General features: G+C 40.3%; 47 protein-coding genes, 1 tRNA gene, 2 pseudogenes and 2 riboswitches (2 of these 52 cut by a window edge). Of the genes and pseudogenes, 45 read left to right on the top strand and 5 right to left on the bottom strand.

All coding sequences use genetic code 11. The annotated features are described in order from the left end of the window. The 13 genes from JN080_RS15045 to purD all read left to right on the top strand — a co-directional run. Nucleotides 1-169, top strand: partial view of an NETI motif-containing protein gene (locus tag JN080_RS15045; protein ID WP_256236829.1) — the 3' portion only. Its footprint begins 29 nt before the window's first position; 169 of the gene's 198 nt are visible here — the last part of the coding sequence; its start codon lies off the left edge, out of view; its stop codon occupies nt 167-169. An 85-nt stretch (nt 170-254) separates the two neighbouring features. Continuing rightward, nucleotides 255-356: riboswitch (purine riboswitch) on the top strand. Between the two features lie 175 nt (nt 357-531). Further along, entirely contained in the window at nt 532-996 is a 465-nt protein-coding gene (purE, locus tag JN080_RS15040) for a 5-(carboxyamino)imidazole ribonucleotide mutase (RefSeq protein ID WP_375141663.1), read from the top strand. Beyond that, nucleotides 983-2,116 carry a 5-(carboxyamino)imidazole ribonucleotide synthase gene (purK, locus tag JN080_RS15035; RefSeq protein WP_256236827.1) on the top strand — a complete coding sequence of 378 codons (1,134 nt, stop codon included), beginning with the start codon at nt 983-985 and terminating at the stop codon, nt 2,114-2,116. The genes purE and purK overlap by 14 nt, the downstream gene beginning before the upstream one ends. 32 nt (nt 2,117-2,148) lie before the next feature. Continuing rightward, nucleotides 2,149-3,447 (top strand): adenylosuccinate lyase, encoded by a 1,299-nt coding sequence (purB, locus tag JN080_RS15030; protein WP_256236826.1) that lies wholly within the window; start codon nt 2,149-2,151, stop codon nt 3,445-3,447. Between the two features lie 76 nt (nt 3,448-3,523). Next, complete coding sequence (gene purC, locus JN080_RS15025) at nt 3,524-4,237, top strand: phosphoribosylaminoimidazolesuccinocarboxamide synthase (protein ID WP_256236825.1); 714 nt, start codon at nt 3,524-3,526, stop codon at nt 4,235-4,237. Next, a complete protein-coding gene (gene purS / locus JN080_RS15020) occupies nt 4,230-4,484 on the top strand; it encodes a phosphoribosylformylglycinamidine synthase subunit PurS (RefSeq protein ID WP_256236824.1) in 255 nt (84 codons plus the stop codon). The genes purC and purS overlap by 8 nt, the downstream gene beginning before the upstream one ends. Then, entirely contained in the window at nt 4,481-5,164 is a 684-nt protein-coding gene (gene purQ, locus JN080_RS15015; protein WP_256236823.1) for a phosphoribosylformylglycinamidine synthase subunit PurQ, read from the top strand. The genes purS and purQ overlap by 4 nt, the downstream gene beginning before the upstream one ends. Further along, nucleotides 5,148-7,379 (top strand): phosphoribosylformylglycinamidine synthase subunit PurL, encoded by a 2,232-nt coding sequence (purL, locus tag JN080_RS15010; RefSeq protein ID WP_256236822.1) that lies wholly within the window; start codon nt 5,148-5,150, stop codon nt 7,377-7,379. Before purQ ends, purL begins: the two co-directional genes overlap by 17 nt. Beyond that, nucleotides 7,355-8,767, top strand: a complete 1,413-nt coding sequence (purF, locus tag JN080_RS15005; protein WP_256236821.1) for an amidophosphoribosyltransferase — start codon at nt 7,355-7,357, stop codon at nt 8,765-8,767. The genes purL and purF overlap by 25 nt, the downstream gene beginning before the upstream one ends. Nucleotides 8,768-8,884: 117 nt before the next feature. Then, entirely contained in the window at nt 8,885-9,910 is a 1,026-nt protein-coding gene (gene purM / locus JN080_RS15000; protein WP_256236820.1) for a phosphoribosylformylglycinamidine cyclo-ligase, read from the top strand. An 18-nt stretch (nt 9,911-9,928) separates the two neighbouring features. Further along, on the top strand, nt 9,929-10,531 hold the full coding sequence (gene purN / locus JN080_RS14995) for a phosphoribosylglycinamide formyltransferase (RefSeq protein ID WP_256236819.1): 603 nt from the start codon (nt 9,929-9,931) through the stop codon (nt 10,529-10,531). Further along, nucleotides 10,506-12,047, top strand: coding sequence for a bifunctional phosphoribosylaminoimidazolecarboxamide formyltransferase/IMP cyclohydrolase (gene purH / locus JN080_RS14990; protein ID WP_256236818.1), 1,542 nt, complete (start codon nt 10,506-10,508; stop codon nt 12,045-12,047). The genes purN and purH overlap by 26 nt, the downstream gene beginning before the upstream one ends. Before the next feature lie 16 nt (nt 12,048-12,063). Beyond that, entirely contained in the window at nt 12,064-13,335 is a 1,272-nt protein-coding gene (gene purD / locus JN080_RS14985; RefSeq protein WP_256236817.1) for a phosphoribosylamine--glycine ligase, read from the top strand. Here purD and JN080_RS29860 read toward each other — a convergent pair. Together JN080_RS29860 and JN080_RS14980 are read right to left on the bottom strand one after the other, a co-directional pair. After that, the gene (locus JN080_RS29860; protein ID WP_375141662.1) at nt 13,313-13,495 is read right to left on the bottom strand and encodes an EYxxD motif small membrane protein; all 183 of its coding nucleotides are present in this window, start codon (nt 13,493-13,495) and stop codon (nt 13,313-13,315) included. The two genes, purD and JN080_RS29860, sit on opposite strands and share 23 nt — an antisense overlap. A 94-nt stretch (nt 13,496-13,589) precedes the next feature. Beyond that, a complete protein-coding gene (locus JN080_RS14980; protein WP_256236816.1) occupies nt 13,590-13,886 on the bottom strand; it encodes a YgaP family membrane protein in 297 nt (98 codons plus the stop codon). Between the two features lie 253 nt (nt 13,887-14,139). On the opposite strand from JN080_RS14980, the gene JN080_RS14975 reads away from it, so the two are divergent. The 17 genes from JN080_RS14975 to JN080_RS14895 all read left to right on the top strand — a co-directional run bounded on the left by JN080_RS14975 (nt 14,140) and on the right by JN080_RS14895 (nt 34,868). Continuing rightward, on the top strand, nt 14,140-15,882 hold the full coding sequence (locus JN080_RS14975) for an adenine deaminase C-terminal domain-containing protein (protein WP_256236815.1): 1,743 nt from the start codon (nt 14,140-14,142) through the stop codon (nt 15,880-15,882). 74 nt (nt 15,883-15,956) lie between these two features. Further along, the gene (locus JN080_RS14970) at nt 15,957-17,006 is read left to right on the top strand and encodes a DUF3048 domain-containing protein (protein WP_256236814.1); all 1,050 of its coding nucleotides are present in this window, start codon (nt 15,957-15,959) and stop codon (nt 17,004-17,006) included. A 19-nt stretch (nt 17,007-17,025) separates the two neighbouring features. Then, the gene (locus tag JN080_RS14965) at nt 17,026-17,343 is read left to right on the top strand and encodes a YerC/YecD family TrpR-related protein (protein WP_256236813.1); all 318 of its coding nucleotides are present in this window, start codon (nt 17,026-17,028) and stop codon (nt 17,341-17,343) included. Nucleotides 17,344-17,601: 258 nt separating this feature from the next. Then, nucleotides 17,602-18,297: a heptaprenylglyceryl phosphate synthase gene (pcrB, locus tag JN080_RS14960; RefSeq protein WP_256236812.1), complete on the top strand. Its 696-nt coding sequence runs from the start codon at nt 17,602-17,604 to the stop codon at nt 18,295-18,297. A 71-nt stretch (nt 18,298-18,368) separates the two neighbouring features. Next, nucleotides 18,369-20,612 carry a DNA helicase PcrA gene (pcrA, locus tag JN080_RS14955; RefSeq protein ID WP_256236811.1) on the top strand — a complete coding sequence of 748 codons (2,244 nt, stop codon included), beginning with the start codon at nt 18,369-18,371 and terminating at the stop codon, nt 20,610-20,612. 157 nt (nt 20,613-20,769) lie between these two features. Then, the gene (gene ligA, locus JN080_RS14950; protein ID WP_256236810.1) at nt 20,770-22,776 is read left to right on the top strand and encodes an NAD-dependent DNA ligase LigA; all 2,007 of its coding nucleotides are present in this window, start codon (nt 20,770-20,772) and stop codon (nt 22,774-22,776) included. Between the two features lie 12 nt (nt 22,777-22,788). Continuing rightward, nucleotides 22,789-23,940, top strand: a complete 1,152-nt coding sequence (locus tag JN080_RS14945) for a CamS family sex pheromone protein (protein WP_256236809.1) — start codon at nt 22,789-22,791, stop codon at nt 23,938-23,940. Nucleotides 23,941-24,176: 236 nt separating this feature from the next. Further along, nucleotides 24,177-25,640, top strand: coding sequence for a uroporphyrinogen-III C-methyltransferase (gene cobA, locus JN080_RS14940; RefSeq protein WP_256236808.1), 1,464 nt, complete (start codon nt 24,177-24,179; stop codon nt 25,638-25,640). A 4-nt stretch (nt 25,641-25,644) separates the two neighbouring features. Next, nucleotides 25,645-26,268 carry a precorrin-2 dehydrogenase/sirohydrochlorin ferrochelatase family protein gene (locus tag JN080_RS14935; protein WP_256236807.1) on the top strand — a complete coding sequence of 208 codons (624 nt, stop codon included), beginning with the start codon at nt 25,645-25,647 and terminating at the stop codon, nt 26,266-26,268. Between the two features lie 371 nt (nt 26,269-26,639). Beyond that, complete coding sequence (aceA, locus tag JN080_RS14930; RefSeq protein ID WP_256236806.1) at nt 26,640-27,920, top strand: isocitrate lyase; 1,281 nt, start codon at nt 26,640-26,642, stop codon at nt 27,918-27,920. 390 nt (nt 27,921-28,310) lie between these two features. Then, nucleotides 28,311-28,466, top strand: coding sequence for a hypothetical protein (locus JN080_RS14925; protein ID WP_256236805.1), 156 nt, complete (start codon nt 28,311-28,313; stop codon nt 28,464-28,466). Nucleotides 28,467-29,581: 1,115 nt separating this feature from the next. Beyond that, the gene (locus tag JN080_RS14920; protein ID WP_309144682.1) at nt 29,582-30,028 is read left to right on the top strand and encodes a YueI family protein; all 447 of its coding nucleotides are present in this window, start codon (nt 29,582-29,584) and stop codon (nt 30,026-30,028) included. Nucleotides 30,029-30,189: 161 nt separating this feature from the next. Then, nucleotides 30,190-30,299, top strand: a riboswitch (TPP riboswitch). Nucleotides 30,300-30,384: 85 nt separating this feature from the next. Continuing rightward, a complete protein-coding gene (gene thiW, locus JN080_RS14915; protein WP_256236803.1) occupies nt 30,385-30,903 on the top strand; it encodes an energy coupling factor transporter S component ThiW in 519 nt (172 codons plus the stop codon). 302 nt (nt 30,904-31,205) lie between these two features. After that, nucleotides 31,206-31,499: an Asp-tRNA(Asn)/Glu-tRNA(Gln) amidotransferase subunit GatC gene (gene gatC / locus JN080_RS14910; protein WP_256236802.1), complete on the top strand. Its 294-nt coding sequence runs from the start codon at nt 31,206-31,208 to the stop codon at nt 31,497-31,499. 13 nt (nt 31,500-31,512) lie between these two features. Then, complete coding sequence (gatA, locus tag JN080_RS14905; protein ID WP_256236801.1) at nt 31,513-32,970, top strand: Asp-tRNA(Asn)/Glu-tRNA(Gln) amidotransferase subunit GatA; 1,458 nt, start codon at nt 31,513-31,515, stop codon at nt 32,968-32,970. Nucleotides 32,971-32,982: 12 nt separating this feature from the next. Next, nucleotides 32,983-34,410, top strand: coding sequence for an Asp-tRNA(Asn)/Glu-tRNA(Gln) amidotransferase subunit GatB (gene gatB / locus JN080_RS14900; RefSeq protein ID WP_256236800.1), 1,428 nt, complete (start codon nt 32,983-32,985; stop codon nt 34,408-34,410). A gap of 384 nt (nt 34,411-34,794) precedes the next feature. Continuing rightward, nucleotides 34,795-34,868 (top strand) — tRNA-Pro (locus JN080_RS14895). A 37-nt stretch (nt 34,869-34,905) separates the two neighbouring features. Here JN080_RS14895 and putP read toward each other — a convergent pair. After that, nucleotides 34,906-36,384 carry a sodium/proline symporter PutP gene (putP, locus tag JN080_RS14890; protein WP_256236799.1) on the bottom strand — a complete coding sequence of 493 codons (1,479 nt, stop codon included), beginning with the start codon at nt 36,382-36,384 and terminating at the stop codon, nt 34,906-34,908. A 534-nt stretch (nt 36,385-36,918) separates the two neighbouring features. On the opposite strand from putP, the gene JN080_RS14885 reads away from it, so the two are divergent. The 3 genes and pseudogenes from JN080_RS14885 to JN080_RS14875 all read left to right on the top strand — a co-directional run bounded on the left by JN080_RS14885 (nt 36,919) and on the right by JN080_RS14875 (nt 39,781). Beyond that, nucleotides 36,919-37,863 (top strand): diacylglycerol kinase, encoded by a 945-nt coding sequence (locus JN080_RS14885; protein ID WP_256236798.1) that lies wholly within the window; start codon nt 36,919-36,921, stop codon nt 37,861-37,863. Nucleotides 37,864-38,139: 276 nt separating this feature from the next. Beyond that, a pseudogene (locus tag JN080_RS14880) lies at nt 38,140-38,241 on the top strand (cysteine hydrolase family protein); the annotation flags it as partial. 73 nt (nt 38,242-38,314) lie between these two features. Continuing rightward, nucleotides 38,315-39,781 (top strand): nicotinate phosphoribosyltransferase, encoded by a 1,467-nt coding sequence (locus JN080_RS14875; protein ID WP_256236797.1) that lies wholly within the window; start codon nt 38,315-38,317, stop codon nt 39,779-39,781. 66 nt (nt 39,782-39,847) lie between these two features. On the opposite strand, the gene JN080_RS14870 is transcribed toward JN080_RS14875, so the two are convergent. Next, on the bottom strand, nt 39,848-40,627 hold the full coding sequence (locus tag JN080_RS14870; protein WP_256236796.1) for an IclR family transcriptional regulator: 780 nt from the start codon (nt 40,625-40,627) through the stop codon (nt 39,848-39,850). 270 nt (nt 40,628-40,897) lie between these two features. Between JN080_RS14870 and JN080_RS14865 the strand changes: the two genes are divergently transcribed. From JN080_RS14865 to JN080_RS14825, 9 genes and pseudogenes are all read left to right on the top strand, one after another. Further along, complete coding sequence (locus JN080_RS14865; RefSeq protein ID WP_256236795.1) at nt 40,898-41,152, top strand: YciI family protein; 255 nt, start codon at nt 40,898-40,900, stop codon at nt 41,150-41,152. A gap of 26 nt (nt 41,153-41,178) precedes the next feature. Next, nucleotides 41,179-42,129: a fumarylacetoacetate hydrolase family protein gene (locus tag JN080_RS14860; RefSeq protein ID WP_256236794.1), complete on the top strand. Its 951-nt coding sequence runs from the start codon at nt 41,179-41,181 to the stop codon at nt 42,127-42,129. Further along, nucleotides 42,129-42,617, top strand: a complete 489-nt coding sequence (locus JN080_RS14855) for a DinB family protein (protein WP_256236793.1) — start codon at nt 42,129-42,131, stop codon at nt 42,615-42,617. Before JN080_RS14860 ends, JN080_RS14855 begins: the two co-directional genes overlap by 1 nt. A gap of 18 nt (nt 42,618-42,635) precedes the next feature. After that, nucleotides 42,636-43,750 (top strand): annotated as a pseudogene (locus JN080_RS14850) (cupin domain-containing protein). 29 nt (nt 43,751-43,779) lie between these two features. Further along, nucleotides 43,780-44,973, top strand: a complete 1,194-nt coding sequence (locus JN080_RS14845; protein ID WP_256236792.1) for an FAD-dependent monooxygenase — start codon at nt 43,780-43,782, stop codon at nt 44,971-44,973. Nucleotides 44,974-45,060: 87 nt separating this feature from the next. After that, complete coding sequence (gene ystJ / locus JN080_RS14840) at nt 45,061-46,260, top strand: NADP-dependent malic enzyme (RefSeq protein WP_256236791.1); 1,200 nt, start codon at nt 45,061-45,063, stop codon at nt 46,258-46,260. A gap of 43 nt (nt 46,261-46,303) precedes the next feature. Next, nucleotides 46,304-46,552, top strand: a complete 249-nt coding sequence (locus JN080_RS14835; RefSeq protein WP_256236790.1) for a DUF2798 domain-containing protein — start codon at nt 46,304-46,306, stop codon at nt 46,550-46,552. A gap of 534 nt (nt 46,553-47,086) precedes the next feature. Beyond that, nucleotides 47,087-47,713, top strand: coding sequence for a 5-bromo-4-chloroindolyl phosphate hydrolysis family protein (locus JN080_RS14830; protein ID WP_256236789.1), 627 nt, complete (start codon nt 47,087-47,089; stop codon nt 47,711-47,713). Nucleotides 47,714-47,739: 26 nt separating this feature from the next. Continuing rightward, entirely contained in the window at nt 47,740-48,906 is a 1,167-nt protein-coding gene (locus tag JN080_RS14825; protein ID WP_256236788.1) for a toxic anion resistance protein, read from the top strand. A 626-nt stretch (nt 48,907-49,532) separates the two neighbouring features. On the opposite strand, the gene JN080_RS14820 is transcribed toward JN080_RS14825, so the two are convergent. Then, on the bottom strand, nt 49,533-50,441 hold the full coding sequence (locus JN080_RS14820) for a nuclease-related domain-containing protein (RefSeq protein ID WP_256236787.1): 909 nt from the start codon (nt 50,439-50,441) through the stop codon (nt 49,533-49,535). A gap of 401 nt (nt 50,442-50,842) precedes the next feature. Between JN080_RS14820 and JN080_RS14815 the strand changes: the two genes are divergently transcribed. The 3 genes from JN080_RS14815 to JN080_RS14805 all read left to right on the top strand — a co-directional run. Further along, the gene (locus tag JN080_RS14815) at nt 50,843-54,154 is read left to right on the top strand and encodes an SNF2 helicase associated domain-containing protein (RefSeq protein WP_256236786.1); all 3,312 of its coding nucleotides are present in this window, start codon (nt 50,843-50,845) and stop codon (nt 54,152-54,154) included. A gap of 259 nt (nt 54,155-54,413) precedes the next feature. Beyond that, entirely contained in the window at nt 54,414-55,787 is a 1,374-nt protein-coding gene (gene rlmD / locus JN080_RS14810) for a 23S rRNA (uracil(1939)-C(5))-methyltransferase RlmD (protein ID WP_256236785.1), read from the top strand. 390 nt (nt 55,788-56,177) lie between these two features. Further along, a protein-coding gene (locus tag JN080_RS14805) for an EAL domain-containing protein (RefSeq protein ID WP_256236784.1) crosses the window boundary here: on the top strand, nt 56,178-57,671 show its 5' portion. The gene runs 609 nt beyond the window's last position; 1,494 of the gene's 2,103 nt are visible here — the first part of the coding sequence; its start codon is at nt 56,178-56,180; the stop codon falls past the right edge of the window.

Here is a 57,671-nt window from a genome sequence, read left to right as displayed (position 1 = left end):
TCAGGAAAATGAATCGATTGGTGATTGCATGGATCGAATGAAGAAGCTGGGGTTTTCACCAATACGCCGGATTGAGAAGCCGATTTTTCAAGAAGTAATAAACGGAAGTCAAACGACCTATGAGCCGGTAGGCAGAAAAATTATTTTTGAAGCAAAGGAAATCGATTAAATACGAACGTTAAATATTAACAGAAAAATATTGTTCGTTTTTGTTGACCATTCGTAATGTAAATTGTTAAAATGAATTTGCGATAATTTAATAAATAATTAACCCTCGTATAATAATGGGAATATGGCCCGTAAGTTTCTACCCAATCACCGTAAATAGTTGGACTATGAGGGGAAGTGGATAATGTCAGAAATGGTAGGCATTTACATCTATCATTTCATGGTACTTTGCTGTGCCATTTTTTAAGCCCGGACAGACTGCTTTCTCTCACCAAAAAAAATGGAGAAGTAACTGTATTAGGGCTTTTTATTTTGAAAAAATTTCGGGGGGATAGATGCGTGGAAATAAAAGTTGCAGTCATTATGGGCAGTAAATCAGACTGGGAAACGATGAAGCATGCCTGTGAAGTCCTAGAGGAGTTAGAGATTCCATATGAAAAAAAGGTAGTCTCAGCTCATCGAACACCGGACCTAATGTTTGAATATGCCGAAGCAGCAAGACAAAGAGGAATCAAAGTCATCATTGCTGGGGCCGGCGGGGCAGCACATCTACCGGGTATGGTAGCGGCGAAAACAACATTGCCTGTTATCGGTGTTCCAGTTCAATCGAAGGCCTTAAATGGTCTTGACTCCCTTTTATCAATTGTCCAAATGCCAGGCGGAGTTCCGGTAGCCACTGTTGCGATCGGAAAGTCAGGAGCAACCAATGCTGGATTACTTGCAGCCCAGATTTTGTCGATTAATGACGCAGAACTTGCGAAAAAGATTGAAATACGACGAGAGACAGCGAAAAATGCCGCGATAGAAAGCAGTGATGAACTTGTCTAAACAAATTATTCTACCAGGGCAAACAATTGGAATTATCGGCGGAGGACAATTAGGAAGAATGATGGCAATTGCTGCGAAAGCAATGGGATATAGAATAGCTGTTCTTGATCCAGAGCCAGATTCTCCATGCGGCCAAGTCTCCGATAAAAAGATTGTTGGCGCCTATGACGATCTAGAAGCCATTAAGAAATTAGCAGAAGTAAGTGACGTCATAACGTATGAATTTGAAAACATTGATTCAGCTGCACTTGAGTGGCTTTGTGAAAATACCTACGTACCACAGGGAACGGAATTGCTTGAAATATCCCAAGATCGAATTAAGGAAAAAAATGCAATCCAAAACGCTGGAGTGGAAGTTGCCCCGTTTGCAGTCATTAACTCGTTAAAGGATATTTATGACAATGTGGAAAAGCTTGGATACCCAACTGTATTAAAGACTTCACGAGGCGGCTATGATGGAAAAGGCCAGCTAGTCATAAAAGAAAAACAAGATATTGAAAACGCGTCAGATCTCATTAATTTTGGTCAATGTGTCCTTGAAAAGTGGGTTCCCTTTAAGAAAGAAATATCAGTTATCCTAACTGGAAACGTAAACGGTGAAATAGCTGTATTTCCAGTTGCTGAAAATATCCATATTAACAACATTTTGCATCAGACCATTGTACCGGCAAGAATCAGTGAAAATGCATATGATAAAGCTATTCGCTATGCCAAAAAGCTTGCTCAAGAATTTCAACTTGTCGGGACACTTGCAGTGGAGATGTTTCTGACCGATAACGATGAAATTTACATAAATGAGCTTGCGCCAAGGCCGCATAATTCGGGCCATTATACGATTGAGGCCTGTGAAACCTCGCAATTTGAACAGCATGTCAGAGCCGTTTGTAACTTGCCGCTTGCACGTACTGATCTAGTAAAGCCAGCGGTAATGGTTAATATATTAGGAGAACACCAAGCTAAAGTATTGGAAAAAATGCCTGAGATCAAGGACTGGAAAATTCATTTTTACGGAAAAAGAGATCCGAAGCCAAAAAGAAAGATGGGGCACGTTACCATTCTTAGAGAGTCTGTTGAAACTGCCATTGAAGAAGCAAAAAACAGCAGTATTTGGGAAAGCTAATTTAAAGAAGAAAAAAGTTTGGAGGCAAAATTATGATCGATCGTTATACCCGCCCGGAGATGGGTGCCATTTGGACGGAAGAAAACCGCTTTAAGGCTTGGCTGGAGGTAGAAATTCTGGCTGACGAGGCTTGGTCTGTACTGGGAGTAATTCCAAAGGAAGACGTAGAGAAAATTCGTGAAAAAGCAACCTTCAATGTTGATCGCATTAAAGAAATTGAATTGGAAACAAGACATGATGTTGTAGCATTTACAAGAGCCGTTTCGGAATCACTTGGTGAAGAACGCAAATGGGTTCATTACGGATTAACTTCAACAGATGTTGTAGACACTGCTCTTTCTTATCTTTTAAAGCAAGCGAATCAAATTCTTTTAAAAGACATCGAAAATTTCATTGAAATTTTGAAGAACAAAGCAAAGGAACATAAATATACGGTTATGATGGGCCGGACACACGGCGTTCATGCTGAGCCTACTACCTTTGGACTAAAGCTTGCTCTGTGGTATGAAGAAATGAAACGGAACCTTGAGCGCTTCAAGCAAGCAGCAAAGGGAATCGAGTTTGGAAAGATTTCCGGAGCAGTTGGCACATATGCGAATATCGATCCATTTGTTGAAAAGTATGTTTGTGAAAAGCTTGGGATTCAACCTGCACCAATTTCAACTCAAACTTTACAACGTGACCGCCATGCACATTACATGGCAACATTAGCACTTATCGCTACATCGATCGAGAAATTTGCTACTGAGGTTCGTGGTTTGCAAAAAAGTGAAACTCGGGAAGTTGAAGAATTTTTTGCAAAAGGACAAAAGGGTTCATCAGCAATGCCACATAAACGAAATCCAATCGGATCAGAAAACATGACGGGAATGGCAAGGGTGATCCGCGGCTACATGCTGACTTCTTATGAAAATGTGTCATTGTGGCATGAACGCGATATTTCCCATTCATCTGCTGAACGGATTATCTTACCAGATGCCACGATCGGCTTGAATTATATGCTTAACCGTTTTGGAAATATTATTAAGAACTTAACGGTTTATCCAGAAAATATGAAACGTAACATGGACCGTACGCTTGGTTTGATTTATTCACAGCGCGTTTTACTTGCTCTTATTAATAAAGGTCTCTCTCGTGAAGAGTCTTATGATACTGTACAGCCAAAAGCAATGGAGGCATGGGAAAAGCAGGTTCCATTCCGCAGTTTAATCGAAGCGGAAGCTAAAATCACATCCTTGCTTTCTCCTGAAGAAATTGCCGACTGCTTTGACTACCACTATCATTTGAAAAATGTTGATACCATTTTTGATCGCGTAGGTTTAGGAGAATAAAAGGGGGGGGAGTCACTCCCCCTTACTCGATATAATATCAAGATTCCCAATTTTGAAAAACTAGGAGGCATTTCCCATGAAAGAACTTTTATATGAAGGAAAGGCAAAAAAAATCTATAGCACGGACGATGAAAATGTAGTATTGGTTGAGTACAAGAATTCTGCTACTGCTTTTAATGGAGTAAAAAAGGCTGAGATTGAAGGCAAAGGCCGTTTAAATAATCAAATTACAAGCTTGATATTTGTGAAGCTGAAGGAGCAGGGAATTGATTCTCACTTTATCGAGCAGATCTCTGAAACAGAACAGCTTGTTAAAAAAGTAAATATTATTCCTCTTGAAACAGTCGTTCGTAATGTTGCAGCCGGTAGTTTTTCAAAAAGGTTGGGAATCGAAGAAGGAAGACCATTAACGAAACCGATCGTAGAGTTTTATTATAAAGATGATGAACTGGGAGACCCTATTGTAACAACTGACCATATTCTCGAACTAGGCCTTGCGTCACTTGAAGAAATTGCTGTTCTCCAAGAAAAAGCTCTACAAGTAGATGCCGTTTTATCGAGCTTTTTTGATGAACTTGGCATTCGCTTGATTGATTTTAAATTAGAGTTTGGTAAAGACCAAGCAGGAACGATCTTACTCGCAGATGAAATATCTCCTGATACTTGCAGACTCTGGGATAAAGAGACAAATGAAAAGCTTGATAAGGATGTATTCCGCCGTGATTTAGGCAGCCTGACAGATGCCTATGAAAAAATTCTCGCAAGATTAGGAGGAACACAGAATGTTTAAAGTGAAGGTGTATGTCACGTTAAAGGAAAGTGTGCTAGACCCACAAGGAACAGCTGTAAAACATTCATTAAACTCTCTAAATTACAAAGAAATCGCTGATGTTAGAATCGGTAAATATATGGAGCTCACTGTTGAAAAGTCCGACCGTGACCTTGATGAAGTCATAAATGATGTTTGCAGCAAGCTCTTAGCAAACCCAGTCATTGAAGACTATCGGTATGAAGTAGAGGAGGTAGTTACCCAGTGAAGTTTGCGGTAATCGTCTTTCCAGGCTCCAACTGCGACATTGATATGTATCACGCAATTAAGGATGAACTTGGTGAACAAGTCGAATATGTATGGCATGACTCAGAAACTCTGGCAGAATTTGATGGGATCTTGCTGCCAGGCGGATTTTCATACGGCGATTACTTGCGTACAGGTGCGATTGCACGCTTTAGCAATGTAATGACAGAAGTGGTTAAAGCTGCTGAAGCCGGTAAACCAATTCTAGGTGTATGCAATGGATTTCAAATCCTCCTTGAAGCTGGACTACTGCCAGGAGCGATGAAACGGAATGAAAGTCTTTCATTTATTTGTAGGCCAGTTGAATTAAAGGTCGAAAATAGCCAAACAATGTTTACAGGTGAATATAATGAAGGCGAAGTCATCACCATTCCGATTGCCCACGGCGAAGGAAATTACTATTGTGATGAGAAAACATTGGAACAATTAAAAGCAAATAAACAAATTGTGTTTACTTATGAAAATAATCCGAACGGAAGTCTGGCGAACATTGCTGGTATTGTCAATGAAAAAGGGAACGTCCTCGGGATGATGCCACATCCTGAAAGAGCGGTTGATGACCTTTTAGGCGGATCGGATGGATTGAAAATGTTTCAATCGATTGTAAAGCATTGGAGGGAATCAAATGTTATCAAAGCTTGAACCTAGTCCACAACAGATAAAAGCAGAAAAAGTATACAAGCAAATGGGTTTATCCAATGACGAGTTTGCAAGAATTGAAGGCATTTTAGGACGTACACCAAATTATACAGAAACAGGTCTTTTCGCTGTAATGTGGTCTGAACACTGCTGCTACAAAACGTCAAAGCCAGTCCTTAAAAGATTCCCGACAACGGGTGAACGGGTTCTCCAAGGCCCTGGAGAAGGAGCTGGGATTGTTGATATTGGCGATGAACAAGCTGTTGTTTTTAAAATTGAAAGCCATAATCACCCTTCTGCGATTGAACCGTATCAAGGAGCAGCAACTGGTGTAGGCGGAATTATCCGTGATGTTTTTTCAATGGGTGCAAGACCGATTGCGATGCTGGATTCGCTTCGTTTTGGTGAATTGGATTCCGCAAGAGTTCAATTTTTATTTAAAGAGATCGTTGCTGGAATTGCAGGTTATGGAAACTGCATCGGCATTCCAACAGTTGGCGGCGAAATCCAATTCGACCCATCTTATGAAGGAAACCCGTTAGTCAACGCCATGTGTGTAGGACTAATTAATCATAAAGATATTCAAAAAGGGCAGGCTCATGGAGCAGGCAATACGGTTATGTATGTTGGGGCGAAAACCGGTCGTGATGGAATCCATGGTGCGACTTTTGCTTCTGAAGAATTATCAGAGCAATCTGATGAAAAACGTTCTGCTGTTCAAGTGGGCGACCCGTTCATGGAAAAGCTGCTGCTTGAAGCATGCTTAGAACTTGTCCATTATGACTCTCTTGTTGGTATTCAAGATATGGGTGCAGCTGGTTTAATCAGCTCATCATCAGAAATGGCCAGCAAGGCGGGCATGGGACTTGAAATGAACCTTGACCTTGTTCCACAGCGGGAAACTGAAATGACTCCTTATGAAATGATGCTGTCTGAATCCCAAGAACGTATGTTGATCGTTGTGAAAAAAGGACGCGAGCAGGAAATTGTCGATCTGTTTGCTAAGTATGGCTTAGAAGCTGTCTCGATCGGAACGGTTACAGACGATAAAATGCTGCGTTTATATCATAAAGGGGAATTGGTTACAGATGTGCCGGTTGATGCATTAGTAGCAGATGCACCTGTTTATCAAATGCCATCAACAGAACCAGCTTATTATCAAGAATTCCAAGCAATGGAAAATAATATTCCACAAGTGGATGATAATAAAGAAACGCTTATTAAATTATTAAGTCAGCCTACGATTGCCAGCAAAGAATGGGTGTATGATCAATATGATTATATGGTACGTACCAACACAGTCGTATCTCCAGGGTCTGATGCAGCCGTTCTTAGAATTCGCGGTACTCGTAAAGCATTAGCGATGACAACAGATTGTAATTCCCGCTACGCCTACTTGGATCCTGAAGTCGGCGGAAAAATTGCCGTTGCTGAAGCAGCGCGCAATATCGTTTGTTCTGGTGCAGAGCCATTAGCGATTACGGATAACCTCAACTTTGGAAACCCGGAAAAGCCTGAAGTGTTCTGGCAAATTGAAAAGGCGGCTGATGGTATGAGTGAAGCCTGCCGGGTATTAAATACACCGGTTATTGGCGGCAACGTATCCCTATATAATGAAACTAGCGGTACAGCAATCTATCCGACCCCAGTTGTGGGTATGGTTGGTTTGATAAAAGATATTGATGATATTACGACTCAGTCGTTTAAAAATGCCAGAGATTTAATTTATCTTATTGGTGATACAAAGGACGAGTTTGGCGGCAGTGAATTGCAAAAGATCGTAAATGGCAAGATTTTCGGTAAAGCACCTGAATTAAAGATTGAGGTTGAGAAGGAAAGACAGGATCAAGTTCTAAAGGCCATTCGTGCCAATCTTGTTGAATCCGCACATGATCTCTCTGAGGGAGGTCTGGCTGTTGCTCTGTCAGAGTGTCTTTTTAGTTCGGAAAATGAAAATCTAGGTGCAATTGTAACTATTTCCGGAAATCCGGTATCAGCTTTATTTAGTGAAACGCAATCCCGCTTCATCCTTACAGTAAAAAAAGAAAACCAAAGTGAATTTGAAAAGCTTGTAGACGCCACCCTTATTGGTGAAGTTACACTTTCGAAATCATTGCAAATTTTATCCGCAGATGCAACGATTTTAGAAGCATCCGTTGCTGAATTAAAAGATGCCTGGAAAGGGGCGATTCCATGCCTGCTGAAATCAAAGGATTAAATGAAGAATGTGGTGTTTTTGGGGTTTGGGGTCATGAAGATGCAGCGAGGATTACCTATTATGCGCTGCATAGTCTTCAGCACCGTGGACAGGAAGGTACAGGCATTGTTGTCTCAGATGGCAAAAAGCTAAAAGGGGCAAAAGGCGAAGGACTTGTTACCGAAGTATTTTCTCAGGATGTAATTAAAGGATTAACAGGAAATGCTGCGATTGGTCATGTTCGGTATGCAACAGCTGGCGGAGGCGGTTATGAAAATGTTCAGCCATTGCTGTTTCACTCCCAAAATGGGAGCCTGGCTCTTGCTCATAATGGTAATCTTGTAAATGTTAATTCACTCAAGCATCAGCTTGAAGCACAAGGAAGTATTTTTCAAACCAGCTCAGATACAGAGGTTTTAGCCCATCTAATGAAACGGAGCGGCTATCAAGCAGTAAAAGATCAAGCAAAAAATGCTCTGACCATGTTAAAAGGAGCATATGCTTATCTGATCATGACGGAAACAGAAATGATGGTTGCACTTGATCCGCAGGGGCTAAGACCACTATCATTAGGATGTCTTGGTGATGCCTTTGTCGTCGCATCGGAAACATGTGCACTTGATGTAGTCGGTGCGGAGTTTATTCGTGACGTTATGCCGGGTGAGTTATTAATCATAAATGATGAAGGAATGACATCAGAACGATTTGCTGTAAATACGAAGAGATCTATGTGTGCAATGGAATATATTTATTTTTCAAGACCGGATAGTAATATCCTAGGAATCAATGTCCATTCGGCCAGAAAAAGACTAGGGAAGCGTTTGGCAGCGGAAGCACCAATTGAAGCTGATGTGGTTACAGGTGTTCCAGATTCAAGTATTTCAGCTGCCATTGGCTATGCAGAGGCAGCAGGTATTCCTTATGAAATGGGTTTAATCAAAAACCGCTATGTTGGTAGAACGTTTATTCAGCCATCACAGTCATTAAGGGAGCAGGGCGTAAAAATGAAACTATCGCCTGTTCGTGGTGTCGTGGAAGGAAAACGGGTTATCATGGTTGATGATTCGATTGTTCGCGGAACAACCAGCAGACGGATTGTTAGAATGCTTAAGGATGCAGGCGCCCTAGAGGTTCATGTAGTGATTAGCTCTCCTCCAATTAAAAATCCATGCTTCTATGGCATTGATACATCATCGAAGGAAGAATTAATTGCCTCTGATAAGTCTATTGAAAAAATCAGAGAAATCATTGAAGCTGATTCACTAACCTTCATTTCCTTAGAAGGCTTGACGGAATCAATTGGAAAACTTGATGATGGTGAAACATCAGGCTTTTGCCTTGGATGCTTTACTGGAAAATATCCGACAGAAATTTATCCTGATACATTACAATATTATTACCAAAAATAAACCTAAAAGCTGAATCGCCCTTTATCGACGTACACTAGTCGATGGGCGTTGCAGCTGGATCGTTATAAAAATTCAAAGATTAAAAATCTGAAATTATACTAAGGAGGTGTCATGCCAATGTCAAATGCGTATCGAGAAGCCGGTGTAAATATTGAGGCTGGATATGAAGCTGTAACAAGGATGAAAAAGCATGTTCAAAAAACGGTAAGAGCAGGTGTGTTAGGCGGGTTAGGCGGATTTGGAGGCATGTTCGATCTTTCCGTTTTAAATTTAAAGGAACCGGTTTTGGTATCTGGAACGGATGGTGTAGGCACTAAACTGATGATCGCTTTTATGATGGATCGTCATGATACGATTGGGATCGATGCTGTTGCAATGTGTGTTAACGACATCGTCGTCCAAGGGGCCGAGCCGCTTTATTTTCTTGATTATATTGCTTGCGGTGCAGCGGATCCAGAAAAAATCGAAGCAATCGTTAAGGGAGTGGCAACCGGCTGTGAACAAGCAGGTTGTGCATTAATCGGCGGTGAAACAGCTGAGATGCCCGGTTTGTATGATCAAAATGAATATGATCTTGCCGGATTTTCGGTTGGAGCAGCAGAAAAATCAAAGCTGATTACGGGAGAAACGATTCAGTCTGGAGATGTACTGATTGGACTTGCTTCAAGTGGCATTCACAGCAATGGCTATTCCCTTGTCAGAAAAGTATTTTTAACTGATGCGAAATGGTCGTTAACGAAACATGTAGACGAACTTGGCTGTACGCTGGGAGAGGAATTGCTGCGCCCAACGAAAATATATGTAAAGCCTATTTTATCAGCACTTGAAAAGTTTACTCTTAAGGGACTTGCCCACATTACCGGCGGTGGATTTATTGAAAACATTCCACGGATGTTACCAGAAGGAGTAGGGGTAAAAGTAAATGAAAACAGCTGGCCAGTTCCTCCAGTATTTAAACTGATTTCTACGCTTGGAAAGATAGAAACCAAAGAAATGTATAATGTTTTTAATATGGGGATCGGTATGGTCATCGCAGTGAGTAAGGAAGAAGCTCCGGGACTGCTTGAACATTTTAAACAATTAGGTGAGCCAGCCTATGAAATCGGAGCAGTTACAGATACACAAGGAATTGAAATCAATTAACGGTTACGGGGTGTAAAAATGAAAAATATCGCCGTTTTTGCCTCTGGAAGTGGAAGCAATTTTCAAGCGATTATCGATGCCATTCAAGCGGGGAAGCTTGATGCACATGTGACTTTGCTTGTTTGCGATCACCAAGATGCCTTTGTGGTCGAGCGGGCAAAAAAACTCGGCATTCCAAGCTTTGTTTTTCAAGCTAAACAATACAGCAGCAAGGAAGCATATGAAAAGGAAATAATCTTGGAATTAACAAACCGGGACGTTGATTTTGTGGTGTTAGCTGGTTATATGCGCATACTTGGTCCAACATTGCTGAGTGGATATGAGGGTCGAATTGTAAATATTCATCCATCCCTGCTTCCCGCTTTTCCTGGAAAGGATGCCATCGGTCAAGCGCTTCGCGCCGGTGTAAAGGAAAGCGGTGTAACGGTACATTATGTGGACGAAGGAATGGACACAGGGCCGATTATTGCTCAGAAATCTGTTTCAATTGATGCAAATGATACACTTGAAAGCCTGCAAACAAAGATCCATGCAATTGAACACATGCTTTATCCAGCTGTGCTGCAAACGTTAATGACTCAAGGAGGAACAGAAAATGATCAAAAAGCGCGCACTTATTAGTGTTTCAGATAAAACAGGTATTGTTGATTTTGCAAAGGAATTAGTTGGACTTGGCTTTGAAATTGTTTCTACTGGGGGAACAAGCAAAGCCCTTCAAGAAAATGGTGTACCCGTGATCGGGATAAGTGAAGTTACAGGATTTCCAGAAATTTTGGAAGGCCGTGTGAAAACTCTACATCCAATGGTTCATGGAGGCTTGCTGGGAAAACAGGATGATGAAGAGCATCTTAAACAAATGAACGAACATAAAATCCAGCCAATCCATCTTGTATGTGTAAACCTTTATCCATTTCAGCAAACGATTGAAAAGCCAGATGTAACAGTTGCTGATGCAATCGAAAACATTGATATTGGCGGGCCATCAATGCTTCGCTCCTCTGCGAAAAACCATCAATATGTTACGGTTGTTGTTGACCCAGTTGATTATGAAACAGTCATTGCTGAATTTAAAGCCAAAGGTGAAACAACTCTTGAAACAAGAAGGAAGCTTGCTGCAAAAGTCTTTCGTCATACAGCAGCATATGACGCGATCATTGCAGATTATATGACTAATTTAGCTCAAGAGGAAACACCTGAGAAATTGACGGTTACATATGAGTTAAAACAAACTCTTCGTTATGGTGAAAACCCACATCAAAAAGCAGCATTTTATCGAAAGCCACTAGGCTCGAAATTCTCAATTGCAAGTGCGGAACAGCTCCATGGCAAAGAACTGTCATTTAATAATATTAAAGATGCAGATGCTGCATTGGAAATTGTCAGGGATTTCAAAGAGCCAGCGGCAGTTGCAGTAAAACATATGAATCCATGTGGAGTCGGAATCGGAAGTACAGTGTTTGATGCGTTTACAAAAGCATTCGCTGCAGACCCTGTTTCAATTTTTGGTGGGATTGTTGCGTTTAATCGTGAGGTCGACGAAGAAACAGCAATGAAACTTCACGAAATCTTCTTGGAGATTGTCATTGCTCCTTCGTTCTCACCTAAAGCACTAGAAGTTCTGACTAATAAGAAAAAGAATCTTCGGTTATTGACCGTCCCATTTGATCAGCAGGACAAACCAGAGATGAAAATGGTGACAGTAGAAGGCGGAATATTAGTACAGGATCAAGACCGCTACACATTAGATGATGCGACAATCACGTATCCAACAAAGCGCCGTCCTACAGAAGAAGAATGGGAATCATTAAAACTTGGCTGGGCTGTTGTGAAAAACGTTAAATCAAATGCGATTGTCGTTGCTGGCAAAGATATGACTCTTGGTATCGGTGCCGGACAAATGAACCGGGTAGGATCAGCCGAAATCGCCCTTAAACAAGCTGGCGAAAAAGCGAAGGGTGCAGGCTTGGCTTCAGATGCTTTCTTCCCAATGGACGATACTGTTGAAGTAGCTGCTAAAGCAGGAATCACAGCGATTATTCAACCAGGCGGATCCATCAAAGATGAGGATTCAATCAAAAAATGTGATGAATACGGAATTGCAATGGTATTTACTGGAGTAAGACATTTTAAACATTAAGGATGGAGTGGTGTAGGTGAACGTATTAGTTATTGGACACGGCGGAAGAGAACATGCCATTTGCAGAAAGGTTAGCGAAAGTACGGTCGTTGAAAAAGTATTTGTTGCACCTGGTAATGACGGGATGACAGATGTCGCCCAGCTAGTTCCGATTGCGGAAAATTGCCCAGACCAGCTTATCCAATTTGCAAAGGAACAGCAAATTGGTTTGACAATTATCGGACCGGAAATTCCCCTGTTAGCAGGTCTTGCTGATCAATTCAACGAAGCGGGCTTGAAGGTATTTGGCCCAAGCCAAGCTGCGGCTGAAATAGAAGGAAGTAAATCTTTTGCCAAAGAACTAATGAAAAAATACGCGATTCCAACCGCTGAATACTCCGTCTTTACTTCATTTGAAGAAGCAAGTAAATACGTTGAAGAAAAAGGCGCACCGATTGTCATTAAGGCAGATGGTCTAGCTGCTGGAAAAGGCGTCACCGTTGCAATGACGAAAGAAGAAGCGTTAAAAAGCCTTGAAGAAATGCTTCTTGGCAAAAAATTCGGAGATGCATCAAGCCAGGTAGTAATCGAGGAATTTTTAAGTGGTGAGGAATTTTCGTTAATGGCGTTTGTTAACGGTGAAATCGTCATTCCGCTTGAAATTGCTCAGGACCATAAACGTGCCTTTGATGGAGACCAAGGGCCAAATACCGGGGGCATGGGAGCTTATTCACCTGTCCCTCATATTGGTGATGATACGGTTCAAATTGCAGTGGAAACTGTGTTAAAGCCTGCTGCAAGTGCCATGGTTCAAGAAGGAAGAAGCTTCTGCGGGATTTTGTATGCAGGACTCATTAAAACTACTGACGGACCAAAGGTAATTGAATTTAATGCCCGCCTTGGGGACCCGGAAACACAGGTCATTTTACCAAGATTGGCTTCAGATCTAGTACAAACTATCTTAGCGATCCTTGAAGGTGGTTCACCTGAGCTTAGTTGGGATAAGCAAGCCATGATCGGTGTAGTTGTGGCTTCAAAGGGCTATCCAGAAGACTACGAAAAAGGTGCTGTACTTAGAGGATTAGATGACTTTTCTGAGGATATATTTACCTTTCATGCTGGAACTGTTAAAAATGAACAAGGAGAATATGTCACGGCTGGAGGCCGGGTTCTCCTTGTTGGTACGAAAGCAGACAGTTTAGGGGATGCGAGTAAAAAGGTTTACAGGGAACTGGAAAAGTTAAAATGCGAGGGCGTTTTCTACCGAAAAGATATTGGATATAAAGCTATCGGGCCCGTCTCTTATTAGATTTCCTCATATAAACGAGAAGTAATGCAATAATACTTCCAATTAGCAGGATTAGCACAAATGACAGATGCGAAGCATATTGATAGAACACAGTAAACGAACTCCTTTCTATTAAAGGGTCTGACCTCTCGTACTTACTCAATATATAGCGAAAGACCATGCGATCTGTTGCTATATATGTGATCGAGGGGTCTGACCCTTGCTTTATTCATGTTTATATTTAAACATGGCAATTTTTTTTGACGATTTTTTATTTATTGTCTAATCATTTGGTCTTCATTTAATCCTTCCATGGAATCCCTTGAAGTAACAGTAGCACTAGAATCAATTGGATTTTGTTCATTTTGCATATATCTCTCATAAAGGAGAGTTAACGGACAGAAACGGACAATTCCTTCTGCAACTTTCATCGCTCCAAGCATCGTCATGATTAAATACGAATCTCGCCAAGGACGCTTTACCAGCTTTGCGGTACTCCATGAAACAATCGTTAAACCCACCGTAATCCGAATTAAGGCATTCACAATATCAATGTTTGGTTTTATTTTCAAACTTGTTCACTCCTTCACAAAGTTTCGAAATTTGTTCAAACTTCTTTAATGCGCTAAAAACATAATTGTGATAGTATTAACATAATGAGTTTTTGAAAGGGCTTTCTTTTGAGTGAGAAATAACACTGCAGTAATAATTGAATGTAACGCAAATGTTATAAACAACAAATTGTTACTTTAATAAAATAAAACCATTTCCTTAACTAAAATAGAAAAGAAAATAGATGAATGATCCTAAATGGAGGGGATGTACATGCTCGAGCAGCGCTATCGTTGGAAAAACAGACAAATACGGGAACATATATCGGTACTGGAAGGCAAAGCTTCTCCCACCATTTTATTGAAAAATGGATTATATTTAAACCAAGCTTTACGCCAATGGATGCGGGGAAATATTTGGATATACCAAGACCGCATTGTCTATGTGGGGAATCAATTACCTGAACATGTTGAGAACTGCGAAGTTATTGATTGTACAAATGAGATTATTGTTCCAGGGTATATTGAACCACACAGTCATCCATTTCAATTATATAATCCCCATTCCATTGCCGAATATGCATCAAAAACGGGGACAACTACACTCATTAATGACAACATGGCGATTATTTTACACTTGAACAAAAAGGAAGCGTTTTCATTATTGCGGGACCTCCGGTTGATTCCTGCTGCCATGTTTTGGTGGTGCCGTTTTGATGCACAATCAGAAATACTCAATGAGGAAGAGATTTTTTCACATAGTAATGTTAAATCATGGTTGGAGCATGATGCTGTATTACAAGGTGGAGAGCTTTCCGGCTGGCCAAAATTATTGGATGGCGATGATATGATGCTCCATTGGATTCAAGAAGCAAAGCGGATGCGTAAAAAGATTGAAGGCCATTTCCCAGGTGCATCTGAAAAAACTCTAGCCAAAATGATGCTGTTTGGTGCGGATTGTGACCATGAATCGACGACAGGAGAAGAAGTATATGACCGGTTAATGCAGGGATACATGGTTACGTTACGCCATTCTTCAATTCGGCCCGACCTGCCTAAACTGTTAGATGATTTTAAGCGGTTAGAAATAAACTCTTACGATAAACTAATGTTCACAATGGATGGATCAACACCGAGCTTTTATGAGCAAGGAATCATTAATCGGATGATTGAGATAGCGATTGAAAAAGATATCCCGCCAATTGATGCATATAATATGGGAACGATTAATGTAGCCCGCTATTATCACATCGAACATTTGCATGGGAGTATTGCAACAGGGAGAGTTGCGAATCTAAACTTTCTGTCGGATATTAACAATCCAACACCTGTTTCTGTCCTTGCAAAAGGAAAATGGATAAAACGTGATGGGCAAGAGTTTAAAGCCTTTACTCCATTGAATTGGGAGGATTACAACTTAAAGCCAATGCAGCTTGATTGGGATTTTACCTATAATGATTTACAGTTTTCAATGCCATTTGGTATCAAAATGGAGAGTTCCGTCATAACCAAACCATATTCAATTGCGATTGATGCATCAGTAGATGAACTTTCCTATGACCATGATGAATCCTTCTTCGTCCTAATTGATAGAAATGGACAATGGCGCATCAATACACTTTTAAAGGGATTTGCAAATAAGCTTTCGGCGTTGGCCAGCTCCTTTTCAAGTACAGGAGATATAATATTAATCGGAAAAAATAAAAATGATATCATTTGTGCATTTAATCGAATGAAAGAACTTGGCGGTGGAATTGTCTTGGCTGAAAATGGTCAAATCGTATCGGAACTGCCGCTTCCTTTAAGTGGAATAATGTCAGATCTGCCTGTAGAAGAATTAATGATTCAAGAGAACATTTTACATGAGGAATTAAAAAAACGCGGTTATTCATTTCTAGATCCCATTCACAGCTTGCAGTCCTTTTCTGCTACACATTTGCCGTATATTCGGATTACTCCTCAGGGAATGTATGATGTCATGAACAAAACAGTACTCTTTCCGTCGATAATGCGTTAAAATGTAAAAGTATAAATAAATACTTTTTAACATGTAGACCTTGGTTCGGAGGAAGATAGGGATGTGCTAAGGATATGAAAAAGTGGGCAATTGTAACGGTAGCCGTCTTGTTAATTCTTACAGGCTGCAGCCAAAAACAAGCAGGTAAAGAGCAAGTAAAACAAGAAAAAAAGGTCAGTCATGTGGAAAAGAAGGTAGAATCGAAGGATACACTTCCGTATACTTTTCCACTAACCGGGAAAGGCTCTAACACAAACACAGATGGCAGGGCTGTTGCTGTCATGGTTAATAATCACCCGGAGGCACGGCCACAATCAGGTTTGAACAAAGCTGATCTTGTTTATGAGTTGTTAGCTGAAGGGGATATAACCCGTTTTCTTGCTGTTTTTCAAAGTGAAAGGCCGGAAAATATTGGACCTGTCCGCAGTGCAAGAGGTTATTATCTTGAATTGGCAAAAGGGCTAAATGCTTTATACATTGCACATGGATATAGTCCTGAAGCGAAGCAAATGATAGATGATGGCTACATCGATAATTTAAATGGAATGGTTTATGATGGAACTCTTTTTAAAAGGGCGAGCTTCCGTAAGGCTCCTCACAATTCGTATATTACGTTCGAAAATGTGTTAAAGGGAGCGAAACTAAAAAATTATTCGATGGATCAATCGCCGCCAGCTTTTTCATTTCTAACCGATGAAGAAAGTAAAAGTTTAACTGGTGAAGCAGCTACATCCGCACTAGTCTCCTATTCCTCTTACAACATGTTTGATTGTAGGTATCAATATGATTCCGAACTTGGTCGATATAAGCGGTTTTCGGGTGGGGAACAAACAGTTGATTTAGAGACTAAGGAACCTATTCTTTTGGATAATATTTTCATCGTTGAGGCGGTCCACAAGGTCGTTGATTCAGCAGGTCACCGCAATATCAACTTAAAATCAGGTGGAAAAGGCTATTTACTTCAAAAGGGGATAGTCAACCAAATCGAATGGAAAAATGTAAACAATCGAATTGTTCCGTTTAAAAATGGTAAGGAAGTCCCTTTTGTTCAGGGGAAGACATGGGTTAATATACTCCCATCCACCCCCGGCCTGCTAAAGAGCGTTTCATTTAATGTAAAATAAACATAAAGGGGCATTATGGATGCAAATTGAAAAGTTAAGAGGAAAAGAGCTGGATCAACTTTTTAAATCAGTTCTTTCGCTAAAGGATTTAGAAGAATGTTATCGTTTCTTCGATGACTTATGTACAATTAATGAGATACAATCATTGGCACAACGCCTTGAGGTGGCAAGAATGCTGCGTGAAGGAAACACATATCATAAAATAGAAACAGAGACGGGCGCAAGTACAGCGACCATTTCACGTGTGAAGCGTTGTTTGAATTATGGAAATGATGCTTATGAATTAGCTCTTGAACGAATTAAGGAAAACAAAGAGACACCAATAGAGGAATCCTAAAAAAGCCGAAGTGAACACCATCTTCGGTTTTTCTTTTTGCTGAAATTCTGTTAAGCCTAATTGAGGATTGGAAATTGTTCATAAGAACGTCTGGCTCCAGCGCCCAGCGACTAGTGTGCTTCAGTCCATATGTCGCTAAACGGGCGCTTCCGCTTTTGAATGGATATCTTTTCTTGAATTACTACCTTTGTTTTCTTTTTGAAAGAATCAGCAAATGCTATAATGTTGTAATGGAATAGTGAATGGAGGATTTAAAGGATGTACAATTTTCGAGATTGGCGCCACGTGTTTAAGCTTGACCCAAATAAAGAACTATCAGACCAGGATCTGGAAAAAATTTGCGAATCAGGCACTGATGCAGTTATTGTTGGCGGTACTGATGGAGTGACGCTCGAAAATGTCCTGGATATAATGGCAAGAATCCGGCGCTATACCGTTCCATGTGTGCTTGAAGTTTCAAGTTTGGAGACCGTGACACCAGGTTTTGACTTATACTTTATACCAACGATCCTAAATAGCTCTGATCCTAAATGGATCACTGGCCTTCACCATCAGGCAGTTAAGGATTTTGGCGGAATTATGAATTGGGAAGAGATCGTGATGGAAGGCTATTGTATTTTAAATGGTGATTGTAAAGCGGCCAAGCTGACAAATGCAAACGCCAATTTAGATGGGGAAGACGTCAAGGCGTACGCCATGATGGCTGAAAAAATGTTTCGATTGCCCATTTTTTATCTAGAATACAGTGGTATATTTGGTGACGTAGGTTTAGTTTCTGAAGTGAAAAAGACTCTTAGAAATACTATTTTGTTTTATGGCGGCGGGATTGCGAATTTTCAGCAAGCACGGGAAATGGCTAAGGCCGCGGACGTTATTGTGGTCGGCAATGCCGTTTATGAAAATCTTAACGAAGCATTGCAAACAGTCGAAGCAGTCAAGTCTGCCCATCGTTAATCATTGTTCAAATCGTGTAAGTAAGTTATGATAAATGTAAGAACAAATGTTTGTATAGTAGGTGAAAATAGATGCAATATTTAACGGACAGGCTTTTAAATGGCTTGAATCCTGAACAGCAAACTGCAGTAAAAGCCACCGACGGACCTTTATTGATTATGGCAGGTGCCGGAAGTGGAAAAACAAGAGTTTTAACCCATCGAATTGGTTATTTGATAGTTGAAAAACAGGTTAATCCTTATAACATCTTAGCAATTACGTTTACGAACAAGGCAGCACGGGAAATGCGTGAGCGGATTTCGAGGATGATGGGCGGCGTGGCGGATCAAATATGGATCTCGACCTTTCACTCAATGTGCGTCCGAATTTTACGCCGGGATATTGACCGGATTGGCTTTAACCGCAATTTTACCATCCTTGATACAACCGACCAGCAATCAGTTATTAAAGGAATCCTAAAGGATAAAAATATTGACCCGAAAAAGTTTGACCCGCGTGCTATTTTAGGGTCGATCAGCTCTGCGAAAAATGAACTGATGGATCCAGAAGAATACGCAAAACAAGCAGGCGGTTATTTTGACCAGGTTGTAAGTGATGTATACACTGAATTCCAAAAGCGTCTTCGAAAAAACCAGGCACTGGACTTTGATGACTTGATCATGATGACCATTCAATTATTCAGACGTGTTCCTGAGGTTCTTGAATATTATCAACGTAAATTTCAATACATTCATGTGGATGAGTATCAGGACACCAACAGGGCGCAATATTTGCTTGTAAAGCTTCTAGCGAGCCGTTTTAAAAACCTTTGTGTGGTTGGAGACTCTGACCAATCCATTTATAGATGGCGTGGAGCAGACATCGCCAATATCCTTTCGTTTGAAAAGGATTATCCAAATGCAACGGTTATCTTTTTGGAACAAAACTACCGATCAACAAAGCGAATTCTTTTAGCGGCAAATAAGGTTATTGAAAATAATTCAAATCGAAAACCGAAAAATCTTTGGACAGAAAACCCGGAGGGCAACAAAATTGTTTATTACCGGGCTGATAGCGAACAAGGTGAAGCCCAATTCGTTGCCGGAAAAATAAAAGAACTAACAAGAGATGGAAAGTACAAGCTTGCTGATATGGCTATTCTTTATCGGACAAATGCCCAATCCCGGGTGATGGAGGAAGTGCTCCTAAAATCAACGATTGATTACACCATCGTGGGCGGAACAAAGTTCTATGACAGAAAAGAAATCAAAGATATGCTTGCCTACTTACGATTAATCTCCAATCCGGATGATGATATCAGTCTACGGCGGGTTATTAATGTACCGAAGCGGGGAATTGGTTCAACCTCACTTGATAAAATTGCTAATTTTGCAGCCTTACATGACCTTTCCTTATATCAAGCACTTGAATCGGTCGAACTTACTGGCATAAGCCCAAAAACAACAAAAGCAGCGGCAGAATTTCGTGATTTAATTAGCAACTATACACGAATGCAGGAATTCCTTTCGGTAACGGAACTTGTTGAAGACATACTAGATAAATCAGGTTATCGCGAAATGCTTAAGGCAGAAAAATCACTTGAAGCACAAAGCCGCCTTGAAAACCTTGATGAATTATTATCTGTCACAAAAAACTTTGAGGAATCAAGTGAAGATAAGAGTTTAGTTGCTTTTTTAACGGATTTGGCACTTGTTGCTGATATTGATTCAATGGATGACGATGAAGAAAAAAGCGATGCTGTTGTTCTAATGACCTTGCACTCTGCTAAAGGGTTAGAATTCCCTGTTGTCTTCCTAGTTGGAATGGAGGAGGGAGTTTTCCCGCATAGCCGTTCCTTAATGGAAGAAGAGGAAATGGAAGAAGAACGCCGCCTTGCCTATGTTGGGATTACCAGGGCAGAGCAGAGTCTCTTCTTGACCAATGCGCAAATGCGGACGTTGTTCGGCAGGACCAACATGAACCCCGCTTCCCGATTTATTAATGAAATTCCTGTTGACCTTTTAGAAGGAGTTGAACCTGTCAAAAAAGCAGGATCTCCGTTTGGTACAAAGGGTAAATCATTCGGGACTTCAGGGGGGTCGGTTGGAACACCTGCAGCAAGAAAGGTTGTTATGCGCCCAGTTGCAGCGAAAACAACAGGCGGCGATGAAATTGGCTGGAAGGTTGGCGATAAAGCTGAACACGGAAAATGGGGAATTGGTACTGTCGTCAGTGTTAAAGGTGACGGTGAATCAACCGAACTTGACATCGCCTTCCCAAGTCCAACAGGTATTAAACGTCTTCTTGCCAAATTTGCGCCAATAAAAAAAGTATAAAAATATTTAGCATTTTATAATTGTCTAGCTATAACGCACAGGACGTGCTAGTGCTGACTTTGCCGCCAGGACGGCGGCGCATTTAGTCAGCCAGCGCCAAATGACTATTGTACTTCGCTAGACAGACTTACACTTTTCGAATGGAAGGGTTGGATATATGGACCTTCAGACTGCTCGACAACAAGTTACCGAGCTGCGGGGCTTGTTAAATCAATATGGTTATGAATATTATGTGTTAGATCAACCCTCTGTTCCTGATTCAGAATACGACCGGTTGATGAGGGAATTGCTTGAGTTGGAAGAAAAGTTTCCTGAGTTAAAGTCAGCAGACTCGCCAACAGAACGGGTTGGCGGTTTTGTTTTGGACAAGTTTGAAAAAGTAGTTCATGAAATTCCCTTGCTTAGTCTGGGAAATGCCTTCAATGAGCAGGATTTGCGGGATTTTGACCGTCGCGTGGGTCAAGTGGTTGGTGAGAATTATTCCTATGTCTGCGAATTGAAGATTGATGGACTGGCAGTATCATTGCGTTATGTCGATGGACTATTTGTCCAAGGGTCTACCCGCGGTGATGGAACGATTGGGGAAGATATTACCTTTAACTTAAAAACAATCAAATCACTTCCCCTCCGCCTTCGTGAAAATGTTTCGATTGAGGTGCGGGGCGAGGCCTTTATGCCAAAACGTTCCTTTGAAGCTTTGAATAAAACAAAAGAGGAACGGGGAGAAGAGCCATTTGCCAATCCACGAAATGCAGCGGCAGGCTCCCTTCGTCAGCTTGATCCAAAGATTGCGGCTTCACGAAACCTAGATGTCTTTTTGTATGGGATTGGGGATATAGGTGAAAGCGGTGTGGTTTCCCATAGTGAAGGGCTCGATTATCTTGACCGGCTGGGTTTTAAGACAAATAATGAACGGAGAAAGTGCAGCACGATAGATGATGTTATTGAGTTCGTAAACAGTTGGGTTGAAAGGCGCCCGCATCTGCCATACGAAATTGATGGGATTGTCATTAAGGTAGATTCACTAGCTCAGCAGGGTGAATTAGGTACAACGGCAAAAAGTCCACGCTGGGCGATTGCCTATAAATTCCCGGCTGAAGAAGTGGTCACCACGCTTTTAGATATTGAATTGAACGTTGGAAGAACAGGTGTAGTAACACCAACAGCTGTTTTGGAGCCCGTAAAGGTTGCTGGAACAACAGTAGGGCGTGCCTCCCTGCATAATGAGGATTTAATTCGCGAAAAGGATATCAGAATTGGCGATAAGGTAGTTATCAAAAAAGCGGGGGATATCATCCCTGAGGTCGTAAACGTGATCGCCGATCAGCGAACAGGCAAGGAAATGGAGTTCCATATGCCAACCCATTGTCCTGAGTGTGAAAGTGAGTTAGTCCGCCTTGAGGAAGAAGTTGCCTTAAGATGTATTAACCCTAAATGCCCGGCTCAAATTCGTGAAGGACTGATCCATTTTGTTTCCCGTGATGCGATGAATATTGACGGCTTGGGTGAAAAGGTAATAAGTCAGCTATTTTCCGAAAAACTCATCGTAGATGTTGCTGATCTATACAAACTGACAACTGAACAACTGCTTGGCCTTGAAAGGATGGGAGAGAAATCTGTCTCTAATTTGATCAATGCAATTGAGGCCTCTAAGGCCAATTCGCTTGAAAAATTGTTATTTGGACTCGGAATTCGCCATGTTGGAGCCAAGGCGGCGAAGACGCTTGCTCAAGCCTATGGAACGATGGATAAACTGGCAGCCGCAACAGAAGATGAGCTGAAAATGATAAATGAGATTGGCGAAAAAATGGCTGATTCGATTGCTGCATTTTTTAAGAATGAAGAAGCACAAGAGCTGATTAAGGAATTAAAGTCAGCTGGAGTGAACATGGAATATAACGGTCCTATGCCGGTTTCTATTGAAGATAGTGACTCTATTTTTGCCGGGAAAACGGTTGTGTTAACAGGTAAACTTGAGCGTCTCAACCGGAATGAGGCTAAAGAAAGAATTGAAGCATTAGGCGGCAATGTCGCAGGGAGTGTCAGCAAGAAAACAGATTTAGTCATTGCCGGAGAAGAGGCTGGTTCCAAACTAACCAAGGCAGGGCAGCTTGGCATCGAGGTATGGGATGAGGAGAAGCTTCTGGAAGAACTTAATAAATAGAGGTGTTACGACGTGAGAAAACTCTCATTGCTCGCTCTTTCTCTTGTTTTTTTGCTTAGTGCGTGTGGGGCACCGAACTTCCAAAAGCAAGATGAAGTTGTTCAAACAAACAAAAAGGCGAAAGAGAAAGCAATTATTCCAAAGTACCAAATTTCAGATAACTATTATCGGACCATTTTGCCGTTTGAGCCAGGAGAATCACGGGGAATGGTAGTAAGTAATCTTAACACTCGATACGACATTGATGAATTTGAAACAGGATTAATGCGGGTGGCTCAAAAGCAATTTGATCCAAGCAAATATTTATTTCGTGAAGGCCAGGAAATTAAACGGAACACTGTTAAACTATGGCTAAGCCGAAAATATAACAAAGACCAGCAAACACAGAGGGGGATTTCAGATGCAGATAATATTGGCCTCAATCCCGAGGATACTGCAGGCGACAATTCAACCCCTATGTACCTGTCGCATATTTTGGAACACGACTATCTGATCAAAGGGGATAATAACACAGTTAAGCTTGGCGGGGTTGTTATTGGACTTGCATTAAACTCGACCTATTATTATCAAACTGTCCAATATGGTCCAACCTACGAGAAAAAGATCCCGGATGACGAGGTCAATGCCCAGGGTAAGAAACTGGCCGATGAAGTCCTAAACCGAATGAGAAGTATGAAGGATTTAAAAGATGTACCTATTACAATTGCGCTATTTAAAACGCAAAGCAAAGCATCTGTTGTTCCTGGAGACTTCTTTGCTTATACAAATATTGATAGCGGCAGTTCTACTATTGGAAGTTGGCAAAAGGTGAATGAAAAATATCTTTTATTTCCTTCAACAGAAGCCCAAGAATCCCATCGTGATGATCTAACAGCGTTCTTAAACTTCAAGCAGGATGTGGAACAATATTTCCCTAATTTTAACGGGGTTATTGGGAAGGCGTTTTATGTGGATGACCAGCTTCAGAATCTGGAAATCAATATTCCAATCCAATTTTACGGGAAAACAGAAGCAATTGGTTTTACCCAATATGTAACCGGATTGGTAATGGAACATTTTCCAAAATATATTGCAGTTACCGTCAATGTATCCTCTGTTGATGGTCCAGAGGCCTTAATTGATCGGAAGGCTAATCAAAGTGAACCGTATGTGCATATTTACTAGTTTTTACTAGTGACCCAGCAGAGATTCCTGCTGGTTTTTTTGTCCGATAAAAAGCTTTAACTTAAACAATTATCTAGCATCAGCAATCAGAATGGGTCAAACTGAAGTTGAGGACGGAATCGTTTATATAGTAATATAAGTATTAAAAACAATGGATGTAGTTAATTGTTTAGCGTAAGCACTTAAGGGCGCCTGCGCTTCTCTATAGCTTCAAAGAGGAAGGGAAGGCTCTAAATATGACCAAGGGGAAAGTTTTTTTAGTAGGTGCAGGACCTGGGGATGTAGGCCTGATTACGGTAAAAGGTATCGAGGCAATTAAGCAAGCCGAAGTGATTTTATATGACCGTTTGGCGAATCCAAAATTATTGGAGGCGGCATCGGCCAATTGTGAGCTGATTTACTGCGGTAAGCTGCCTGATCGTCATTTTCTCCGTCAGGAAAATATTAATGAATTTTTAGTGGAAAAGGCTCTCGAAGGCAAACAGGTTGTTCGACTTAAAGGCGGGGATCCTGGCGTTTTTGGCAGAGTGGGAGAAGAGGCCGAAGCTCTTGCCGAAGCTCAGATACCATTTGAAATTGTTCCCGGTATTTCCTCTGGTATTGCAGCCCCTCTTTATGCGGGAATTCCGGTTACCCATCGGAAGTATGCTGAATCATTTGCCGTTGTTACTGCCCATGACAAATCACAGGATGGCAAGCCGCTGCTTCATTGGGAAGGGCTCGCCCGCGGTATCGATACAATTGCTTTTTACATGGGTGTAGGGAATTTGCCGTTTATTTGTGAAAACCTTTTGAAGCACGGGAAGCCAGCAGAAACACCAGTGATATTAATCCAATGGGGCACTTTCGGCCGGCAGAAAGTGTTGGAAGGGACGCTTTCCGACATTGCGATGAAGGTTCAGGAAGCTAGATTCAGCAATCCCTCGATTATTCTAGTCGGGAAGGTTATTTCCTTACGCGAAAAAATAAGCTGGTTTGAGAAAAAGCCTCTTTACGGGCGGCAAATTTTACTCGCCCGAACGGGTGAAAGCAAAAGTGAGCTGGCAGCAGTATTAATGGATCTTGGTGCCGATGTGATTGAATTTCCTAAATGGAAAAAGACATTCCTTCCCATTGACCAAGCACTAGTATCGAAAATACCAGACTATGAAATGATTCTTTTTACCTCCCCTGAAAATGTCGGCGAATTTTTTGCTGCTATCATTGATAATGGGATCGACATTCGGAAAGTAAAAGCTGATTTGTATGGGGGCTCTGTCAAAACGATAAAGGCCTTAAATGACCGCGGGCTAACAGCACATCTTGCCGCACAAATGCCGGAAACAGGGAGCCTGTTGCTTGTTGGTGAGAATCATCTTTTCAAAACTACGTTTCCTTATGATTCGTTTGACATGATGATAACGAGCAAAAAAGAGCTGGACCCGCAATTCTTTCCGATCTTTAAAAGGATGCTTGAAGAGGCAGACGTTAATACAATGATTTTTCCATGCAAAGCAGCAGTTGCACCGTTTGTGGCGGGATTAACGGAATGCAGTATCGATGCTGAGGTACTTTTAAAAGATGTGCCAATTATTTGTATGGGGCAGCAAACATGGACCGAAGTGGAGAGGGCCGGCTTTACACCTGGAGGAATGCCAGCTAAAGCGACAAGGGCAGCATTGATCGAGTATTTAACCATAAATGAGCCAGGTCTGAGGTGATACCATGGATCCATATTATCCCATAACACTTAGGCTTGCCGGAAAAAAAATTATCGTGGTCGGCGGTGGAAAAGTAGCGGAAAGAAAAATCAAGGGTTTAATTGGAACAAAAGCTGATATTACCGTCGTTTCCCCAGAGGTAAGCACAAAAATCAACAAGTTGGCAGCAGCGGGAGAAGTTAATTGGTTAGCAAAGACATTTGCGATTGAAGACATTAAAGGAGCCTTTATGATTTTTGCCGCAACGAATGACCGTGACCTAAATCAAGCCATTAAAATCGCAGCGGAAGCCCACCAGCTTGTTACGATTGCAGACGATCCTGAAGGGTCCAATTTTCAGGTTCCCGCTAAGGTTCAGCGTGGCAGGCTGACAATCGCAGTGTCGACCGGCGGGGCGAGCCCAACCTTAGCGCGGAACATAAAAGCTCAGCTTGAACAGGAATTCGATGACCGATACGATGACTATCTTGAATTCCTTTTTCAGGCACGGCAGCAAATCGTACAGGAAGTAGCTGATCCTTCTTTAAAAAGAAAGCTGCTAAAGGCAATAGCGAGCCCGGCATTCTTTACTAGTAAAAGCAGACAAACTGACTTACTCGCCTTATATAAAAACTTGACCCAAAATTGAATCAATACTTTTCAAGCAGGTACCTTCGAGTGAAGGCCTGCTTTTTTTATTTAGAAAAAATAGTTATTTTTTCCTAAAAGTGAAATTTTTATTAAAAAATTCAGAAAAGTAGTTCCATTTTCAAAAATAGTGTTATATAATACGAAACATAGAACAATACCTGTATTATAACAAAGGGGTGGTCGAATTCAATTGATGCGAAACTTTAAAGGTTCTACGCCAATTATATTTAAAACAACTAGTATGCATTCTCCCGAAAGGTTTGGGGTAGGCAGCCACTTTATTTTTTTATTAGGTTTTTCTTTTTGCTAAGGTTTAGATGAGCTAGAAAGCAATAATAATAGACTTTTATTTTGAAGGAGGAATTAATAATGTCAGATCAAAGGGCAAAAAAATTGCAAGAATCGTGGGAATTAGACCGGCGTTGGAAAGGGATCGCAAGACCATATACAGCAGATGATGTTATCAAACTGCGTGGTTCGATTGATATTGAATACACGCTCGCACGTAGGGGTTCTGAAAAGCTTTGGAAACAATTAAACGAGGAAGACTATATTAGTGCCCTAGGTGCTTTAACCGGGAACCAAGCCGTACAACAAGTAAAGGCCGGACTTAAAGCCATCTATTTAAGTGGTTGGCAGGTTGCAGCGGATGCAAACCTTGCCGGACAAATGTATCCTGATCAAAGCTTGTATCCAGCAAACAGCGTACCAAGTGTTGTGCAAAGAATTAACCAAGCATTACAACGTGCCGACCAAATCACTCATGGTGAGGGAGATCACTCCATCGATTGGTTTGCTCCAATTGTAGCCGATGCCGAAGCAGGTTTCGGGGGACAGCTTAACTGCTTTGAATTAATGAAAAGCATGATTGAAGCAGGTGCCTCAGGTGTTCACTTTGAAGACCAGCTATCATCAGAAAAAAAATGTGGCCATTTAGGTGGGAAAGTTCTGCTTCCTACGCAAACTGCTACTCGGAATTTAATTGCAGCTCGCCTTGCTGCAGACGTAATGGGGGTTCCGACTGTACTAGTTGCCAGAACGGATGCGAATGCAGCCGATTTAATTACAAGCGATGTTGATCCATACGATGCCGCATTCATTACTGGTGAACGTACACCAGAAGGATTCTTCAGAACAAAGGCTGGTATTGATCAAGCCATCAATCGCGGCCTGGCCTATGCACCATATGCAGACCTAATCTGGTGTGAAACTTCCGAGCCGAACATTGAAGAAGCCAGACAGTTTGCTGAAGCGATTCATGAAAAATTCCCTGGAAAACTATTAGCGTACAACTGCTCGCCATCATTCAACTGGGAAGCGAAGCTGGATAAAGAAACGATTGCTAACTTCCAAGAGGAGCTTGGAAAGATGGGGTACAAATTCCAATTTGTAACGCTCGCTGGTTTCCATGCCCTAAACCATAGTATGTTTGAGCTTGCCCGCGGCTACAAAGAGCGGGGCATGGCAGCATACTCCGAATTGCAGCAGGCTGAGTTTGCCAGCGAAAAATATGGATATACGGCAACAAGACACCAACGCGAAGTTGGCACAGGCTACTTCGACCAAGTTTCAATGGTGATCACGGGAGGGAATTCTTCTACAACAGCATTAAAAGGATCAACAGAGGAAGCTCAGTTCACCTCAAAGTAAATAGAAATTCGGTCCTTCTCTCTAATTGGGGGAAGGATTTTTTGATGGTTTACCGCCCGCACTCCCGTGACATCAGTCGTGGGAGGTTCAAGTTTAGGAATCTCAACGAAGACAGACTGTGGTGCTAGTGCCCTAGTGTTTTTGGTATCAAAAACTCTTTTAATATTTGTGTAACATAATTGAATTATTTTGATAACAAAACACTGGTAATCTAAAGATAGGTTACGAGCAAGTTTGGCTGGGCTGTATGTTGGCGAAGGCAGGCAAGCAATATTTTTTCAAAATACTAAGCTTTTCCCAAAAAAAGTATTATTCTAATTTGTAGGTATAAAAGATTGATAATTTGGAAAGAAAGTAGATAACGAGGTTTACGTAAAGGAGGTAGCAATTATGAGGTTAGAAATGTCCGGATTTATTCAAAAGGATCGTTTTGATTTAAATTCCTATCTTACTTATTTATTTACCAAATTGAATGATCATCCGAGTCAAGCCAATAGTAAGAAACGGTATAAATTAGTTCATAAATGGGGGAACAGTGTAAAGTGAATTTAAATGAAAAGGGATAAGCGGCTTTATTCATTCACGAATAAAAAGCCGCTTATTTTATTTTTGGGTTGTGTTAAACAACGATGTTGATTTTGATTCAATAATAGTTCAATCCTATTAAAGGGATAAAGTGAGTTTACTTTTCAGTTGAAAATTTTCATTCAAGTGGATCAAGAGAAATGGTTTACTGTAATTGTCTTAATCTTGTATCTTGTGTCATCAATTAAGGCGCCCGATAGGTGACCGTGAACGCAAGAAATTCGGGCACAAGGTAACGTAAAGAGCCTATAGGTGACTGAGAACGCAAGAAATTCGGGCACAAGGTAACGTAAAGAGCCTATAGGTGACCGAGAACGCAAGAAACTTGGGCACAAGGTAACGTAAAGGGCCGATAGGTGACCGTGAACACTAGAAATTCGGGCACAAGGTAACGTAAAGAGCTAATAGGTGACCGTGAACGCAAGAAATTCGGGCACAAGGTAACGTAAAGAGCTAATAGATGACCGAGAACGCAAGAAACTTGGGCACAAGGTAACGTAAAGGGCCTATAGATGACCGAGAACACAAAAAAACCCTTCACAAGGTAACGTAAAGAGCCTATAGGTGACCGAGACGCAAGAAATTCGGGCACAAGGTAGCGTAAAGGGCCGATAGGTGACCGTGAACGCAAGAAATTCGGGCACAAGGTAACGTAAAGAGCCTATAGGTGACCGTGAACGCTAGAAATTCGGGCACAAGGTAACGTAAAGAGCCTATAGGTGACCGAGAACGCAAGAAATTCGGGCACAAGGTAACGTAAAGGGCCGATAGGTGACCGAGACGCAAGAAATTCGGGCACAAGGTAGCGTAAAGAATGGGTACAATTGGTTACCGTAATAAGGTTGCATATTTTTGGCTGCCAACTGAACTGGAATATGTTGCAGTGATCAAAAATATTAATTAAAATCACTTTATTTTTAAAAAGGTTTGTGCTTTTACGAAAATAAATTACAGTAAAAATAACATGCTGGCACTATTGGTTTCTTTTAAGGAACATTTCATATTCAGGAATCATACCTTTAAAGGAATAACTGAATCAGAACAAAGTTGCATTGGCATTTTTTATGAGATTGGAGATGATTGGTTTGAATAAACCATCTGTTGATGATGCCCTAAAAGAGGGGATGTATGGTCCAAAGGAAATCAAACCCGAGGAAAGGCGTCAATTTTTAGGCACCTTAAGAGAAAGAATCGTCGTTGTCTTAAAGAATGGCCAAGTAACAGAACAAAAGGTTTACCCCCAGATTGAGCAAAACATAAAGGAGCATCCAACAGCCCATCTGTTTTTAAACGGGAATATTGATTATGAGCAGCTTTCGAAATATGTAAAGCTTGCAAACAAATACCATATTGAACATACGATTGTAACCAATAAAGAGCATAATACGGAAATTGGTCTCGTATTGGCAATGGACCATGCCATAGACAAAGAAGAAATCTATGTTGAGAAAATTGATGCAATGTCAACCCAAAACGAAGCTGTAAAAAAGAAGTCTTTTTTCTCAAAGTTATTTAAATGGTAATTAGAAATGCGGCCAATTAGAGAAGGACACTTGTCGCTAAGAGATGTGCTAGCTAAACAATAATCAAAGTCTTATCCTACGGTGAAGATCTTCTCGCTCCTTTGTTTTGAAATTAATTCTCACATAATTGCTTCAAGATGATATATAATTAAGAAAAATCATGATAGCACTAGGGGAGCCGTAAAAATGAAGGCTGAGAAAAAGACCCATGTCTTTGACCCTTTTACCTGATCTGGATCATGCCAGCGGAGGGAAGTGTATGCACATTTTACGTACATGCGGATTCCTATTACCGGGAATCCTTTTCTTATTTTTCTGTTCCCCAAGTGCTTTCAAAAATTAAAGGGGAATTTCTGATGAAAAAAACACAAAAACTTACATTAACAGCCATGTTGATTGCGATTGGTACCTTGACAAGCAATCTCTTATTTATTCCACTCGGGATTACGAAACTGTTTCCCATGCAAAGCTTTATTAACGTTTTGACCGCAGTTATGCTTGGACCATATTATGCTGTAGCAGAAGCATTTTGCATCTCGGTTTTAAGAAATATGCTTGGGACCGGGTCAATCTTTGCTTTTCCTGGCAGTATCATTGGGGCCCTATTAGCAGCATTATTATACAAAAAGACAAACAAACTTTTTATGGCCTTCTTTGGAGAAGTAGTTGGGACGGGAATAATTGGAGCAATCGCCTGCTTTCCCATTTCCACGCTATTACTTGGAAAAGAAGCAACTTTATTTGGTTTCATCCCAGCGTTTATTTTTAGTGCCTTTGGTGGTGCTCTCATTGGACTTATCGTTTTAGTGATTTTCATGAAAAATAAAGCTGTTGCTCAAATGTTAAAACAACCAGGCAGTGTGGAAAAGCATTAACGAGAAGTATTCGATTTGGGGATTTACTGGAACTTTGTTAAAAAACACTTGGCTAATCGTCCAAGTGTTTTTTTCGCTTACTGTTGGTAATGATAGGATCTCGGTGCCTATAAGTTATTCATGGATCACTGATTATTGCCCATTTTCGGGTAAAAGGATATCACCTGATTTGAATTTTATAGAAAAAAACGGATTGTAAACGCTTTCTAATAGCTATTGTTCACTATCGATCGTTGCGGTAGCCCTAAACTATTTGGTATGATCAAATAATGAGGATCGAATCGATTGGAGGTAAAAGAAAAATGTCGCGGATCTCGATAGACCAAGTTAAACATGTCGCTAATTTAGCACGATTAGCCATAACTGAAGAAGAGGCAGAAAAGTTTACGAAACAGCTAGATGCTATCATTGGTTTTGCAGAGCAGCTTAATGAATTGGATACTGAAAATGTAGAACCAACCTCACATGTATTGGACATAAAGAATGTCTTGCGTGAAGACGTGCCGCAAAAAGGCTTACCGCGAGAAGAGGTACTGAAAAATGCTCCTGAAGAGCAGGATGGCCAATTTAAAGTACCATCTATTTTGGGGGATTAAGGAGGAAAAACAGGTGAGTTTATTTGATCATAAAGTTGCTGAGCTTCATCAACTTTTACATAAAAAGGAACTTAGTGTAGCTGACCTTGTAGCTGAGTCTTATAAGCGAATTGGCCAAGTAGACGATAAAGTTCAAGCTTTTTTAACATTAGATGAAGAGCAGGCAAAAGTAACTGCGAAGAAGTTTGATGAAAGACTATCAACAGATGAAACTAAGGGCTTGTTGTTTGGAATGCCGATTGGCGTAAAGGATAACATCGTTACTAAGGGCTTGCGGACAACCTGCGCAAGCAAAATACTGGAAAACTTTGACCCGATTTACGATGCAACGGTTGTTCAGAAGTTACAAAAAGCTGAGACAATCACAATTGGAAAGTTAAATATGGACGAGTTTGCAATGGGCTCCTCCAATGAAAACTCGGCATTCCAGAAAACGAAAAATCCATGGAATCTCGAAACGGTACCAGGTGGTTCATCAGGCGGCTCCGCAGCAGCGGTTGCAGCTGGTGAAGTGTTATTTGCGCTCGGTTCCGATACAGGCGGTTCGATTCGCCAACCGGCAGCCTTTTGTGGAGTTGTTGGCATGAAACCAACCTACGGCCGAGTTTCTCGCTACGGACTTGTAGCGTTTGCTTCGTCGCTTGATCAAATTGGACCAGTTACCAGAACAGTTGAGGACAATGCCTATCTTTTACAAGCCATTTCTGGTCTAGATCCAATGGATTCCACGTCCGCGAATGTTGATGTCCCTAATTTTGTAGAATCTCTGACAGGCGATATAAAAGGGCTGAAAATTGCTGTACCGAAGGAATACCTTGGTGAAGGTGTCAGTGAATCGGTACGCCAATCAGTGTTGGAAGCTTTAAAGGTACTTGAGAAGCAAGGGGCTGTATGGGAGGAAGTATCACTACCGCATTCTAAGTATGCCCTTGCAACCTATTATCTGCTTTCTTCTTCGGAAGCTTCAGCGAACCTTTCCCGCTTTGACGGAGTTCGCTATGGTTACAGAACACCAAATGCCGAAAGCTTACTTGATTTATATAAACAAACTAGGGCAGAAGGCTTTGGTGATGAAGTAAAGCGGCGGATTATGCTGGGAACGTTTGCGCTTAGTTCAGGCTATTATGATGCTTATTATAAAAAAGCACAAAAGGCGCGTACCCTGATTAAAAAAGACTTTGAAGATGTTTTCGAAAAGTATGATGTGATTGTTGGGCCGACAACACCAACCCCTGCTTTTAAAATCGGGGAAAATATTGACGACCCGTTAACGATGTATATAAATGATATCCTAACCATTCCGGTTAATCTTGCTGGTGTCCCTGGTATCTCCGTTCCGTGTGGATTCGAAGCTGGTCTTCCATTAGGCTTACAAATTATCGGCAAGCACTTTGACGAAGCAACAGTCTATCGGACAGCACATGCATTTGAACAGGCAACTGATTATCATAAGCAAAAGCCAGAACTGTAGGGGGTGAAAGAAATGGAATTTGAAACAGTTATCGGACTTGAGGTCCATGTAGAATTAAAGACAGAATCAAAAATATTTTCGTCCAGTCCAAACCACTTTGGAGCTGAGCCGAATACGAATACACATGTCGTGGATTTAGGCTATCCGGGCGTACTGCCGGTATTAAATAAAAAGGTAGTTGACTATGGAATGAAGGCTGCAATGGCTTTGAATTGTGAAATAGCAACCCATACAAAATTTGACCGAAAAAACTACTTTTATCCGGATAATCCAAAGGCCTATCAAATTTCCCAGTTTGATAAGCCGATTGGCGAACATGGCTGGATTGATATTGAAGTAAACGGCTATAAGAAAAGGATTGGCATTACAAGAATTCATCTTGAAGAGGATGCTGGCAAGCTGAACCATGGCCGAGGTTACTCGCTAGTTGATTTAAACCGTCAAGGAACACCACTGATCGAGATTGTATCTGAACCTGATATCCGCACACCAGATGAAGCATACGCTTATCTTGAAAAATTAAAATCAATTGTCCAGTATACTGGCGTTTCCGATTGCAAAATGGAGGAAGGCTCACTTCGCTGTGATGCTAACATTTCGATCCGCCCTGTTGGACAAGAGGAATTTGGAACGAAAACAGAGTTAAAGAACTTGAACTCCTTTAATTTTGTCCGAAAGGGATTGGAATATGAAGAGTGGCGGCAAAGAGAGGTTGTCAACGCAGGCGGAACGATCGATCAGGAAACACGCCGCTTTGACGAATCGTCAAATACAACGATCCTTATGCGTGTAAAAGAAGGCTCAGATGATTATCGCTACTTCCCAGAACCAGACCTTCCTGATTTATACATTGATGAGGAATGGAAAGCCCGGATTCGTTCAGAAATTCCTGAGCTTCCAGATGCTCGTCAGAAACGTTATGTAGCAGAACTTGGTCTTCCTGTTTATGATGCTGAGGTTTTGACAGTTACTAAGGAAATGGCCGATTTCTTTGAAACAACAATTAAAGCAGGCGCAGATCCAAAATTGGCATCAAACTGGTTAATGGGAGATGTATCAGCTTACTTAAACGCTGAACAAAAAGAATTGGCTGATGTTCCGTTAACGCCTGTTGGACTTGCTGGAATGATTAAGCTGATCGAAAACGGGACAATCTCCTCGAAGATTGCGAAAACCGTCTTTAAAGAGCTGATTGAAAATGGCGGAGACGCGGAGCAAATCGTGAAAGAAAAAGGACTTGTGCAAATCTCCGATGAGGGTGCATTGTTAAAAATTGTTACTGAGGTTCTTGATGCCAACCCGCAAATCATTGAAGATTACAAAAATGGGAAAAAGAAAGCTGCCGGTTTCTTTGTCGGGCAAATCATGAAGGCGACAAAAGGACAAGCCAACCCGCAAGTCGTTAATAAATTATTACAAGAAGAAATAGATAAGAGATAAAAATAAGGCTGACAGAGGAAGCTCTGTCAGCCTTATTTTTTTGAAAGTCGAAACATGTTTCGACTTTCTTTTTTTATTTCCTGGGGAACTTTCTTTCGTTGCTAATGATTTTGAATCCTTTAATCAAACGTTTGATTAAGAGGAGAAAAAGCGAACTGTGTAGAGGAATGTCAGTATTTCGATATATATCCTACTTTCCGATGGTACGTGAATGAATTTGGTGACATTGTTTTTATTTCTTTTTATAAAAAGTGCCATCATTTCCTATGATATTCGTCTTTTTAATCAAACGTTTGATCAAGAAGAATTATGTCAAATGGAGAGAAAAAGTAAAAGGCATGGAGGAATGAATAGTTGAAAAGAAGAATATAGATTTTAGAAAAGCGGGATGTAGCTCAGCTTGGTAGAGCACTAGCATGGGGTGCTAGTGGTCGCAGGTTCAATTCCTGTCATCCCGATAAAAAAAGGTCCCTTCACTTTGAAGAGACCTTCCGTTCAACCTTTTTTTACTAACCTGACACTCTCCTGAAAATCCTCTTCAATTGCTTGGTTTTTCCGATAGGTCATGAAGCTGACAACAACGGAAACTACTAGGTTGAAAACGAAGCCAGGGACAATTTCATAGAGGGTATCGCCAAGTCCAAGATTTTTCCAGATGATGACGGTAACAGCACCGACAATCATACCAAACAGGGCCCCCCAATTGGTCATCTTCTTCCAAAATAAGCTTAAGAGAATAATCGGTCCGAAGGAGGCTCCGAAACCAGCCCATGCATAGGCAACAAGGTTTAAAATTGTGTTGTTTTGTCTGAAAGCAAGAATTGCTGCAGCCACCGAAACGATTAAAACAGCCATTCTTCCTAGAAATACCAGTTCTTTGTCTTTTGCATCTTTCCGTACAACAATTTTGTACAAGTCTTCGACCAAAGCACTGGATGTAACAATTAACTGAGAAGAAATTGTGCTCATAATTGCTGCAAGAATTGCCGCAAGTACAAATCCGGCAAATAACGGGTGGAATAAAATTTGCCCAAGTTCAATAAAAACAGCTTCAGGATTTTTCAGTGAGTAATGTGAATGTTGATGGAAAAAAGCCAAACCAATCAATGCAGTAAGAATTGTTCCAATTAACGAAAAAATCATCCAGAACATGCCGATTCTGCGGGCACTTTTTATTTCTTTTATTGTCGTAATGGCCATAAACCTGACAATTATATGTGGCTGGCCAAAATAGCCAAGACCCCAGGCCATTGCAGAGACAATTCCTAAAAAAGAAGTGCCTTTAAATAAGTTTAGTAACGTAGGGTCAATTGCTCGGATCGTTTCAACCGTTTGTGCCGGTCCGCCGGTATGGAAAATTCCAATAGCTGGGACGAGCAAGAGTGCGATCAGCATCATCAGACCTTGAATAAAATCTGTGTAGCTTACAGCAAGAAAGCCGCCAAATAATGTGTAGGCAATGCAAACACCGCCGACAATATAAAGACCTGTGTGGTAGCTCGTATCGAAAGAGTTTTGAAAGAATACAGCGCCTGAAACCATTCCGGACGAAACATAGAAGGTAAAGAACACCAGAATGACAATACCGGAAACTATCCGGAGCATTTTTGTATGATCCTTAAAACGGTTTTCTAAGTAGCTTGGAATCGTAATGGAGTTGTTGGCTACCTGTGTGTAAGAGCGTAAACGGGGGGCTACCAATAACCAATTAAGATACGCTCCAATTGTTAAGCCGATGGCAATCCATGCATCTGCCAATCCGGTGACATAGACTCCCCCTGGTAATCCCATTAACAGCCAGCCGCTCATATCAGCTGCTCCTGCACTTAATGCGGTTACAGCTGGTCCCAACGATCGCCCTCCTAGCATGTAATCGGTAAGGTTGCTTGTCCTTCGATAGGAATACCAACCGATTAACAGCATTCCGGCTAGATAAATCCCAATGGAAACAAGCTGTAGATTTTCCTTTGACATTCATTTCCCTCCTATAAATAATGAAATAAGCTTTTATTAGTGCATAAACAATCGTGACTGGGCCTGTATTTCCTTCAGGGCTTAGTCAGTTAAATTTTTATTATACAATACTATTTGCAATAATATTGTATATTTATAAAAAATTCTATCAGCTTTATTTATAATATAATTTTTAACCTTTAGTCAATATGATTACTTTTATAATATAGAAAAATAATTTACCAATATTATATTTGCGCGGTAACGAAAGGGAGGTAATCGTCCCCGTGGACGTGGAAAAAGGGGCGTGCCGGAACCGCCATATATACTACTTTAACCGTCAGCCCAATTACCACTCAGCCTCAGATTTTTAAAAAAATCCACCTTTGTTTTTTTTGCAAAAAAAGAAAAATGAGTTATGATAGTAGTCGGATGTCTCCTAGGAAGAGTTTTGTCCATCTTTAAAGGATTTTAAGAATAAATATTTGGTGGAATATAGAAATGATTGGTGACTCCATATGCTAAATGAGTGAATTCAGTAATAGGATGATGAAAATGAAAAGAGCCAGACTTATATATAATCCTACATCAGGACGGGAAATTCTTAAGCGTAATCTTCCGGATATTCTTCAAAAATTGGAAGTTGCCGGCTACGAGGCTTCCTGTCATGCAACTACAGGTTTGGGCGATGCTACAACTGCTGCTCGGATTGCTGTTGAGCGTGAGTATGATGTTGTGATTGCTGCTGGTGGAGACGGAACAATCCATGAGGTGGTCAACGGTCTAGCAGAACAGAAATACCGGCCAAAGTTGGGAATTATACCTGGTGGAACAACAAATGACTTTGCCCGTGCCTTGCAGATTCCGCGTGATGTCGGTGCGGCAGTCGATATTATTACAAAAGGGGATACGATTCCTGTTGATATTGGCCGATTTAATGAAAAGTATTTTATCAACATTGCGGGCGGGGGCAGGATCACTGAGCTTACATATGAGGTGCCGAGCAAATTAAAGACCATGCTTGGCCAGCTAGCCTATTATTTAAAAGGAATGGAAATGCTGCCTTCCATCAAAGCCACTGATTTAAGGATTGAGTATGATGGAAAGCTTTTTGAAGGAGAGGTTATGCTTTTCCTTGTTGGGTTGACCAATTCAATAGGTGGATTTGAAAAATTGGCACCCGACTCGTCGATTAATGATGGTTTGTTTTCATTGTTGATTTTGAAAAAAACAAATCTTGCTGATTTAATTCGCATTGCAACGTTAGCCTTACGCGGTGAACATGTAAATGATGCAAATGTAATTTATACTCAGGCAAATCATATCAAAGTGGATTCAAATGAAGAAAAGGTTCAATTGAATTTGGATGGTGAACTAGGTGGATTGTTACCTGCAGTGTTTGAAAACCTCTATCGCCATTTAGAGGTGTTTGTTCCGATTGATGATATTCGACCACTGGATAAACCAACCGATTGGGAGTCTGGAATGAGATATAGCTAAAACAAAGTTCGTTCTAACAGGGACGAACTTTTTCTTCGTCTACGCGGCACAGTCGCCGAACGGGCACTTCCGCTTTTAATTGTATTTCTGCAATTTTGCAAATAGTGCTATAATGACAGAAGACATGGATTTCTGATACAAATCGAAAGGGGTGAAGGGGGAATAACGGGTAACCGTTAATCACTATTGATGATACATATGATTTTGTCGCGGTTGAAGGGGTGCTGACCCGTGGAGAAACTGGAGGGGCGATCGAAACGAAAATCGTTGAGTAAACATAAAGGATTTAAAATTGTTGTTTATAAAGATGCGGTTGCTTCCTTTAACCAAAAAGGCCATGAATGGGTGCTTGAACACTTTCACAGCCATTGGATATAATGGTTAATTAAACTTAAAATTGTTGTGTTGTTTATAGTAGTGGAAAATTACTCAACGGATGTCGGAGGTTATTATGAAACACATTTATCGAGATGATAGTTTAGCTCTTCATACAGATCTCTATCAAATTAATATGGCAGAAACGTATTGGAGAGATGGAATACATAATAAACGTGCGGTCTTTGAATTGTTTTTCCGAAAGCTCCCGTTTGGAAACGGTTACGCTGTGTTCGCAGGTTTGGAGAAAGTGATTCAATTTATTCAAGGTTTTCGTTTCTCTGAGGATGACCTCGAGTATTTAAAAAATGAAGTAGGCTATAAAGATGATTTTTTAGCTTTTCTCAAAGATATGCGCTTTACTGGAACGATTCGTTCAATGAAAGAAGGAGAATTGGTTTTTAACAATGAGCCGCTGTTAAGAATTGATGCTCCGCTTGCTGAAGCACAATTGATTGAAACAGCCTTGCTAAACATCGTTAATTACCAAACCTTAATTGCCACCAAAGCATCACGGATCAAGCAGGTAGTAGGCAATGAAGTAGCAATGGAATTTGGGACAAGACGTGCCCAGGAATTGGATGCTGCTATCTGGGGAACAAGAGCAACCTATCTAGCCGGTTTTGAAGCAACAAGCAATGTTCGGGCAGGAAAACTATTTGGAATCCCTGTTTCCGGGACCCATGCACACTCGATGGTACAAGCTTATAAAGATGAATACACCGCCTTCCATAAATATGCTGCGACGCATAAGGACTGCGTGTTTTTAGTGGATACATACGATACGCTCCGCCTTGGTGTACCCAATGCCATCAAAGTAGCAAAAGAGCTTGGCGACAAGATTAATTTTATTGGGATCCGCATCGATAGCGGTGACCTAGCTTATTTAACAAAAGAAGCCCGTAAAATGCTTGATGAAGCGGGATTTAAGGGTGCAAAAATTACTGCATCAAGCGATCTAGATGAGTATACGATTATTAACTTGAAGGCCCAAGGAGCGCAGATTGATAGCTGGGGAATTGGTACAAAGCTGATTACAGCATTCGATCAGCCTGCATTAGGTGCTGTTTATAAAATTGTGGCGATCGAAGATGAAAATGGCAATATGGTGGATACGATTAAAATATCTTCCAATCCGGAGAAGGTAACAACACCAGGACTTAAAAAGGTATATCGGATTATTAATAACACAAATCACCATGCTGAAGGGGATTATATTGCGATGGAGGGGGAGGAACTGCCTGAAAAAGAGATCAGAATGTTCCATCCAACGCATACCTATATTAATAAAGTAATCACAAATTTTACGGCTCGTGAACTTCAAAAAGATATTTTTGTGAATGGTGAGCTGGTTTATGAAGTACCTTGCATTGCAGAATCCCGAGAGTACTTGAAGCAGAATCTTGCCTTCCTTTGGGATGAGTACAAGCGGATCATGAATCCTGCGGAATACCCAGTTGATCTTAGCAAAACTTGCTGGGATAACAAGTTGAGAAATATCGAAGAGGTCAAAGATAAAGTGAAAGCAATGCAACAAAGCTAAGGATGGACGCCCAATTTTGGGCGTCTTTTCATATAAAAAAGACAGAGGCGTTACCGCCAATGTCTTTTATGCTTCATTCAATTGGGATGGGTCGTAGCCAAAGCTTTTAGAAATTACCTTACTTATTTCAATGATTGACTTACTAAGCTCTCCATCTTCATTTGTCGGTATTTGATTCAAAAAACCGACAACTGTTACAGCACCCAATAGTTCTTTTTTGTAATTTAAAACTGGAAAAGAGATAGATGAAGCAGATGGAACAAGCGTTTCAAGTCCAAACGATATTTCTTTTTCTTTAATCATACTTACTTCAGCTTCCAGCTCCTGTAACTGATCAGGGAGTATCCTATTCCTTTCTACCTCCTTCCAATCCCTTACGATTGTTTCGTCCATAAAGGCCATAAAAATTTTCCCCGTTGCCGAGTTAGGTGGAAGAACCGTTCCAATTTGTGCACCAATATTAAAACCTTGGCTAACGTTTAACATCTTAATAACCATCGGGCCGCTATGGGTCCAGATGGAGAACAACACCGTGCTTTGTGTTTTACTATTCAATTCTTCTAAATAAGGTGTAATTCGATCAAGGACATTTTCTTGGTCCACCGCGGCCATTCCATACTCAATTAATTTGCTTCCAAGTACATAGGAACCTGACTCCCTATCACGGTAGAGAATCCCTAAATGCGTAAAAGTATTAAGATATTTATATAAATTACTTTTTGTAATTTGAGTGTATTCTTGAATTTCAGTAAACTTGCAAGGCTTTGCTTGGTGAGCAATAAAATCCAAAATCCCCATCCCTATTTCTAAGGATTGAATAGTTGTCCCTTTTTTAAGCTTCTCCATTAATAATCCTCCTTGTCACTAAAGTATGAATCATGAATCTTTAGTGGCTTCAAACGCCTTTAAAATCTAGAATAACATATTCATCTCTTTTTTGAACCTTTCATACTAGAAGTATACACTAATCGGAAAACATTATATGTTTAAATTTTTTATTTAAATTCTGAAAATTAAGTTATTGACAATTGTGTGAACAATTGATTATCATAATAGAGAACAAGGGAACCTAATTATAGAATTATACAATTAAACAAAAAAAGGAGGAATTCATTCTTGAAACAATTTCTCGTTTTTATTGAGAGAAAGCCTTCATTTACCGGGAGTACAATTCAAGGACATCGGGAGTTTTTACAAAAACTAAAAAATGATAACGTTTTAAAAGTGGCAGGAGGCTTTCAAGATCAAACTGGCGGGGCCTATGTCATTCAAGTGGATTCTTTTGATGAGGCAGCAAATATCGTAAATCAGGATCCAATGAAAGTTGAAAATGATGCAATTTATACAATTAAGGAATGGAATGCACAATAAATTTTAATAGATAAGGAGTTTTTAATATGAAATTAATAACGTTTGCAAGAGAAGGAGTTTCACGTGTTGGAGCGATAGTAGATAACGAGGTTGTTGATTTAAACCTTGCCTATCAGGTATTGGTAGAATCAGAAGGTAAATTACGTGCTGCACAAATTGCTGAAGCATTTGTTCCGGCAGATATGAATGGTTTCTTGCAGGGGGGGAAGGAAAGCCTTGAACTTGCGAAAAATGCAATTAAATTTGCACTGGAAACGAGAGAAGACAAAGGCCGTAAGCTTGTATTTGCACTAAGTGATGTGAAAGTAGAAGCTCCAGTACCACAGCCTGGAAAAATGATTTGCGTGGGACATAACTATCGGGAACATATTATGGAAATGAAACGAGAAATTCCGCCATTTCCTGTTGTTTTTGCTAAGTTTGCGAATACAGTTGTCGGACCACAGGACGATATTCCGTTCTACCCAGTTTCTGAACAGCTAGACTATGAAGCAGAATTTGCTTTTGTTATCGGAAAAAGAGCAAGAAATGTATCTCAGGAAGAGGCATTGGATTATGTTGCAGGATACACCATCGTTAATGATGTAACATACCGTGACATTCAACGCCGGACAATTCAATGGTTACAAGGTAAGACGGTAGAGGGCAGTGCCCCGATGGGTCCTTGGCTTGTAACTTCTGATGAGCTGACAGATCCTTCCGGTTTAGAAGTTGTATTAGCGGTGAATGGGGAAGAAAGACAGCATACGAATACTGCTAATCTTGTTTTCTCTGTTCAATATTTAGTAGAGTTTTTATCCAACTTAATGACACTTGAACCAGGTGATGTTATCTTAACCGGAACACCAGGCGGGGTAGGCACTGCAATGAATCCGCCAACGTACTTAAAAGACGGTGACGTTGTGAAAATTGCCATTGATAAAATCGGGACATTAGAAAATAAAGTAAAAAGAGTGGCTGTAGGGGTGACCTTGTAATGGAAACAAAAACAATCCAGCAAGCAATTGAATCCATTCACCAGTCAATTAATAAAATGATTGGCACAGTTGCAGGGCTTTCAGAGGATACGATCCGCTGGAAGCCAAGTGAAGAGGAATGGTCCATTATGCAAATTTTATGTCACGTAGTGGAGGCAGTCCCTTACTGGTTGGGTGAGATAGCCGAAATAAAGGCACAGTCTGAGAAATTATGGGGAAGAAACCACCTTCAAGAGGCACGCCTTGCCGCTGTAACCGATACAGACAGATGGACGATTGATGATGTATTGAAAGAACTTGATGCTTTACAGTCTCAAGTGGAAAAGGAACTAGGCGCTTTAGACAAAGATACACTAGCCATTACTGCAACAAGCCGCAACCCAAACTTCGGCACAAAACCGATTTCGCTTATTGTAGATCATCTTATTGTCGAACATGTAAGCAAGCACTACGGACAGATTGAAAGAAATCAATCAAAATTAAGCTAATAAGAGGGGGATATGAATATGGCTGAGAAAACAGAGTTTATGAGCAGTCAGCTTGTTCAAGATTTTAATCGGGATCTTGAAGAATATCATCTTGGCCCGTTATGGGAAGCAATCCCGGCATTGATGCATAAACAGCCTGAGCCGCAGGCACAGGCCTATCTTTGGAAATGGGATGTTATTTATAAAAAAATTAATGGAAGCGTCAACAATCTTTACTCCTGAACGCGGCGGGGAAAGAAGAGCGATTTATTTCCAGAATCCAGGGCTAACCTATCGCCAGCCATGGGGATGGGCATCAACAACACAAACTCTTTATGCTGCTGCTCAGCTAATCCTGCCTGGTGAAACAGCTCCATCCCATCGCCATTCTCAGAATGCGCTTCGTTTTATTACCCATGGAGAAGGGGCTTACACCATCGTTCAGGGTGAAAGGATTTTTATGGAAGAGGGCGACTTCCTCATAACACCCAAAAATCTGTGGCACGGTCACGCCCATCTTGGTTGATAAACCAATGATCTGGATGGACGCTCTGGATATTCCGGCAGTTTATTCTATGGGTGGAACGTTCTTTGAACCATATCCGGAGGCTATTGAAGAACCAAAGGTGCCTGATAATTTCTCTTCACACCGTTATGAAGGTGGAATGGTACGTCCAATCGGCGATCGCTATCCAATGTCCGCTCCACGTGGTGCCTATAAATGGAATAAAACCGAGGATGCGATCAACGGATTAAGTCGTTTTGATCCAGATCCATTTGATGGTTATGCAGTTGAGTTCATTAATCCATCAACGGGAGAAACGGCCAATAAAAATATTGCTTCTTGGATGCAGAAACTTCCAAAAGGAATCCATACAAAAGCTCACCGTCATACACACGCTACGATTTATAACGTATTTAAGGGGTCAGGCTACAGCGTGATAAATGGAGTTCGATTTGACTGGTCAGCAGGAGACTATTTTGTCGTACCTAACTGGGCATGGCATGAGCACGTTGCTGATGAAGATACGTATTTATTCTCTTGCAGCGATTTACCAATTATGGAGCAATTCGATCTTGAACAATCGCAAAGTTTCGAACAAAACAAGGGCCAGCAAACGATTACGAGAGAATTTAAACCAAAATTAGCTTAAAAATATACGAGCAAAGGGGATTGAAGAAAATGGCAGAAAATAATTTAATCATTGTCGGTGGTGGAATTGGGGGATTAGCTGCAGCACTTGGTGCAGCAAAAGCAGGTAATTCTATTACCGTATTGGAACGTGCTCATGAATTTGGGGAAGTAGGAGCAGGTATTCAACTTGGACCAAATGCGATGGCAGTTCTAGATAGCTACGGTTTATTAGGAGAAATTGCAAAGGTTGCTGTTTTCCCACAAAGACTTGTATTAAGAGATGCCTTTTCAGGAAAAGAATTAGTAGCATTAGATCTTGGAGACCAATTTAAAGAACGGTTTGGGTATAGCTATTGTGTGCTTCATCGTTCCGACTTGCACAGGATTTTATTTAATGCATGCCAAGCTATTCCAGCTATTACACTATTAAATAACCAGGAAATCGTATCTGTTGATGAAACCGAAGCTGGCGTTACAGTAACCAATGCTAAAGGAGAAAAATTTACTGCTAAAGCTGTTATTGGAGCAGATGGATTAAAATCGAATATTCGCAAAGTGTTTAGCGATGATCAACCGGTTACTTCGGAATATGTAGCATACCGGGGCACGATTCCGATTAGTGAAATTTCTCCAGACTCTAATTTTGATGATGTTATTATGTGGATTGGGCCAAATCTACATGTTGTCCAATATCCTGTCCGTGGTGGAAAGTTATACAATCAAGTCGTTGTGTTTAAAAGCTACGCATATAAAGAAAACTCTGATGACTGGGGCACACCAGAAGAAATGGAAAGACGTTTCGAAGGCTGCCACAAGCATGTTCGCCAGGCTATTGACTTCATTCAACGTCAAATTCGCTGGCCAATGTTCGACCGAAACCCAATTGATAATTGGACAAAAGGAAATGTTACTCTATTAGGGGATGCAGCACATCCAATGCTTCAATACTTGGCTCAAGGTGGAGTTCAGGCCTTTGAAGATTCTGCCTACTTAGCTAAAATGCTTGAAGAACATGGAAATAACTATGCTGAAGCCTTTAAAGCATACCAAGAAGAGAGAATTCCGCGTACAGCAAAAGTACAAACGACAGCTCGATTCTATGGAGAAATTATCCATGCTGAGGATCCAGTAACAATTGCTGTCCGCGATGCTTATTTTGAAAAAAGAACAGCAGATGAATATGATGTGGTTGATTGGTTATATGGTTATCGGAAGTTTGCCTCAGATAAGGTAAATTCTTAATATTGTACATTTTATATTAGGATTCCCAGGGTTTCTCTTGGGAATTTTTTCAAAATTCTTTAAATTAGTCAAAAGGAGAGGCATTGTATGGCAACTTTACGTGAAGAAGCATTAAAGATGCATAAGGAAAATAGAGGAAAGCTTGGTGTCCATTCAAAAGTTTCCGTACAAAATGCAAAAGATTTAAGTCTCGCCTATTCCCCTGGCGTAGCCGAACCATGTATGGATATTTATAAAGATGAAAACAAAGTTTATGATTACACGATGAAGGGAAATCTCGTTGCTGTTGTGACAAATGGAACAGCTGTACTGGGTCTGGGAAATATCGGCCCAAAAGCCGCCCTGCCAGTCATGGAAGGAAAAGCCTTATTATTCAAATCGTTCGCAGATGTAGATGCCTTCCCCATTTGCTTAGATACAACCGACCCGGACGAGATCATTAATGTAGTTAGATTATTGGAACCGACTTTTGGCGGAGTGAATCTAGAAGATATTGCAGCTCCGCAATGCTTTGAAATTGAGGATAGGCTTCGGAAAACTTGTAATATACCAATTTTTCATGATGATCAGCATGGTACAGCTATTGTAACAGTCGCTGGGTTACTTAATGCTTTGAAACTTGTTAATAAAAATATAGAGGAAGTTCGCGTTGTTGCAAATGGTGCTGGTGCTGCCGGAGTTGCGATTGTTAAGTTGCTCCTTCGTATGGGTGTTAAGGATGTCATTCTATGTGATACCAAAGGGATTATTTATCAAGGACGCTTAGTCGGGATGAATCGTTTTAAAGATGAAATGGCCCAGATTACTAATAAAGAAAACAAACAAGGCACGCTTGCAGATGCTCTTGTTGGGGCTGATGTATTCGTCGGGGTTTCTGCGGCTGGTGCTGTAACAAAAGAAATGGTTCGTTCCATGAGTGCTGATTCGATTATTTTTGCTATGGCCAATCCAATTCCGGAAATACTGCCGCAGGAAGCAAAGGAAGCAGGAGCACTCGTAGTCGGGACAGGCCGTTCTGATTTTCCAAATCAAGTCAATAACGTACTGGCATTCCCTGGCATTTTCCGTGGTGCTTTGGACGTACGCGCAAAAGAAATTAACGAAGAAATGAAACTGGCAGCCGTTTATGCAATTTCCGGATTAATTGCTGATGATGAGTTGACTCCGGATTATGTGATTCCAGATCCATTTGACCCTAGAGTGGCGTCCCATGTAGCAAAGGCTGTTGCTGAAGCGGCAATGGAAACAGGAGTTGCGCAAATATATATTGATTCAAGCAAAGTGTAAGACCCCTATTTAATAGGATTTGAAGAAGAAATAGGTGGCCAAAATGAAAATTGATAAAAAATATGAACAAATAGTATTTACACTTTTTATGGCTCTGGGAATGTCCATTTTTATTTCTTTTGTATTGGTTTCGATTAATTTTGGATACAGCAGCGCATTTGGTAAAATATGGGCAAGAATATGGTGTGAGGCCTTTGTTTGTGCCTTTCCGGTATCCTACTTTTTACCTAAAGGAATAAGAAAGGTAATGAATACAATCACTTTTGTTGAGAAAAAGGATTATAAATTATAATTTGAGTTGTAATGTTTTGATTCTAAAGGGTTGATGCCATTTAAGTTTCCAACATGGATCCATAAATGGTGTCGGCTTTTTTTTATCGTCTAGCTCCAGCGCCCAGCGACTAGTGTACTTCGTTCACTTCCCTACGATAAGTCAAAGTCAAGCATGAATGCGCTAACGCTCTTCGTGTTTCCTTTGCAGCGTATTAACGGGCAGTAGATTCTCAACTGCCCGTAAAAACCCGGTTGGCTCAACTAACAATCAGCGAGAAATACACTCGCTGATTGAAGGTTCGCCTTATCTCAGTCAGTGCGCTTCAGTCCTGTCGTGCGCTAAACGGGCACTTGTTCTTTTGTTACATGGAAGCAAAAAAATACGTCTCAGGTCTTAGAATGTTTTAAGATTCAAGGTCTATGGAATCCATGAACAGATGGTGTATGATTAGAGTGAGCAAGAGAATGCTGCGATTAGTCATGCTTAAAAGAAGTAAACCGCAGCAATTTTATTCGTATAAAAGAATGAGTATTCTCAGGGGGGGCAAAAACGATGAACCCAATTCTAGCTTTTATTGTCAAAGCGTTCGTCGCTATTCCTATTATCGTCATGGTTTGGTTGATTAGTTATTTCGGATTTCGGCAATCCTTTTTGCTATCGTCGGGTGTTTCGGTTATTGGAGGTGGACTTATTTATTGGATAACTTCCGTTTATTTAAACCACAGTTTTTTAAAAAAGCATGGTTTAACACGAAAAGAATATCGCTATATTAAAGAAAATTTGCACGAAGCCAAAGGAAAAGTCATCAGGCTGCATAGATCCCTTTTAACCATTAGGCATATTCCTTCGATAAAGCAAAGAATTGAATTAATAAAGGTTTCAAAGAAAATTTACAGTTTGACAAAAAAAGACCCCAAACGCTTTTTTAAAGCGGAGCAATTTTACTTTTCCCATTTGGATTCAGCCGTCGAGCTAGCTGAAAAATATGTATTTCTTTCACGACAGCCAAAAAAGACTCCGGAACTGGATCAGTCTCTTCATGAAGCACTCTGGACACTAGAAGAATTGAACAAAACAGTAGAAAAAGATTTATATACTGTCATTGCTGATGATATTGAGAAGCTTGATTATGAAATAGATGTCGCCAAACATTCGTTAAAAAAACATGAACAATCTTAATTGTATTGAAAGCAGGAGATTTTATTATGAATGATAAGAGAATAGATTTGGAAAAAGGTGCAAATTTAATGGATGAGTTACTTTCAGACCCGTTCGGAAACAATCAAGTCCTGCCAAGTTTTCAAACTCAAGAACAAAGGGCGCCCAGACTAATTGATCGGCTTCCGGAAGAAAATCGGACAAAAGCCTATCAGCTTGCAGAGCAGATAGATCCAAAAAATCACGAAGCGATTATTTCCTTTGGAACACCTGCACAGTCTAAGCTGTTGTCGTTCTCGCATATCATGCTTGAGCATGTTCAAAAAAAAGATGTGGGTGAAGTCGGCGAGATTATCAGCGATTTAATGAAAAAACTAAATGAGGTAAATCCTGATGAACTAAGTGCAGAACGGAAGTCCTTCTTTTCACGCATGTTCGGCAAATTTTCAAGTTCAGTCCAAGAGGTGCTTTCCAAGTATCAAAAAACAGGCGCGCAAATTGATCGGATCAGTGTGAAGCTGGAGCGGAGCAAAGGTGTGCTAATTTCAGATATTAATATGCTTGAAAAGCTCTATGAAAACAATAAGGAGTATTTTCAGGCTTTAAATGTATATATAGCAGCAGGGGAAATTAAGCTTGATGAGCTTTATAACCAAACCATTCCTAAACTGAAAAAGGCTGCTGAAGCGGCTGATGACCAAATGAAATTTCAAGAGGTTAATGATATGCTGCAATTTGCCGACCGACTGGATAAACGTCTTTATGATTTGAAACTGAGCCGGGAAATAACGATTCAAAGTGCTCCGCAAATACGCCTAATTCAAAATACAAACCAGACGCTTGTGGAAAAAATTCAATCCTCGATCATGACAGCGATTCCACTCTGGAAAAACCAGGTGGCAATTGCCTTAACATTACTGAGGCAGCAACATGCCGTCGAGGCCCAAAAACTGGTTTCAAAAACGACCAATGAGCTGCTGCTGAAAAATGCTGAAATGTTAAAAACGAATACGATTGAAACTGCTAAGGAAAACGAGCGCGGTCTTGTCGATATTGAAACATTAAAGAAGACCCAGGAAAGTTTAATCACGACACTTGAAGAAACACTAAGAATTCAGGCGGAAGGGCGTAGCAAACGCCGCCAGGCAGAGCATGAATTAGCCTCAATGGAAAACGAATTAAAGAAAAAACTTCTTGAGATTAAAGGAAGATAATGCTGATTTATAAAATGTAGAATCCACTGAATTTATAAAAAGATATTCAGCAAATCAAAGTGAACAAAGCATAGAAATAACAACATACATGGACGGAACCACGCTTGCGCTAAAGCAGTAGCGTGACGGGGGACTGTCCCTTTTCGCAAGGATCCAGTAAAATTCATTTTGGTATTGTTATAAAATGAAAAGATCCCCAAGCAAAGGTGGATAAATGTCTATGAAAAGGTCTTTATAGGCTAAAATCACTTGAGTGGAAGGGCGAAAGTGTCCCGTAAAAGAGTTTATAGGCCAAAATCACGGAGCGGAAGGGGGAAAGCGCCCCGTAAAAGAGTTTTATAGGCCAAAATCACGGAGTGTAAGGGCAGAAGTGTCCCATAAAATGGTTTTATAGGCCAAAATCACGGAGCGGAAGAGCAAAAGTGTCCCATAAAATGGTTTTATAGGCCAAAATCACGGAGCGGAAGGGCAAAAGTGTCCTGTAAAAGAGTTTATAGGACAAAATCACGGAACGGAAGGGCAAAAGTGTCCCATAAAAGTGTTTTATAGGACAAAATCACCCGTGAGAAGTGGGATTTTGTCCATGAAAAGACATCTGTAGAATTTGGAAGTTACCAATTCGACTTTCACTCGTAAAAAGTCGATTTATGAGCTCCTACACTTTTAAAGTTTCTCCCTAAGATCCTACTAATTCTCTTCTTAGACCCAATCACTCTGCACCACTCATAAATCTCATTGGTTGTAACTTTTCTATCTGGAAACAGGAGTTTAAATTCCCCTACACTACGCAATACAGCAGATTCAACCACTTCTTGGTGCTTGCATAGATCACACACACATTTGTTTCCCTTCACAGAAATCAAAAATGAATGGCACACTTTACATGTGAATCCCTTTTGTAGCTGTTGATAATCATATTGCGGTAAAGTTGTATGAGGAGATTCATCAATATGGAGCGAAATTAATTTGTCCGCAAGTTTCTTATGTAATCCATTTAGCTTTGATGGTGTCATGTCTAATTTTTTCAAATAGCGAGGAAGTTGTGTAGGGAAAATAATTGGTTCATTTATAGGTGCTTGGTATAAAGTAAACTCGGGGTTGATGAAAACTACCATTCCTTCAATGGGTATATTATGAAATCCGTGACTTTGGAAAAATTGGCGGAGTAAAGACTCGCTTCGTTTCACTTGAAGAATCGGATCCTTGATTTCAAATCTTGATTTTGTATATAACTTCTCTTTTTCGTAAAAAAAATCACCTTCATAATTTTTGACCTCGAAAAAGTTGACCTTATTTTGAAAAATGATCAGTGTGTCGATTTGGAAGAAGGTGTTGTTGATCGTTAGCAGCAGGTCGTTTAAGATATAGCATTCACATTGAAGCTTATTTGTTAAAGAATCAAACATTACCTCACCATCGTAGCCTTTTTTAAGGTATAAATAATTCTGTTTTTCATCTTCAGATAAACCCATTCTTGTGTTTAAGAATCCAAGAATCTTTAATTTAGAAGGTTCAAGACGTAGTTTTCTTAGCATACTTCACTCCCTTTTTCTTAATTTCATAGAACTTCACTTTCATTTTATTAAAAAATAGCGGAGCGATGTACCTAAATGCATGAAGATTTTGTTAACTTCTATTGGGTAAGCTGGAATACAAAACAAAATAGCTTTGTGGATACAGCATTTCGCCAGCTTCGGTTGACATTTGTGTCAAATCGCTCTACGTTAAAGAATGGGAAATAACTCCTGTTCTTTCCAAAACATGTTTACAGATCGTTACAAATTGTAGGAGCGGGAGTTAGATTTGCCATTTTCAATAAAAAGTGATGGAAAATAGTAATTCTTAGGTAAAATTGACATTTGAATAATCAGACAATTGACTATTGATAATGATAAAATAATAGTATTTCTGTTTAAGTTTAGGTGGAGGTAACCTTATGATCTTCGAACAATTAACAAAAAATGATATAAAAAATATATTCTCAAATACTGTTTACCATCGTGGGTTAAGATACTTTCAGGAAGGACGTGTCAGAGATTTATATCATGATCCAGTACGGAATATCTGGGCTGCAAAGGTAAGAGGGTCAAAATTCTATCAGGTGACGATAGAGGAGGATGATGGTAACGGAATTTCTTCAGAGTGCAACTGTCCAGCATATAATCAATACGGGGGATCTTGCAAACATATTGCGGCGGTATGCTTGAAAATCTATGAACATGAGCATACTAATTTTTCTTCAAGCAATAATCAGAAGTACTCTGATTTAAAACGGAAACAGGAGGAAATTCTGAAACTAAGACAACAGGAAGCAGAAAGACTAAAGGAGGAAAGACAAGCAGTTTATGTAAAGCAACTTACAAATCAGTTCATTCAGACTATCACCAGTTACTCACAAGAGAGTATGGATGAAGGAAAATCAAAGAATCTTTTAATGGTAGATTGGATCATTAGAATACAGAAGCCCTACAAGGCAACGCAACATCTTCTAAAATTAGAGATGAAGGTTGGCCAGAAACGAACATATGTCGTCAAGAAAATATCAGATTTTCTTAGAGCAATAGATAAAAAGGCTCAGTATCCGTTTACAAAAAGCTTCACATATGATCCTACAGAGCAACAGTTTACCCAGGAGGATCAAGAAATTATTAATCTTTTACAGGAAGCTGAAAAATATAAAGAACTCTATCGACAGTTTCAGCCTTCTTATTTTCAAAGTTCAGGAATGGCTGACGAACGAGAAATTAATATTCCTCCGATGATTGCTGATGACCTATTGAAAAAGCTGAGTAACAGGCCAATCCGCTTTGAAAGAGGCGAAGTAGCCTTTAATCAAATTACCATTTTTCATAATGAACTGCCTGCTTCTATTCAATTAGATAAAGGTAGGACAAATGGATTTCAATTAGATGTAACAGATCTACTGGCTTTTAAATATTTGGGCTTGTACGGGTATATGGTTCAAGACAATATTTTTTATAAGATTTCGCCTGAGCAGCAATTATTTTTAGAAGAGTTGAAAAAAGTAACTGACAGGTCAAATAGCCCGATATTGCCAATTGCTACTGACCAAATTGAACCTTTCTTATCACAGGTCGTACCGGTTATAGAAAAAATCAGTAAATTGGAAATGACAGATAAAGTTTCTAGCCAAATCGTAAAGTTTCCTCTACAGGCAAAGGCTTATGTCGATTTGGTTAATAATATTCTCTATGTTTCATTGGAATTCTATTACGGTGAACATAAGCTTGATCCATTTAAACAAGAGTCCCAGGAAAAAGGTGTCCCAATTATTATGAGGGATGCAGAAAAGGAACAATCAATTATGGGGTTGATTGAAGCTACTTCTCTAAAATTCAATGGGAAAGGTCTTTATATAGAAGGAGAAGAAGGAATATTTGAATTTTTATATGAGATTCTCCCAAGTCTTGAGGAGAAAGTTGAAATTTTCTTAACGAATGCTGTTAAGTCATTAGTTTTACCTGATCGGCATGCTCCAGTTACTAATATTGAAGTAAATTCTTCCGGAAACTGGTTAGAAATAGGTTTTGACATGGCAGGAATTGAACAGGAAGAAATCCAAAATATTTTACAATCTGTTGTTGAAAAGAAAAAATATTACCGATTAGCTAATGGTGCATTTGTCTCACTGAAGTCAGACAAATTTCAAACCATTCAGAATATCATTCAAGATTTCAATATTAGACCACAACAGTTGCAACAGAAATCGATTAAGCTACCGATCTACAGGGGAATGCAGCTTGATGAAATGATTAATAAGGAAAATGGAGGTAAAGCGAAGTATGGAAAGCAGTTTCGCCGGCTGTTAAATCGCTTGAAAAATCCAGAGGAGCTAGATTTTGAAATTCCTGATCTGCTTCAGGCAGAATTAAGAGACTATCAGTATTATGGATTCCAGTGGCTAAAAACACTTGAGCTATACAAACTCGGTGGGATCCTTGCAGATGATATGGGCCTTGGGAAAACATTGCAAAGCATTGCGTTTATCTTATCACAATTTAGTGTGAATAAATATGCAAAACCTACGTTGATTGTTGCACCTGCATCACTCGTCTATAACTGGAAAAACGAGTTCCTAAAGTTCGCACCTTCATTAACAGTTGAGGTAATGATTGGCTCACCTCAGGAGCGAATGGAAAAGCTTCAAAGTGACTGCTTGCCAAATGTATGGATTACTTCCTATCCGACATTAAGGCAAGATATTGATTATTATAATCAGCTTCAATTTAGCACACTAATTTTAGATGAAGCACAAGTAATCAAAAATTATACAACCAAAACTGCAAAAGCGGTTAGAGAAATTCAAGCAGAAACGTGTTTCGCACTAAGTGGGACACCAATTGAAAATTCGATTGATGAGCTTTGGTCGATTTTTCAAACGATCATGCCAAACTTTTTTCCTCATCAGAAGGCATTTCGTCAGCTTGAACTAGAAAAGATATCTATGATGATTCGCCCTTTTCTTTTGCGAAGGATGAAAAGAGACGTATTAAAGGAACTCCCAGACAAAATTGAGACTGTTAATTATTCAGAGCTTACGAAGCCGCAAAAGGAGCTTTACTTAGCGTATCTTGAAAGAATCCAGGGAGAAACAAAAGAATCACTTCAAAAGGATGGATATCAAAAGAGTCAGATCAAAATTTTGGCTGGTTTGACGAGATTGCGTCAACTATGCTGCCATCCTTCTTTGTTTTTAGAAAATTACAAAGGGGATTCTGGTAAGCTGGAGCAATTAATGGAGATTGTCGGTAATGCAGTGGAAAATGGCAGACGGCTGCTGATTTTTTCACAATTCACGAGCATGCTTTCCATTATTCGTGAACAGTTAACAAAGGCAGGTTTACATTTTTTCTATTTGGACGGTCAAACAGCACCAAAGGAAAGAATAGATATGGTTGAAAAGTTTAATCAAGGAAATGGAGAAGCTTTCCTGCTTTCCTTAAAAGCAGGAAATACTGGGTTAAATTTAACTGGTGCCGATACAGTCATCCTATATGATCTTTGGTGGAATCCAGCAGTTGAAGAGCAAGCTGCTGGACGAGCTCACAGGATTGGTCAAAAGAATGTTGTTCAAGTCATCCGAATGGTCACACAAGGGACAATTGAGGAAAAAATATACGAGCTGCAACAAAGTAAAAAAGAATTAATCGATACAGTTGTACAGCCAGGAGATCAAGCAATCTCAAAAATAACTGAACAAGAAATTAGGGAAATATTGAATATATAGTGCGGTGATAATTTTAAAGGTAGTCTCAGAGTTGGGACTACCTTTAAGCTTTCACAAAAGTTGGTGTGTTGTTTTCTGACATAACAAAAACTAACCATTTTCTCTTTGTGATAGTTTTAGATGCCTTTCTCTTAGGAAATTACTCTGAGGTGATTTTTTTTGTAGGTAACTACTTTGTCCTTCTTGTTATCCCTTTTCGCATTGTCCGTTCCTTTATGTTACAATTTTCCTAGCCATTATGAAGCAAAGGAAGAAAAAAATGAATAGAACATTACCGGTAAATAAAAATGATTATATAGATGTAGTTTTTGAAGATTTAACCCACGATGGTGCAGGGGTGGCCAAGGTTGATGGGTATCCACTGTTCGTTCCAAACGGACTTCCGGGAGAAAAAGCAAAAATTAAGGTTATTAAAGCCAATAAAGGATATGGATTTGGGCGCTTAATCGAGCTGTATGAAAAAAGCCCCTATCGGGTTGATATTGATCAAAGTGATTTACATAAATACGGCGGCTGTCAGCTGGAGCATATCAGCTATGAGGGTCAGTTAAAATATAAGGAAAATCAGGTTCGTCAGGTGCTGACCAGGATTGGTAAATTAGAGGATGTTGTGGTTCACCCGATTTTAGGCATGGACTACCCGTGGCATTACCGGAATAAAGCACAGGTCCCCGTCGGCGAAAAGGACGGGCAATTGATTGCCGGCTTTTTCAAGCCAAGAAGTCATGAAATTGTTGATACAGATGAAAGTTTAATTCAGCTTAACGAGGTTAATGAAGCGATTAATGTAGTGAAAGAAATTTGCAGCAAATACGGTATCCCTGCCTATCAGGAAGAACCGCATAAAGGTGTGCTCCGTCACATTATGGCCCGGTATGGAAAGCAAACTGGAGAACTCATGGTTGTTCTAATTACAAGAAGCAGTGAATTGCCTCATAAAAATCAACTAGTGGAAGAAATTAGTGCCCGCCTTCCGCAGGTAAAGTCAATTGTCCATAACGTGAATCCAAAACGAACCAATGTTATTTTAGGTGAAAAAACAACCGTTCTTTGGGGAAGTGAAGTGATCTATGACTATATCGGTAATGTGAAATTTGCGATCTCGGCATTGTCATTTTACCAAGTAAACCCTGATCAAACGAGGGTCCTGTATGAGAAGGCTCTTGAGTATGCAGATATAAACGGGGAAGAGTCCGTTATTGATGCTTATTGTGGAATCGGAACGATCTCGTTATTCTTAGCTCAAAAAGCGCGTAAAGTTTTTGGCGTCGAGATTGTACCGGAAGCGATAGAGGATGCGAAGCGCAATGCAGCCATCAACGGAATTAAAAATGCAGAGTTTGCCGCGGGTGAAGCAGAGGTGGTTATTCCAAAATGGTACAAGGAAGGGAACACAGCAGATGTATTGGTGGTAGACCCGCCACGAAAAGGCTGTGATGAGGCTTTGCTTAAAACCATTATTGAAATGAAACCGCGAAAAGTCGTCTATGTCTCTTGTAACCCGGCCACATTGGCGAGAGATTTACGGATTTTAGAAGACGGGGGATATAAAACGGTAGAAGTTCAGCCAGTGGATATGTTTCCGCAGACTACACATGTGGAGTGTGTGTCGCAACTCATTTTAAAGCTGTAACCCAAAAATAAACATTTCCGATCCCAGCCCTGTTTTGTAAAAAATACTTTTCCAATTTCGGGGCTATTTTCGACTCAATCCCGTATCCTGTGCTCTTTTTTTCTAGGTAAATAGTAACAAAAAGCTTGGATTATCTTCTGAACACGAGTGAAACGCTGAAATGAGAAGGAAGTTTCTTTCTTAATTCAGCGTTTTTTTTTTCGAATAGACAAATTTATTTACGACAAGCGAAATAATTTTCGTGCGAATTTTGTCAAAAATGTATCGAACTTTACAAAAATTTGTAATAATATAGGAAGCTGGATAACACTATGTTCGTAGTATTAACTAAAAAAATAGGAATATATTCTTACACTGATTACTGGTTTCCGGAGAGAAAGTAGTTTTACGATGAACAACTGTGACAAAATAAATATTCTTTTAGTAGATGATCGGCCAGAAAACCTAATCGCACTGGAAGCAATCATAGAAAGAGACGATTATAATTTGATTAAAGCTTATTCCGGTGAAGAAGCTTTAAAATACTTAATCAAATATGATTTTGCGGCCATTTTATTAGATGTTCAAATGCCTGGAATCGATGGATTTGGAACGGCCAAAATCATAAAAGCACGGGAAAAAACAAAAAATATCCCAATACTTTTCATCACAGCAAATAACATGGATTCAGAGCATATTTTTACCGGTTATTCGATCGGTGCGATTGATTATATTCTTAAGCCGTTTGACCCGATTATTTTAAAAGCAAAGGTTGAAGGATTCGTAGAGTTATATAAAATGAATCAACAACTGCTACACCAAGCCAAAGTTCTCGAAGAGGCTCAAGAAAAGATTTCCTACATGGCATATCACGATAGTTTGACCGATTTGCCTAACCGAAGATTATTTAACGACCAGATTACCATAAAGATAAACAAGGCAAGGCAATTAAACCAATCTTTAGCCATCCTCTATTTGGATATGGATCGTTTCAAATATATTAACGATTCCCTTGGTCATATCATAGGAGACCTGGTTCTGCAAAAAATTGCCGGGAAACTGAAAGAAAGTGTCCGCGAGCAGGATTTTGTAGCAAGAGTGGGTGGAGATGAATTTAATATTCTTTTTCCTGATACTAATCGCGAAACGGCTCTTGAAATTGCAGAGGGGATTATCGAGGAGTTTAAGAAACCCATTTATATTGATCATTATGAATTGTTTATTACCACCTGTATTGGAATTAGTATATTTCCTTATGATGGGGAGGAAACGCTCGCATTGATGCGGAATGCAGATGCGGCCCTTTATCGGGCAAAAGAACAGGGGAAAAGCACCTTTAAAGTCTACCACGCTGGAATGAATATTCGCTCATATCGAACCTTTATTATGCAAAACGATTTGCGGAAAGCAATCGACCGAGAAGAATTAACACTCGTCTATCAACCACGGATTGATCTTAAATCGGAGGCAGTTAGGAGCGCAGAGGCATTATTAAGATGGAACCATCCAAACTGGGGGACCATTTCCCCTGCGGAATTCATTCCTTTGGCGGAGGAATCCGGTCAAATTGTTGAAATCGGTAATTGGGTTTTGAGGACGGCTTGTAAGCAAAACAAAGCTTGGCAAGAGGCTGGATTTGAGCCAATTCGAATTTCGGTGAATTTTTCCGCACAGCAATTCTTACAAAAAGATTTAGTGCAAAATATTGGGCAAATCCTGGCAGTAACGGGGGTCAGCCCACATCTGTTAGAGATCGAGATTACCGAATCTGTTATTTTGGGAAATGAGACGATCATTACATCAACCTTAAATCAGCTGAAAAAAATGGGTGTTTATATTAGTATCGATGACTTTGGAACAGGATACTCCTCGTTAAGCTATTTAAGACGTTTCCCTGTCCATACA

It is taken from the genome of Bacillus sp. EB600 (genome assembly GCF_024494385.1).
GTDB lineage: Bacteria > Bacillota > Bacilli > Bacillales > Cytobacillaceae > JAEVLT01.
The sequence above is the reverse complement of the archived record's forward strand: the minus strand, read 5'-3'. Positions and strand labels throughout refer to the sequence as shown.

Bases quoted from the DNA above. Each gene is read 5' to 3' on its own strand.
- JN080_RS14970 (WP_256236814.1), top strand. From the start codon at position 15,957: ATGAAAAAGTGGGCAATTGTAACGGTAGCCGTCTTGTTAATTCTTACA.
- JN080_RS14815 (WP_256236786.1), top strand. From the start codon at position 50,843: ATGATCTTCGAACAATTAACAAAAAATGATATAAAAAATATATTCTCA.
- ligA (WP_256236810.1), top strand. From the start codon at position 20,770: ATGGACCTTCAGACTGCTCGACAACAAGTTACCGAGCTGCGGGGCTTG.
- JN080_RS14965 (WP_256236813.1), top strand. From the start codon at position 17,026: ATGCAAATTGAAAAGTTAAGAGGAAAAGAGCTGGATCAACTTTTTAAA.
- purF (WP_256236821.1), top strand. From the start codon at position 7,355: ATGCCTGCTGAAATCAAAGGATTAAATGAAGAATGTGGTGTTTTTGGG.
- purE (WP_375141663.1), top strand. From the start codon at position 532: ATGGGCAGTAAATCAGACTGGGAAACGATGAAGCATGCCTGTGAAGTC.
- JN080_RS14925 (WP_256236805.1), top strand. From the start codon at position 28,311: ATGAGGTTAGAAATGTCCGGATTTATTCAAAAGGATCGTTTTGATTTA.
- putP (WP_256236799.1), bottom strand. From the start codon at position 36,384: ATGTCAAAGGAAAATCTACAGCTTGTTTCCATTGGGATTTATCTAGCC.
- purH (WP_256236818.1), top strand. From the start codon at position 10,506: ATGATCAAAAAGCGCGCACTTATTAGTGTTTCAGATAAAACAGGTATT.
- JN080_RS14825 (WP_256236788.1), top strand. From the start codon at position 47,740: ATGAATGATAAGAGAATAGATTTGGAAAAAGGTGCAAATTTAATGGAT.
- JN080_RS14845 (WP_256236792.1), top strand. From the start codon at position 43,780: ATGGCAGAAAATAATTTAATCATTGTCGGTGGTGGAATTGGGGGATTA.
- JN080_RS14860 (WP_256236794.1), top strand. From the start codon at position 41,179: ATGAAATTAATAACGTTTGCAAGAGAAGGAGTTTCACGTGTTGGAGCG.
- gatC (WP_256236802.1), top strand. From the start codon at position 31,206: ATGTCGCGGATCTCGATAGACCAAGTTAAACATGTCGCTAATTTAGCA.
- JN080_RS14885 (WP_256236798.1), top strand. From the start codon at position 36,919: ATGAAAAGAGCCAGACTTATATATAATCCTACATCAGGACGGGAAATT.
- JN080_RS14935 (WP_256236807.1), top strand. From the start codon at position 25,645: ATGGATCCATATTATCCCATAACACTTAGGCTTGCCGGAAAAAAAATT.
- purM (WP_256236820.1), top strand. From the start codon at position 8,885: ATGTCAAATGCGTATCGAGAAGCCGGTGTAAATATTGAGGCTGGATAT.
- purL (WP_256236822.1), top strand. From the start codon at position 5,148: ATGTTATCAAAGCTTGAACCTAGTCCACAACAGATAAAAGCAGAAAAA.
- JN080_RS14855 (WP_256236793.1), top strand. From the start codon at position 42,129: ATGGAAACAAAAACAATCCAGCAAGCAATTGAATCCATTCACCAGTCA.
- purC (WP_256236825.1), top strand. From the start codon at position 3,524: ATGAAAGAACTTTTATATGAAGGAAAGGCAAAAAAAATCTATAGCACG.
- JN080_RS14830 (WP_256236789.1), top strand. From the start codon at position 47,087: ATGAACCCAATTCTAGCTTTTATTGTCAAAGCGTTCGTCGCTATTCCT.
- JN080_RS14875 (WP_256236797.1), top strand. From the start codon at position 38,315: ATGAAACACATTTATCGAGATGATAGTTTAGCTCTTCATACAGATCTC.
- JN080_RS14870 (WP_256236796.1), bottom strand. From the start codon at position 40,627: ATGGAGAAGCTTAAAAAAGGGACAACTATTCAATCCTTAGAAATAGGG.
- JN080_RS29860 (WP_375141662.1), bottom strand. From the start codon at position 13,495: ATGGTCTTTCGCTATATATTGAGTAAGTACGAGAGGTCAGACCCTTTA.
- aceA (WP_256236806.1), top strand. From the start codon at position 26,640: ATGTCAGATCAAAGGGCAAAAAAATTGCAAGAATCGTGGGAATTAGAC.
- gatB (WP_256236800.1), top strand. From the start codon at position 32,983: ATGGAATTTGAAACAGTTATCGGACTTGAGGTCCATGTAGAATTAAAG.
- thiW (WP_256236803.1), top strand. From the start codon at position 30,385: ATGAAAAAAACACAAAAACTTACATTAACAGCCATGTTGATTGCGATT.
- JN080_RS14920 (WP_309144682.1), top strand. From the start codon at position 29,582: ATGATTGGTTTGAATAAACCATCTGTTGATGATGCCCTAAAAGAGGGG.
- rlmD (WP_256236785.1), top strand. From the start codon at position 54,414: ATGAATAGAACATTACCGGTAAATAAAAATGATTATATAGATGTAGTT.
- purS (WP_256236824.1), top strand. From the start codon at position 4,230: ATGTTTAAAGTGAAGGTGTATGTCACGTTAAAGGAAAGTGTGCTAGAC.
- pcrA (WP_256236811.1), top strand. From the start codon at position 18,369: ATGCAATATTTAACGGACAGGCTTTTAAATGGCTTGAATCCTGAACAG.
- purN (WP_256236819.1), top strand. From the start codon at position 9,929: ATGAAAAATATCGCCGTTTTTGCCTCTGGAAGTGGAAGCAATTTTCAA.
- JN080_RS14835 (WP_256236790.1), top strand. From the start codon at position 46,304: ATGAAAATTGATAAAAAATATGAACAAATAGTATTTACACTTTTTATG.
- purK (WP_256236827.1), top strand. From the start codon at position 983: ATGAACTTGTCTAAACAAATTATTCTACCAGGGCAAACAATTGGAATT.
- JN080_RS14820 (WP_256236787.1), bottom strand. From the start codon at position 50,441: ATGCTAAGAAAACTACGTCTTGAACCTTCTAAATTAAAGATTCTTGGA.
- ystJ (WP_256236791.1), top strand. From the start codon at position 45,061: ATGGCAACTTTACGTGAAGAAGCATTAAAGATGCATAAGGAAAATAGA.
- pcrB (WP_256236812.1), top strand. From the start codon at position 17,602: ATGTACAATTTTCGAGATTGGCGCCACGTGTTTAAGCTTGACCCAAAT.
- JN080_RS14975 (WP_256236815.1), top strand. From the start codon at position 14,140: ATGCTCGAGCAGCGCTATCGTTGGAAAAACAGACAAATACGGGAACAT.
- purB (WP_256236826.1), top strand. From the start codon at position 2,149: ATGATCGATCGTTATACCCGCCCGGAGATGGGTGCCATTTGGACGGAA.
- cobA (WP_256236808.1), top strand. From the start codon at position 24,177: ATGACCAAGGGGAAAGTTTTTTTAGTAGGTGCAGGACCTGGGGATGTA.